The following is a 57,078-nucleotide window of genomic DNA, read 5'->3' on the forward strand; positions in this document are numbered from 1 at the left end:
TGTCGTGGTCGCCGATCACCTCCAGCTTGATCCAGTTGGTGCCGAAGATTTCGCGCGCCATCTTGGCCGTGGTCACCGCTTCACGCGGCGTGTGGCAGCCTGCCGTATTGGGCAGAACGGCCACGCCCAGTTCGCGGATCAGCGCCCAGAAGTCCTGTCCGGCGCGCGCATCGCCGCTTTCACGGCGCAGCGACACGGTGACGATTCCGGCCCGCGAGGCGCGCACCGCATCTGCAAGAACAGCGGGCGATGGATATTGCGCCGTGCCGAGCAGCAGGTGGCTTTCAAACGTTTTTCCGTAGAATTCGAGCATCTCAGCCTCCCTGCATCGGGGCCAGAACTTCGATGCGGTCGCCAGAAGACAGGGTCGCGGTGGAGCGCTCATCGCTGGCCACGAATTCACCATTCAGCGCGGTTGCGACCACCGCTTCGTCCAGTTCGATTTCGGCGAGCAGCGCCGCCAGATTGGCTGCTGCCGTGGTGATGACTTCACCGTTCAGCACGATCGTCATGCATAGTCCTCCACAAATTCGGGCTTGGTTTCGGGCGTGGTCGCGCTCGCAACCGCCATCCGCGCTATCGCCGGCGAGAGCAGGAAGCCGTGGCGGTAAAGCCCGTTGACATAGATGGTTTTGCCGCGTCGCCTTACGCGGGGCAGATTGTCGGGAAAGGCGGGGCGCGCATCGACGCCGGTTTCGAGAATCTCCGCTTCGCCGAAGGCCGGATGGAGGGCGTAAGCAGCGCTCAAAAGCTCCAATGTCGAGCGCACGCTGATGCCACTGCGCTGATCGCTTTCGATCATCGTCGCGCCGATCATGTGCACACCGTCGCCGCGCGGCACGATGTAGAGCGGAATGCGCGGATGCAGCAGGCGCACGGGCCGCGAAAGGTTGATGTCACGCGAGCGGACAACCAGCATCTCACCCTTGACGCCGCGCAGATCCGGCAGCACATCGCGGGCGCTGAGGCCGCGTGCATCCACCACGATATCCGCATCGATCTTCGCTGCGTCCGCTTCCGTATTGAGGTGAAAGACGACACCCTTTCGTTGCAGGTTTCCGGCCAGCTGAACGAGTGTCTTGCGCGGATCGAGATGCCCTTCGCGCGCGAAGAACAGGCCCTGCCGGAAACGCCCGGCCAGATCAGGTTCCAGTGCATTGATGCGTTCATGATCGATTGTGTCGAAGGCTTTCGTCCGGCGGGCGAAACGGCGCAACTCGCTGGCGTCGCGGTTGTGCGACAGAACCAGTGTGCCTTCGCGCTTGACGCCGGAAACGTGTTTTTCCCACCAGCCGATGGATTCCTGACCAAGCCGCACCACAGGCTCTTCGGCGCTTTCGCCCTCGCACCATGGCGCCAGCATGCCGCCTGCCAACCACGAACAGCAATCGGAACCGATCTGCGGGCTGCGGGCAATCACTGTGACGGCATGGCCCTGATCGGTGAACTCTGCGGCGGTGGCAAGACCGGCGACACCCGCTCCGATGATGGTGACGCGCATCACGCAATCTCCTCCGCCCGGATTGTCCAGAGGTCATGGAAATGATGCACCGGCCCGTGGCCGTGTCCGATCTTCAATGTGTCGGCGGCGCGGATTGCCCCTTGCAGATAGGTATGCGCGTTCAGAACGGCTTTCTCCAGCGGCAGGTTTTTGGCAAGCTCTGCGGCTATGGCCGAGGAGAGCGTGCAGCCTGTGCCATGGGTGTTACCGGTCAAGATACGCGGTGCTTCAACCCGCAGCGTCGGCTGATCGGGGCGCACCAGCAGATCGACGCATGTTTCGCCTTCCGCGTGGCCGCCCTTCATCAGAACGGCTTTCGCGCCGAGTTCGAGCAATGCGCGGCCCTGTTGTTCGGCGTCTTCATCATCAAGCGCCAGGCCGCAACCAAGCAGGCAGGCCGCTTCTGGCCGGTTGGGCGTCAAAAGCGTGGCCAGCGGCACCAGTTTCTGGCGCAGAAGCGCTGTGGCGTTTTCGCTCAAAAGCCGGTCGCCCGACTTTGCCACCATCACCGGATCAACAACGACGGGACCGGAAAAATGCGCAAGGCCGCGCGCGATGGCGTCGATGGTTTCAGGCACGGAAACCATGCCGATCTTCACTGCCGCAACATCGAGATCGCTGAAAACGGCGTCGATCTGCCCTGCGACGATAGCGGGCGGGATATCGTGCACCGCGCTTACCGTGCAGGTGTTCTGCACGGTCACAGCGGCAATGACGCTTGCGCCATAAACGCCAAGTGCGGAAAATGTCTTGAGGTCGGCCTGAATGCCAGCGCCGCCACCGCTGTCGGAACCGGCAATGGTTACACAGATGGGCACAGACCGCATCTGGCCATTGTTGGTTTTGGTTCGGGAGAAACTATGTTTCTGGTTCATCGTGTCGTCTCTCATTCCGAACGGAAAGATGAGACGCCATGAACCTTTATGGAGCGTAAGCTCCTGTGGGGAATGAACCCCGTCCGCGACGCGTCAAACTCCGTTCCCTACGCAGGTATTACCCGGATCAGGTTCAATGGGTTAACGCGAGAACGCGCCTCTCAGCCTCTTGCAAGGCACCCCAACGAATTTTGCGTCCATAGGCATAGGCCGGAAGTTTTGAGTGGTCAAGCAATGTCTTCGCTGGTCGGGAAACAGTGTTGTCCCGTGTCTTGCACTGTGATTGGGCGCGATGAAAACGCCATCATCAGAAAAAACTTATATGAGCCTGTTTTTCATATATGGTTTGTTAAAACCATTGGTCGTAATCTATTTGCGGGGAAGTGTGTCTGGGTGGCGGTCCCCGCTTGTCTGTTTGTGAGCCTGTCTCATGAACACATGCGGAATATGATGTTCCAGTGAGAGGTTTTGTTGGCTAATTAAAACGACGGCATGTGTCGGCTTGGGCGAGGGGAATAAGAATGGCGAAGCGGAAAGCCGGTCCGGTACAGGCGGGAAGCTCCATGGCGAGCACGCCCCAGCAGGATTTCCGTATTCTGTTCACCACCCATCCGACGCCGATGTGGGTCTATGATCCACAAACATTGGGCTTCATCATCATGAATGATGCCGCCTATGCGCTTTACGGCTACACGCCCGATGAACTGCCCGGCATGACGGTCCTCGATATTCGTCCGCATACCGAGCGCGAGCGTATGCTGAGCGCTGTCCGGGATCGCAGCGATCTGGAGCGTCCGGAGCGCTGGCAGCACCGGCGCGCCGATGGCGAAATCATCGAAGTTCTGACCTATGGACGTGAGGTGCAGTTCGATGGCAGGGAAGCGATCCTCGCCATCGTGCAGGACCGGACGGAGCTGGCCAAGGCCAACCGGCAAGCAATCCATGCCCAGTCGCTGCTCGACAGCCTCGTCAGCAATCTGCCGCTCGGCGTGTTCATCAAGGACATGCAGGATGATGGCCGCTATGTCCTCTATAATCAGGCGGCGTCGCGGGCGAGCGGCAAGGCGGTCGATGCGGTTGTCGGCTTCACCGATGCGCAGCTGATGTCGGATCTGGAACGCCGCCAATATGCGCAGCAGGATCGTCAGGTGATGAGCAAGGGCGAGGCGCTCAGCGTCGAATATAAGTCCCAACATGACGACGGAACGCAGCGCATTCTGCGTGTCATCAAAAGTTCCATTCCGCCGGTTGAGGGCGGCACGCCGCGTTATCTGATCGGCCTGATCGAAGATGTCACCGAACGGCGCGAAATCGAGGAACGCATGGCCCATATCGCCATGCATGACAGCCTGACGCGCCTGCCCAACCGCGCCGCTTTCTCCCATCATGTGGAGGGATTGCTAAAAAAGCGCGGCGATGCGGAGCCTTTTGCGCTGTTTTGTATCGATATCGATCACTTCAAGAGCATCAACGACAATATCGGCCATCAGGCGGGCGACCAGCTTTTGCAACAGGTTGCAGAGCGTTTGCGCCAGATTACCACCTCCGACCAGTTCATCGCACGGCTTGGTGGCGACGAATTCGCCGTCATCTATCGCAGCGGCACCGTCGGCCAGATCGCCATGTTCGCAGACCGGGTGCTTTCGGCCTTTCAGGAACCGTTCCGGCTGGGTGACAATTCCGAATTCGTCACCTGCAGCATGGGCATCGCGCAGGCGCCGCTGCATGGCGACAATTCCGACGTGCTGATGCGCAATGCCGATCTGGCGCTCAATGCGTCAAAATCGAGCGGCAGGCGCACATTCCATTTCTACCAGCATTCGCTGCGTCTGGCCGCCGAAAAGCGCCACATCATGACGAGCGAACTGCGTCAGGCCTTGCTGTCCGAACAGTTCGAACTGCATTACCAGCCGATCTTCAATCTGGAGAGCGGACTGATTTCCGGCTTCGAAGCGCTGATCCGCTGGCGTCATCCCGAGCGCGGCATGGTATCGCCTGCGGAATTCATTCCGCTTGCCGAGGAAACCGGATTGATCGGCCCGATTGGCGATTGGGTGCTGTTGGCTGCCTGCCGCGAGGCGGTTTCCTGGCCGGAAGATATCAAGGTCTCGGTCAATCTGTCGCCGGTCCAGTTCAGCCAGACCTCGCTTCTGCGCTCTGTCACCGATGCGCTGGATGCAGCCCGCCTGTCGCCGAACCGGCTGGAACTGGAAATCACGGAATCGGTGTTTCTCTCCAACAGCAAGCACAATATCGAATTGCTGTTCGAGTTGCGCCGTCTGGGCGCCCGCATTGCTATGGACGATTTTGGCACCGGCTATTCCTCGCTCAGCTATCTGCGCTCCTTTCCGTTCGACAAGATCAAGATCGACCGCAGCTTCGTGTCCGGCATCGAAGCGGATACGCGCGATCTCGCCATCATCCAGGCGGTGGCGACGCTGGGTGCAGGCTTCAATATCGTCACCACCGCCGAGGGCGTGGAAACAGCGCAGCAGCTGGAACGCCTGAGAACCGAACGTTTCGGCGAAGTGCAGGGCTATCTGACCGGACGCCCGATGCCAGCCAGCGATGTGCATGCCTTCATCCAGAGCAATAACGGCACTGGTCTTGCCATGCCCGCAGCCCATAACCGCCTGCCGGTCTGACCCGGAAACTCCAGAAAAAACGCTGCCGCAATTCCGCTTTCAAAAAAGCACTTGACCTTCCAACGGTGGGAAGGACTACTTATATGGCAATTCAGAAATCTAGCCTCTGTTAGAGCGCATCCCGAAAAGTGTGAAACGGTTTTCGGACAAGATGCGCGCCCGAAGGCTGAAAAGGGACCGCTAAAGGTCACGAAGAGGATTGCCATGAACAAGCCCGTCGATCACGAATCCATCAGCTTTCCCGTTCCCGTGGAAGGCATGAGCTGCGCATCCTGTGTTTCCTCCGTCGAAAAGGCCGTGTCGAAGGTTGCGGGCGTCGACAAGGTTTCCGTCAATCTGGCCACCGAGCGCGCCGACGTAACCTTCAAAGGCGCGCCGGATCTGCCTGCCGTCATCGATGCCATTCGCAAGGCGGGCTATGAGGTTCCTTCCGGCAGCGTCGATCTTGCCATTGAGGGCATGAGCTGCGCTTCCTGCGTCAGCAAGGTCGAAAAGGCGTTGAATGCGGTGCCGGGCGTGACGCGGGCCAGCGTCAATCTGGCGACCGAACGCGCGCATGTGGAACTGGCGGGTGGGGTCGAGACATCCGAACTCGTCAAGGCCGTCGAGAAAGCTGGTTACGAAGCGCGGTCGCTGAACGATAGAAAAGATGAAGCGCCAGCCGAAACCCAAAGCGAAAAGCGCGATGCCGAAGCTGCGGAACTGAAGAAGAGCGTTCTGCTGGCCGCCGTCCTGACGCTTCCGGTCTTCGTGCTGGAAATGGGATCGCATCTCATTCCCGCTGTCCATATGTTCGTGATGGACCGGATCGGCATGCAGAACAGCTGGTATCTGCAATTCGTGCTGACCACGCTCGTCCTGTTCGGCCCCGGTCTGCGCTTCTTCAAGAAGGGCATTCCGGCGCTGCTGCGCGCCACACCGGATATGAACTCGTTGGTGGTCGTCGGCACGCTTGCGGCCTGGGGCTTCTCGCTTGTCGCAACCTTCCTGCCGGGCGTTTTGCCAGCGGGCACCGTCAATGTCTATTTCGAGGCGGCGGCGGTTATCGTCACGCTGATCCTGATCGGGCGCTATCTTGAAGCGTGCGCCAAGGGGCGCACCAGTGCGGCCATCAGCCGTCTGGTCGGCTTGCAGGCCAAGTCGGCCCGCGTGGTGCGCAATGGCGAGACGATCGATGTGCCGCTGGAAGACGTGCGCGCAGGCGATATCGTGCAGGTGCGGCCCGGCGAGAAAGTGCCGGTCGATGGCGAGGTGGTCGAAGGCTCGTCCTATGTCGATGAATCGATGATCACCGGCGAGCCCGTCCCTGTCGCCAAGGACGAGGGCGCGGAAGTGGTCGGCGGCACCATCAATAAAACCGGCGCTTTCACCTTCCGCGCCACCAAGGTGGGCCGTGATATGGTGATCTCGCAGATCATCCGCATGGTCGAGGATGCGCAAGCCGACAAGCTGCCCATTCAGGCCAAGGTCGACAAGGTGACGGGCTGGTTCGTGCCCGCCGTCATGGCCGCCGCCGCGCTGACCTTCATGCTCTGGCTTGCCATCGGAGGGACGGCCATGCTTGGCTACGCGCTGGTCAATGCCATTGCGGTGCTCATCATCGCGTGCCCTTGCGCCATGGGCCTTGCCACGCCGACCTCCATCATGGTTGGCACCGGTCGCGCCGCCGAGTTCGGCGTTCTGTTTCGCCGGGGCGATGCACTGCAAACCTTGCGCGATGCATCGATCATCGCCGTCGACAAGACCGGCACGCTGACCCAGGGCAAGCCTGCACTGGCGCATTTTGCAACGGTAGACGGTTTCGACAGGCACGAACTTCTGGCGCTGGTGGCAGCTGTCGAAGCTCGCTCGGAACATCCGATTGCCGACGCCATTGTGACGGCTGCAAAGGAAGAGGGCCTGAAGCTTGCCGATGTCTCGGCTTTCGAAGCAGTGCCGGGTTTCGGCCTCAAGGCGACCGTCTCGGGGCATGAAATCGCTATCGGCGCTGATCGCTATATGGCGAAGCTCGGCCATGATGTGGCGGTGTTTGCAGAGGATGCGACGCGCCTTGGCGATGAAGGGCAGTCGCCGCTTTATGCCGCCGTTGACGGAAAGCTTGCGGCTATCCTGACGGTCGCAGACCCGATGAAGGAGACAACGCCTGCCGCCATCGCCGCTCTACACGAACAGGGGCTCACCGTGGCGATGATTACCGGCGACAACCGCCGTACCGCACAGGCCATCGCCAAGCGGCTCGGCATTGATGAAGTGGTGGCGGAAGTACTGCCGGACGGCAAGGTCGAAGCGCTGAAGCGGCTTTCGGCTGGCGGCAAGCGGATCGCTTTCGTTGGCGATGGCATCAACGACGCTCCGGCACTGGCCGCGGCAGATGTTGGCATCGCCATCGGAACCGGAACGGATATTGCGATTGAAAGTGCGGATGTGGTGCTGATGTCGGGCGACCTGCGCGGTGTCGCCAATGCCATCGCCATATCCAAGGCGACGATCCGCAATATCAGCGAGAACCTCTTCTGGGCGTTCGCCTATAATGTGGCGCTCATTCCGGTCGCCGCCGGTGTTCTCTACCCCTTCACCGGCACTTTGCTGTCGCCGGTTCTGGCAGCGGGCGCCATGGCGCTGTCGAGCATTTTCGTGCTCAGCAATGCGTTGCGGTTGCGGCGGTTCAAGAGTCCCCTCGGCTGATTAACACGGCAATAGAGACTAAATCCCAAGCAAAGGCGACTCTCATGAGTCGCCTTTTTTCGTTTCCTCTGGTCTTTTTAGATTTCTGCCTAATTTTATTTGAAGGCAGAGAGTGTCGCGGCATCAGAAACGCAGCGGCGCTCCCACCCATCAGGACTTCTCGCATTCGATGTGTTCCGTGCATTTCTGTTCAGACACGGCGGGTCTGTAGTCACACTTGAAGGGGTAATATTTTGCTGATTTCCTTGACCTCCATCGTCCTTCTGCTGGTCGGGCTTGCGCTCGGCTGGGGCGGTATCGAGCTGATCACCCTGGGGGGCAGCTGGTACTACATCATTGCGGCTGTCGGCTTTTTGCTGACAGGCGCTCTTCTCTTCAAAAGAAGCGCTTCGGCCCTGTGGCTCTATGCGCTGATCGTGCTCGGGTCGCTCGGTTGGGCCGTCTATGAAGTCGGTTTTGACTGGTGGCAACTTGGCGCGCGTGGCGGCATCATCGTGCTGCTCGGCCTGTGGCTTTTGACCCCTTGGATCAGAAAGCCGCTCAATAGCGGCAAGGGCGGCGGCGGACTGCCGCTGACGGTCGCGAGCGTCATCGCGCTGGCCATTGCCGGCTATTCCATGACGCAGGACCCGTACAATATTACCGGCGACCTGCCGACAGAGAAGGTTGCGGCGACGCCGGACCTCGGCGGCAATGTGCCGGAAGGCGAATGGCACCAATATGGGCGCACGCCTTACGGCCAGCGTTATTCGCCGCTGGCGCAGATCACGCCAGACAATGTGTCCAAATTGCAGGTGGCCTGGCAGTACCAGACCGGCGACGTGAAGCAGCCACAGGATGTGGGCGAAACCACCTATCAGGTGACGCCGCTGAAGATCGGCGACTCGCTTTATCTCTGCACGCCGCATAATTGGGCCATTGCGCTCGACGCCGCGACCGGCAAGGAAAAGTGGAAGTTCGACCCGAAGGTCGGCTTCAACACCGACCGCCAGCACCAGACCTGCCGTGGCGTGAGCTACTGGAAGGACGCCAATGCAACGGCTGGCGCGAAATGTACAGAACGCGTTTATCTGCCGACCTCGGATGCGCGTCTGATCGCGCTCGACACGGCGACCGGTGAAATCTGCACCGATTTTGCCAATGGCGGTACGCTCGATCTCAGCCATGGCATGAAATATAACCCGGCCGGTTATTATTACTCGACGTCGCCTCCGGCTGTGGTCGGCGACAAGATCATCGTCGGCGGGGCCGTCAACGATAACTATTCGACGGAAGAGCAGTCGGGCGTCATCCGCGCCTTCGATATCCGCACGGGTGAACTGCTGTGGAACTGGGATTCGGGTAATCCGGACGTCACGACACCGCTGCCGGAAGGTCAGTTCTACACGACGAATTCGCCCAATAGCTGGTCGGTGTCCAGCGTGGACGAAAAGCTCGGCCTGATCTTCGTTCCGCTTGGCAATCAGGTGCCTGACCAGCTCGGCATGGGGCGCAGCGAAAATGTGGAGAAATATTCCTCCTCCATCGTCGCGCTCGATGTGAATACGGGTCAGGTGAAGTGGGTGCGCCAGACGGTCCACCATGATCTGTGGGACATGGACGTTCCGGCGCAGCCGGTGCTGCTCGATATCAATGGCACGCCTGCGCTGGTCGGCCCGACCAAGCAGGGTGACCTCTATGTGCTCGACCGCCGCACCGGCGAGCCGATCATTCCGGTCAAGGAAATCCCGGCTCCGACCGGCACTATCCCGGAAGATCATTCGTCGCCGACGCAGCCGATCTCCGATCTGACCTTCAGCCCGCCTGCATTGCGTGAAAGCGACATGTGGGGTGTGACGATGTTCGATCAACTGGCCTGCCGCATCAAGTTCCACCAGCTTGCCTATGAAGGCCGCTACACGCCACCTTCGCTGAAGGGCACCATTGTCTATCCGGGCAATTTCGGCGTCTTCAACTGGGGCAGTGTGGCGGTCGATCCGGTGCGTCAGGTCATGTTCGGCATGCCGACCTATCTGGCCTTCACCTCGCGCCTTGTCCCGCGTTCGGAAATTCCACCGAAGGGACAGGATGAGAAGGGCAGCGAACAGGGCTTGAACCGCAATGACGGCGCGCCTTATGGCGTCTTCATGGGACCGTTCCTCGGCCCGCTCGGCATTCCGTGCCAGACCCCGCCATGGGGCTATGTCACGGGCGTCGATCTGCGCACCGGCAAGACCGTCTACAAGCATCGCAACGGCACCATCCGCGATATGGCGCCGGTTCCGCTGCCGCTGAAAGTCGGCGTACCGGGCATAGGCGGACCGATGATCACGGCAGGCGGCGTTGCCTTCCTCGGTGCCGCCGTGGACAACTATCTGCGCGCCTATGACCTGACCAATGGCAAGGTTCTGTGGGAAGCACGTCTGCCCGCGGGCGGACAGGCGACACCAATGTCCTACACGGTCGGCGATCAGCAATTCGTGCTGATGGTGGCCGGTGGTCATGGCTCGATCGGCACCAAGCCGGGCGATTACGTTATCGCCTATACGCTGCCGAAGAGCTAACTCCCAACGGAAGTTGCAACAAAAACGCCGGGAGAAATCCCGGCGTTTTCTTCTGAATATGTGGGTTGGTCAAACCTTGCTGTGCAGCAATTCGCCCTTGCGCGCGGCAGGTCGTTTGCGCGGCTCGGCGACGTTTGCCGCGAGCTGGTGGATGATCGGGCAGTCGGGACGGTTATCGCCATGGCAGTTTTGCGCCAGATGGCGCAGCGTGTCGGCCATTTCCTGCAGTTGGAGCATCTTGGCTTCCAGTTCCTCGACATGAACGAGCGCAACCTTCTTCACATCGGAAGAAGCGCGGTTGCGATCACGCCAGAGCGCCAGAAGTTCCTTGATCTGCTCGACCTGAAAACCGAGATCGCGGCTGCGACGGATGAAGCGCAGCGTCTCGACATCTTTTTGCGTGTAGACGCGATAGCCGGAACCTGTGCGTTCGGCAGCCTCGATAAGCCCGATGGTTTCATAATGGCGGATCATCTTCGCCGATATGCCCGATGCTGTGGCTGCCTGCCCGATATTCATTCCGTTCCTCATCCAATGGTCATTTACGATGATATAGGAATGCAATGCGGCTATTCAAAGGGGGCTGGTGCGGTTCAGGCGTCGGTTCCGGCCTGTTTCATGAGATAATGTTCAAGGGCCTGAAATCCGTCGAAGATCAAAATGGCCAGCGCCGCGACGACAAGGCCGCCTTGCAGCACGAAAGCAAGATTGTTGGAGATGAGACCGGCGATGATGACTTCGCCAAGCGTCCGGGCGGCCACTGTCGAGCCGATGGTGGCGGTGGCAAGGCCGATCACCGCCGATAGCCTTATTCCGGCAAGAATGACCGGCATGGCAAGCGGCATTTCCACTTTGACCAGACGCTGCATTCCCGTCATGCCCATGCCGCGCGCCGCTTCCACGACAGGCGCAGGCAGGGTGGTGAGGCCGGTCAGCGTGTTTTCAAAGATCGGCAGCAGCCCATAGAGAAACAGCGCGATCAGCGTCGGCTTGTCGCCGAAACCGAAGATCGGCACGGCGAGCGCCAGCACCGCAACGGGCGGAAAGGTCTGGCCGATATTCACCAGACTGCGCGAAAGCGGCAGAAACTCCGCGCCCTGCCGTCTGGTCACGAAGATCGCCATGGCGACGGCCACCAGCGTGGATATCAGGGTCGCCAATGCCACCAGCCCCAAATGCTGCAAGGTCAGCGTCATCAGATTGGCGCGGTCATAGATGACGGGCGCGCCATCGCTGACCAATGGGCGGAAGACGGGTTCGAACAGATTCGGCTGCATCAGAAAGAGCAGCAGCATCGCCAGAAGCGCCAGCCGTGGAATGATGGAAATGAACAGCCTCATGCCGGGCGTTCCGCTTTTCGCAACAGCTTTTCCAGTGTGACGCGGCCAAGCGGTCTGCCGTCTGCGTCCAGAACCGGCAGAGCATTGCGACCCGACCATAAAAGCTCGGCCAGCGCATCGCGTTGCGAGGCGGAAACCGGCATGGCGTCGCCGCTGGCATCACCCGGTTGCAGGACCGTCTTGAGATCGGTGAGCGAGAGCAGGCGGAAAGGGCGTTCGCCGGTGCCGACCAGCCTTTCGACGAAGTCCGTCGCGGGTCGCGCCAGAATTTCCGCAGGCGGGCCATATTGCAAAAGCTTGCCGTCATCCATCACCGCAATATGGTCACCAAGCGAAATCGCTTCCTCCATATCATGCGTGACCAGCAGGATCGTGGTGCCGAAACGGCGCTGGATCGCCTTCAGGTCTTCCTGCGCCTTGGCACGGATGACCGGGTCGAGCGCGCCGAAAGGTTCATCCATCAGCAATATGTTCGGCTCCGCCGCCAGCGCCCGGGCGACGCCGACGCGCTGCTGTTGCCCGCCGGACAGTTCCTGCGGATAGCGGTCGCGATAATCCGCCGGTTCAAGCTGAAACAAATCGAGCAGTTCATCGACGCGGGCATCGATACGCTGTTTCGTCCAGCCGAGCAGAACCGGCACGGTGGCGATATTTTCTGCCACCGTGCGATGCGGGAAAAGCCCGTGCTGCTGGATCACGTAACCGATCCGCCGCCGCAAGGCGTGCCCCGGCTCGTCCATATTGCTGTGCCCGTCGATGCGGATTTCGCCCTCGGTCGGCTCGACAAGACGGTTGACCATGCGCAGCAGGGTCGTCTTGCCCGAACCGGAGGTTCCGACAATGGCCGCGATACTGTGCGGCTCAACGGAAAAGCTGACCGCATCCACGGCAGCCCGGCCATTATAGCGCTTGGTGATCTGGTCGAACTCGATCATGGCGCGGTTCCTTTCCCGGCGATTTCAATGGCGGCGTCGAGCAGAACGGCAGCACCGAAGGCCAGCAGAACCGTTGGCAGCGCGCCAAGCAGCACGAGGTCCATGGCCGTCTGTCCGATGCCCTGAAAGACGAATGTGCCGAAACCGCCACCGCCGATCAGGGCGGCAATGGTGGTCATGCCGATATTCTGCACCATCACGATGCGAATGCCGGTGAGGATCACCGGAAAGGCCAGTGGAAATTCGGTTTTGAACAGCCGTTGCAGCCGCGTCATGCCCATGCCGCGCGCGGCATCGCTGACCGGTGCTGGCACCTGCGCGAGCCCGGCCACCGTATTGGCGACGATGGGCAGCAGCGAATAGAGAAACAGCGCCACGAAAGCGGGAGCGGCCCCAATGCCGCGAATGCCGAGGCTTGCCGCCCATGGCGCGTTGGCCGCAAGCCAGCCGAGCGGTGCGATCAGAATGCCGAAGAGCGCCATGGAGGGAATGGTCTGCACGATGTTGAGGCTGTTCAGCACCAGTCCGCGCAGCCTTGGCACACGGTGGCAGACGAGGCCAAGCGGAATGCCGATGATCGTCGCTGCGACAAGCGAGCCGAGCGCCAGTTCCACATGACGGCGGGCTTCGTTCCAGAAACTGTCGGCGCGGCTGAGATATTCCTTCATGAAGGACAGATTGTCCCAAAATCCCGAGGCGAGCAGCGTATAGAGAAGAAGGGCAGCGAGTGTGAGCAAACCCACCCGCACCAGCGGTCGCACTTGCAAGCGCACCAGAGCATCGGCAACCGAAATGCCGCTGGCAAACAGCAGCAGCCAGAAGCCCGATGCAGGTGAAACGCGGGCATAATTATTGCCGCCGGGTGAAAGATGTGTTGCCGCAAGCCCGATCGCGATCAGGATGGCGGCAAGGCCGACAAGGCTTGCGCCAAGCCGCAGCATGGCTTTGGCCGAGAAGAGGCCAAAAAGCAGGACCGCTGCCATTATGCCAAGCAAAAACAAGGCTTCGGCCATCGGCAAGGCGTCGAGCACAAAGCGCGGCTCGCCCTGCACGATGCGGTTGGCGCGGAAATTGGCAAAGGGCAGCAGCAGCCCGGCAATGGACAAAACCGCGATGACGAAGCCAAGCTTGTCGACATGGCCGAACAGGCCATGCGAGACCTTGTCAGCATTCGCCGAATTGGAATGAGGGACTGCGATTCTATCCGGCAACGGGTCGCCTTTATCCGCCTATTTCAGAAAGCCGTTCTTCTTGAGGAAGTCTTCGGCGACCGCCTTGGCCGGTTCACCGCCCAACTGCACGCGACCGTTCAGTTCCTGCAGCGTGGTCAGGTCGAGCTTTGCGAAAACCGGCTTCAGCAGTTCTTCGATCTTCGGGTTCTTTTTCAGCACGTCCTCGCGGATGATGGGTGCGGGCTGATACACGGGCTGCACATGCTTGTCATCTTCCAGCACCACCAGCCCGGACGGCGCGATGCCGCCATCGGTGCCGTAGACCATGGCCGCATTCGCGCCATTGGTCTGGTTGGCGGCGGCGGCAATGGTCGCCGCCGTATCGCCGCCGGATAACGTGATCAATTGGTCCTGTTTCAGCGTGAAGCCATAGGCGGTTTGGAAAGCGGGCAGGGCGGCAGCCGAATTCACGAATTCCGACGAGGCGGCCAGAATGACCTTGCCGCCACCGGACGCATATTTGCCGAAATCGCTGAGGCTCGTGAGCTTGTTTTCGTCCGCCACATCCTTGCGCAGTGCAATGCCCCAGGTGTTGTTGGCGGGCGAAGGCGACAGCCAGACAATCTTGTTGGCGTCGTAATCGAGCTTCTTTGCCGTCTCAAACGCCTTGGCCGGGTCTTTCCAGAGCGGATCATCTGCCTTGTTGAAGAAGAAGGCCGCATTACCGGTATATTCGGGGTAAATATCGATCTCTCCGGCCACGATGGCCTTGCGCACCACTGGCGTCGCGCCGAGCTGAATACGGTCGGTCGTCTGAATGCCGTTGGCGTTGAGCATGGCGAGAATGATGTTGCCCAGCACGCCGCCTTCCGTATCGATCTTGGATGAAACGACAACCTGTGATTGTGCTGGATTTGAAAGTCCCGTCGCGCCCGCAATCAGGGTGACTGCGATGGCTGCGCCCTTCAGAAGACCTCGGTATGACATATTCCTCGTCCCATATTGCTTAATTGTGTTCATGATAAACTATAGCGCGACCGCAAAAAGGAAACCTTGGGTGGAACCGGCTCCTGACAGCTGTCTGTCAGGAGGACTGGCGGGCAGGAAAAAAGCCATCGTTATTGCGCGGGGCGTCATGTCGCGAAATGGTGCGCATGTCGTATTTATGGCGTCTTTTGACGCAAGCCTGCTGTCGGGTTTTCACAGGACACAATAGAAATATCATCAAAGGCTTCGCATGTGCCGTCAGGGTGCTTGCAGCCGCGAAACTGGTGGTTGTTCATGTCCCGCTTTTCTGCAGCTTCTATTATCAAAAACGCGCTTTCCGGTAACAAGAACTGGGACCCGCAATGGCCCAATGCCGAACCCAAGGCCGAGTATGATGTGATCATCGTCGGCGCGGGCGGTCATGGTCTGGGTGCCGCCTATTATCTGGCCAAGGAACACGGCATCACCAATGTCGCCGTGATCGAAAAGGGCTGGCTCGGCGGTGGCAATACGGGGCGCAACACCACCATCATTCGCTCCAACTATCTCTATGACGAGAGCGCGCATCTCTACGAACATGCGGTGAAGCTGTGGGAGGGGCTCAGTCAGGACCTCAACTACAACGTTATGTTCTCACAGCGCGGCGTCATGATGCTGGCGCATACGGTGCATGATGTGCAGAGCTTCAAGCGCCATATCCATGCCAACCGCCTCAACGGCATCGACAATGAATGGCTGTCGAAAGAAGAAGCCAAAGAATATTGCCCGCCGCTCGATATTTCGCCCAATGCCCGCTATCCGGTGGTTGGCGCAACCTTGCAGCGTCGCGGCGGCGTGGCCCGTCATGATGCGGTGGCCTGGGGCTATGCGCGCGGCGCGACCCAACGCGGCGTGGATATCATCCAGAATTGCCCGGTTCTATCGATCCGTCGTGATGCTTCTGGCCGTGTGACCGGCGTTGAAACCGCGCGCGGTTTCATCAAGGCCAAGAAGGTCGCCGTTTCGACCGCTGGCAACACCTCGGTCGTCATGGATACGGCTGGCGTGCGCATGCCGCTTGAAAGCTTCCCGCTGCAGGCGCTGGTGTCCGAGCCGGTCAAGCCGATCTTCCCCTGCGTGGTCATGTCCAACACCGTCCATGCCTATATCAGCCAGTCCGACAAGGGCGAGCTGGTGATCGGTTCGGGTACGGATCAGTACACTTCCTACAGCCAGCGCGGCGGCCTGCCGCTGATCGAGCATACGCTGGCGGCGATCTGCGAAATCTTCCCGATCTTCACCCGCATGCGTATGTTGCGCAAATGGGGCGGCATCGTCGACGTCACCCCGGATCGCTCGCCGATCATCGGCAAGACGCCGGTTCCGGGTCTCTATGTCAATTGCGGCTGGGGCACGGGCGGCTTTAAGGCAACGCCGGGTTCGGCGCATGTCTTTGCCCACACCATCGCTCGCGACGAGCCGCACTGGATCAACGCGCCGTTCACGCTCGACCGTTTCAAGACGGGTCGCCTGATCGACGAAGCGGCGGCTGCCGCAGTTGCGCACTGAGGAAATATCGACATGCTTTTGATCCGTTGCCCTTACTGCGACATGGAACGTCCGGAACTCGAATTCGCCTATGCGGGCGAAGCTCATATTGCGCGTCCTGCCGATCCTTCGACCTATTCCGACGATGAATGGCGCGATTTCCTGTTCATCCGCTCCAACCCGCGCGGGACGCATTTTGAACGCTGGCGGCACATCAACGGTTGCGGCCGCTTCTTCAATGCGGTGCGCGACACGGTGAGCGACAAATTCGTCATGACCTATAAGGCCGGTGAGCCGCGCCCTGTATTGGCAGAAACTCCCGCTGCGGAGACAAAATAATGACCGACATGCGTTTGAATAATAAAGGCCGCATCAACAAGGCGAAGCCCGTGCGCTTTTCCTTCAACGGCAAGACTTATAGCGGCTTTGAGGGCGATACGCTTGCATCCGCGCTTCTGGCCAATGGCGAGCATCTGGCGGGCCGTTCGTTCAAATATCACCGTCCGCGCGGCATTCTTTCTGCCGGATCCGAAGAGCCGAATGCACTGATGGGCGTTTCGCGTGGAGAGGGCCGTTACGAGCCGAACACCCGCGCCACGGTGCTGGAGCTTTATGACGGGCTGAAGGCGGAAAGCCAGAACCACTGGCCGTCGCTGAAGCACGATGTCGGCGCGGTCAACGACGCCTTCTACATGTTCTTCTCGGCAGGCTTCTACTACAAGACCTTCATGTGGCCGAAGAGCTTTTGGAACAAGGTCTATGAGCCTTTCATCCGGGGTGCTGCCGGTCTCGGCAAATCGCCGTCCGAAGCCGATCCCGACAGCTATGCCAGCCGTTATGCCTATTGCGACGTGCTGGTGGTGGGCGCCGGGCCTGCCGGTCTTGCCGCAGCCCTTGAAGCCGCCAAGAGCGGCGCGAAAGTTTTCCTCTGCGACGAGCAGGCGGAAATGGGGGGCTCGCTCCTGTCCGAGCCGGAGCCGGTCATCAATGGCCGCACCAGCTGGGACTGGCTGAACCAGACGCTGGCAGCACTGGGCGCGATGGCGAATGTCACGCTTTTGCCGCGCACCACGGCGATTGGCTATTATCATCAGAACATGGTCGGCCTTTGCCAGCGCCTGACCGACCATCAGGCAAAGCCCGCCGCCAATGCCCCGCGTGAGCGCATGTGGCGCGTGCGCGCCAAGCAGGTTGTGCTTGCGCAGGGTTCAATCGAAAAACCGCTGGTTTTTGCGGGCAATGACCGTCCGGGCGTGATGCTGGCCGGTGCCGCACGCACCTATCTTAATCGCTACGGCGTCAAGGTCGGCGAAAAGGCTGTCGTTGTTACCTCGCATGATTCCGCCTGGCTTGCGGCCTTCGATCTCGCGGTTGCGGGCGTCAAGGTACCGGCCATTATCGATGTGCGCGATCAGGTCGCCGACAGTCTGGTGAACCGCGCAAAAATGCTCGGCATTGAAACGCTGACCGGCTGGACCGTCAGCGATACGGCGGGTCGTCATCGTGTTTCCTCCGTTCGTGTCAATCCGGTCAAAAACGGTTCGGTCGGCGCGGCGCGCACCATTGCCTGCGATGTCGTGCTGATGTCTGGCGGCTGGAATCCGAGCGTGCATCTGTTCTCGCACACCAAGGGCTCGCTCATCTGGGATGAGGAACGCCAGATCTATCTGCCGGGCGAACGCACGGAAGAAAGCCGCTGCGCCGGTGCCGGTAACGGCAATTTCGATCTTCAGGCTGCGCTGCGCGAGGGTGCCGTCAGCGGTGCGGCTGCGGCAAGCGATGCCGGACACAAGGCGAAACCCGCCGAATATGCGGTGGCGGGCGATTTCGTCTGCGCGGGCGTCAATTGCCGTGAGCTGCCGACAGATCGCGATCCCGGCAAGGCAAAGGCCTTCATCGATTTCCAGAACGACGTGACCGTCAAGGATATTCGTCTGGCCGTGCGTGAGGGTTTCCGCTCCATCGAGCATATCAAGCGCTACACCACCAACGGCATGGCGACAGATCAGGGCAAGACCTCGAACATCAACGGTCTCGCCGTTGCGTCCGATGCGCTCAGCCGTCCCGCACCGCAGGTCGGCCTGACGACCTTCCGTCCGCCCTATACGCCGACGACCTTTGGCGCTTTCTGCGGCTACAATCGGGGCAAGCTGTTCGACGTGACGCGCAAGACGCCGATCGATTCATGGGCGGAAGAACAGGGCGCTGCTTTCGAGCCGGTCTCGCTGTGGCGTCGCGCCTGGTATTTCCCCAAGGCGGGCGAAGACATGCACAAGGCCGTCGCGCGCGAATGCAAGGCCGTGCGCACCAGCCTTGGTATGTTCGATGCATCGACGCTCGGCAAGATCGAAGTGGTCGGCCCGGATGCAGCCGAATTCATGAACCGCATGTACACCAATCCATGGACGAAGCTCGGTGTCGGGCGCTGCCGTTACGGTCTGCTGCTCGGTGAAGACGGCTTCATCCGCGATGACGGTGTCGTCGGCAGGCTGTCGCAGGACCGTTTCCACGTCACCACCACCACCGGCGGCGCGCCGCGTGTGCTGAACATGATGGAGGACTATCTCCAGACGGAATGGCCGGACCTCAAGGTTTCGCTGACCTCCACGACCGAACAATGGGCCGTGGTGGCGCTGAACGGACCGAATGCGCGCAAGCTCATCGAGCCGATGGTCGAGGGGCTGGACCTTTCCGACGAAGCCTTCCCGCATATGTCGGTGGCGGAATGCAAGTTCCTCGGCGTACCGGCGCGTCTATTCCGTATGAGCTTTACCGGCGAACTCGGCTTCGAAATCAATGTCCCGTCGCGTTACGGCCTGGCTTTGTGGAAGGCGCTTTATGAAGCGGGCCAGAAATACGACATCACGCCCTATGGCACCGAAACCATGCATGTCCTGCGTGCAGAAAAGGGCTATATCATCGTCGGTCAGGACACCGACGGCACGGTGACGCCGGACGATGCCGCGCTCGGCTGGGCCATCGGCAAGCAGAAGCCGGACTTTGTCGGCAAGCGTTCGCTGGCGCGCCCGGACATGCTGAAGAAGGATCGCAAGCATCTGGTCGGCCTGCTGCCGAAGGACCCGAAGCTGGTGCTGGAGGAAGGCGCGCAGATCGTCGCCGATCCGAAACAGGCCGTGCCGATGACCATGCTGGGCCATGTCACTTCGTCCTATTGGAGCGAGACGCTGGGCCGTTCGTTCGCCATGGCGCTGGTTGCTGGCGGCAAGGATCGCACGGGCGAAACCATCTATATGCCGATGCCGGATGGCAGTGTGCATGAGGCGGAAATCACTGGGCTCGTCTTTTATGACCCAGAAGGCAAGAAGCTGAACGGATAAGGATCGCATCATGCTGCAACAGACCAACCCTTTTGCGAGCCGCGCGGTTGCCATTCCGGGCAAGCTCGATATCCGTCCGGCTGCTGATGGTGCGCGCTTTGTCCTGCGCTTCAAGCCGGAAAAACTGGCGCTGGCGGAAAAGGCGCTTGGCGCAACAATCCCCGCCAAAATCGGCGGACTTGCGAAAACCGGCGAGATCGCCATTGCCTGCATCGGACCGGATGAATGGTATATCTGGGCCGATGACGGCAAGGCCGCGGAGATCGTCGCGGCCTTCGCGAGCCTTTACGAGACAGAACCACATGCGCTGGTCGAGGTAAGCCATCGCGAGACCGGCATCGACATCACCGGGCCGCAGGCCGAGTGGCTGCTCAATGCCGCTTCGCCGCTCGATCTGGCTTCGATGGCGGCACCCGGCGCTGCGCGCACCATCTTCGACCGCGTGCAGATCATCCTCCTGAAATGGGGTGCGGATCACTACCGGGTCGAAGTGTGGAACTCGCTCGCCGATCACGTCTGGACGCTGCTCGAAACCGCAAGCCGCGAAGTCGAACTCGAAGTCTGATCGTTCGACTTACGCCTTCACTTTCAATTCTCAAAAACGCCGTCCGTTTCGGGCGGCGTTTTTGTTTTTAGGGCAATTTCAGTCTTGCCTTCTATAAATCCATATGTGAAGACTATATTCACATAAGAAATTCATGAGGAGGGAATTTCCCGATGCCGGAAAATGAACTGCCGCTGAGCGGGCTCGTTGTTGTCGATATGAGCCAGTTTCTGTCGGGGCCTTATTGCTCGCTGCGGCTGATGGACCTTGGAGCGCGGGTCATCAAGATCGAGCGCCCGGACGGCGGCGACCTGTCGCGCAGGCTTTATCTGAGCGATACGGAGATCGGTGGCGATTCAACGATTTTCCACGCCATCAATCGCGGCAAGGACAGCCTGGCGCTCGACCTGAAAAATCCGGATGATGTGGAAGCGCTGAAGAAGCTCATCACCAAGGCCGATGTTCTGATCCAGAATTTCCGTCCCGGCGTCATCGAACGCCTCGGGCTTGATTATGAATCCGCCAAGGCGATCAATCCGCGCCTCGTCTATGCCTCCATCAGCGGCTATGGCGAGGAAGGTCCTTGGGTCAAGCGTCCCGGGCAGGATTTGCTGGCGCAGGCGCGTTCAGGCCTGATGTGGCTCAATGGTGATGAAGGGCAGGGACCGGTGCCGTTTGGTCTGGCTGTCGCCGACATGCTGGCAGGCGCTGCCGTGGCGCAGGGCATTCTCGCTGCACTGGTGCGGCGCGGCATTTCCGGCAAGGGGGCGCATGTGGAAACCAGCCTTTTGGAAGCGCTGGTCGATGTCCAGTTCGAAGTGCTGACCACCCATCTCAATGACGGACGCCGTTTACCAAAACGTTCCGATTTCCGCAGCGCGCATGCTTATCTCTCCGCACCTTACGGGGTCTATCAAGCGGCGGATGCCTATCTCGCCATTGCCATGACGCCGATCCCGAAACTGGCGGCGCTGCTGGAGGCCGACACGCTGGCGCCCTATGCCGACGATCCGTCGAGCTGGTTTACCAAGCGCGATGAAATCAAGCGCCTGATCGCCGACCGCATCGCCCAGAAGACGGTGGATGAATGGCTGGCCATTCTGGAACCGGCGGATATCTGGTGCGCCCGCGTTCTCAACTGGGAAGAGCTCTTGGCCAGCGACGGCTTTTCGGTTCTCGACATGCTGCAGACCGTCACGCGTGAGGATGACGTGTCCATCACCACCACCCGCTCGCCGCTGCGCATCAACGGGAAGCGGCACAAGGTGGAACGAGCAGCGCCGCGCGTCGGTGAAAACAGCAAGGCAATTCGTGAGGAGTTTGGTCTATGAGTGCGATCAAGCTGAAAGGCATGACCTGGAGCCACCCGCGCGGTTACGATCCGATGGTTGCCGGCGCCACGCAATGGCTGAGCGACCAGGGCGTCGAGATCGAATGGGAAAAGCGTTCCTTGCAGGATTTCGAGACCTTTCCGGTCGAGGAATTGGCGCGCAATTTCGATATGATCGTGATCGATCATCCCCATGTCGGCCAGATCACCAAGGAAGGCTGCCTGCTGCCGCTCGATGTGCCGGGCCGCGAAGCCGAGCTGGAGGCGCTGGCCGACGGTTCGGTCGGGCAGTCCTTCCCAAGCTATAAACGGCAGGGCCATCAATGGGCGTTTCCGCTCGATGCGGCCACGCAGGTTCAGGCATGGCGTCCGGACCTGATCAAAAAGCCCGCCACAAGTTGGGCCGAAGTGCTGGAACTGGCGCGCGCGGGCAAGGTGCTTTTGCCATTGCGCTCGCCGCATTCGCTGATGTGCTTCTATACATTCGCTGCCAATAACGGTTCGCCTTGTGCCACCGAGGGCGCGTTGATCCACCTTGAAGACGGCGTGACGGCTTTTGAACAGCTTCGGGAAATTGCTGCGCTGGTGAAGCCGGAATGTTTCAGCATGGACCCGATTGCGGTGTTCGAAGAAATGGCAAAGCCCGATTCCGGCATTGCCTGCGTGCCCCTGATCTATGGATATGTGAACTATGCCATGCCGGGTTTCCGCGACCGTCTGATCCGTTTTGCCGATATTCCGGCAGGCGTGAAAGGTGTTGCGGGTTCGGCGCTGGGTGGCACGGGCATTGCCGTTTCGGCCTTTACGAAGCACCCGCAAGCCGCCATCGACTTCGCCTATTGGATAGCAAGCGGCGCGGTGCAGAAGGGGCTTTATGCCGCCTCCAACGGCCAGCCCGGCCATGCGGAAGCATGGGAAGACGAGGGTGTGAATGCCGCTACATCAGGCTTCTATCTCGATACGCGCGCAACGCTTGAAGGGGCGTGGGTGCGCCCACGCCATGACGGCTATATGCCGTTTCAGGAAGCAGCGTCAGAGCGCATCAACAAGGGGCTTCAGGGCCATGAACCGGCAGAACAGGTGATCGCCGATCTGAACCGGCTGTTCCGCGAAAGCTTCTGACGGCTTGTATTGATCGACCTCTCCATCCCCTCATCCTGAGGAGCCTCCTGAGCTTGCGAAGGAGGCGTCTCGAAGGGTGAGGAGCCAGGCACTGTGTTTCTTCTCGTTTCCTATCCCTCGATCCTTCGAGACGTCTCCCCGAGCTTCGCTCAGGGAGCCTCCTCAGGATGAGGGTCGAGGAGAAAGCTATTCTCGTCTACTTAAAGGTTCCAGATACGGCGCGCGTTCTCAGACAGAAGGCGCGCTTTTTCGTCCTTGCCACAGCCTTCAAGCAGGGTGTGGGTCGTCGCCACCCATGTCGAAAGTCCGGCATCGATAGAGCTTGCAAGCGTGCAGACCGGCCAGTCGCTGCCCCATACCACTCGGTCCCAGCTGAACGCCTCGATGACATGTTCGACATAGGGGCGGATGGTTTCGGCAGTCCAGCTTTCAGCATCGGCATAGGCTACCACACCGGAAATCTTCGCCACCACATTCGGCCTGCGGGCAATCTCGGTGATGCCTTTCTGCCAGCTTTCCAGTGCGCCCGACTTGATGTCCGGCACGCCGCAATGGTCGAGCACGAATTGCAGGCCCGGCGCCAGATCGGCAAGCGCGATAACCTTGTCGATCTGATGCGGCAGGGTGCAGAGATCGAAGGTCAGACGCGTATTGTCCATGCGCTTGAGGTTTTCGCGGAAAAGCGCGCCTTCGGAAAGCTCGTCCGGCACGACATGCAGAACGCGGCGAAAGCCTTTGACAAAGGGATCAGCAAGCTGGCGCTCAAGATAGGCGGCAAAGCCGTCTTCTTCGGGGCGGCAGGATGCAATCGCGCCTTTGATGAAGCCGCCATTTGCGATGGAAAGCGCCCGAATATGGTCCGTTTCGGCCTGAATCGCTTCGGGCGCGACATCCACTTCCATATGCAGGGCGGCGGCGATGCCGCAGCGTTCCGCCTGCTGCCGGTAGGTGTCGAACAGAAAATCCCGATCAAGCGCTGGCACGTCGCCTAGCCATGGATAGGTGAGCGCGCTTTTGTCGATCAGGTGCAGATGGGTATCAGTCAGCATAGAGATTCCTCCTATCCCGATATTTTCAAAAAAGAAGATAGTTTTCAAATAAGAATTTAGGGCGTGGTCCGACCCGGACGGAACCAGCCCTAATCGAGTGTGGAAAGATCTGCGCCCACCAGCTTGGACAATTCCTGCACCGTCTTTTGCAGCAGCGTGATGGTCTGGGTAATGTCGGGCGAGGCACCGGAATTGACCAGCGTGACATAGGGGCAGGTCAGCGCCGCGATGCAGGTGCCGTCTGGTCCGAGAATGGGCGCGGAGAGGTTATAAACGCCTGCAACCTGGGCACTTGGCATCATTTCATAGCCGCGCTCACGGATCTGGTCGAGCCGCTCATAGAAGCTTGGATCGAGATCGACGGTCTCGCCATCCTTGCCATATTCAGCGATCATCATCTTGCGCTCTTCCGGCGAACGGAAGGCAAGCAGCACATGGCCGGAACCCGTGTCGAACAGGCTGATATGCGAGCCGACGCGGATCGAAATGCCCCAATAGTCCGGCGCTTCCTGCTGGGCAATCACCACCACGGAACCGCGGTCGAACACGGCAAGCTGGTTTGCCTGCTTGGAACGGTCGGCAAGCTCACGCATGAAGGGCGTTGCGAACGAGGCGAGGCGGCGCACCGGCGCGTGCAACTGGGCAAGGCCGAACAGTTTCAGCGTCAGCGAATAGCGGTCACCCTCTAGCTTGGTGACATAGCCGCGTTTCACCAGCCGGTCGAGCATGCGGTAGAATTCGTTCGGGCTGCGATCCAGATGCTTGGCGATCTCGGCCTGCGTCAGTCCGCCGTCCACGCCTGCCAGCAATTCGAGGATATCAAGGCCCTTGTCGAGCGCGGGCGCGCGGTAGCGGTCATCGGTTTCCAAATGCGTTCCCCCAAGGTGGCTCTTCGTGAATTTCGTCATTCATATACAAACATTTCCGACTGCGAAAGTCGTATATCGGCGATAAAACGCCTTGACCGTTCTTGAATACTATGTTTGCATATAAATACAACCTTCACAACCGGGGGTGCGGGCAGGGAGTGCCCGTTTTAGGAGGAGAAGTGATGCAAAGTTTCAAGGCGCACATTTTGGCAGGTGTGGCGTGGCTCGCCGTGGGGATGGCCCCGGCAGTTGCAGCCGATCTGCCCGGCAAGTTCGAAGGCGTGACGATCAACGCCAAGCTGATCGGCGGTCAGCAATATGAGGCGCTCTATTCGCGTATCGGCGAATGGGAAAAGGCGACTGGCGCCAAGGTCAACATCCTGTCCAAGAAGAACCATTTCGAGCTGGACAAGGAAATCAAGTCCGACATCGCTTCGGGTTCGATCAACTGGTGCGTCGGTTCCAACCACTCGTCTTTCGCGCCGCAATATACCAGCCTCTATGTCGATCTGAACTCGCTGCTTCCGAAGGAAGAAATCGACGGTTTCGTGCCATCGGTCATCAAGGCGTCCACGCTTGACGGCAAGCTGATCATGCTGCCGCGTGCGCAGTTCGACGTTTCGGCACTCTATTATCAGAAGAGCCTCTTCAACGACGAAGCCAAGAAGAAGGCGTTCAAGGAGAAATACGGCTACGACCTCGCACCGGCCAAAACCTGGAAGGAAGTGTCGGATCAGGCAGTATTCTTCGCCGATCCGCCGAATTTCTACGGCACGCAGTTTGCGGGCAAGGAAGAAGCCATCAATGGCCGCTTCTATGAAATGCTGGTCGCCGAAGGCGGCGAATATCTCAAGGACGGCAAGCCTGCTTTCAATTCGGAAGCCGGTGTTCGCGCCCTCGACTGGTTCGTCAATCTCTACAAGGCCAAGGCTGTTCCGGCTGGCACCACCAACTATCTGTGGGATGAGCTGGGCGCTGGTTTTGCTTCCGGCACCATCGCGGTCAACCTGGATTGGCCGGGCTGGGCGACCTATTTCAACGATCCGAAGTCGTCGAAGGTCGCTGGCAATGTCGGCATCGCTCCGGCGCCAACCGGTTCTTCCGGCAAGCGCACCGGCTGGTCGGGTCATCACGGCTTCTCGGTAACGGAAGCTTGCGAAACCAAGGAAGCCGCCGCCTCGCTCGTCTGGTTCCTGACCAACGAAGATTCGCAGAAGCAGGAATCGGCTGCCGGTACGCTGCCGACCCGCACCGCTGTCTGGGATTACGTGATCGAGCAGGCCGCTTCCGACCCGTACAAAAAGGAAGTGCTGTCGGTGTTCCAGGAAACGGCAAAGACCGCTTTCCCGGTTCCGCAGACCCCATCCTGGATCGAAATCTCCAACGCGGTCTATCCTGAGCTTCAGGCTGCGATCCTTGGCGACAAGACCTCCCAGCAGGCCCTCGATGACGCTGCCAAGAAGGCAACGCAGATTCTTGAGGATGCAGGCGAGCTCTGATCCTGCCTGAACAAAATCATGGGCCCGCCCTGAAGCCTTTTTGGGGCGGGCCTTTTTTGCCAGTGGCGGCGCTGAGGCAGTTCCGCTGTTCGCCCGTTCCACTGTTTGCCAGTCCACTATTTGGAAGCGCAATGTTCAAGAGACTTTCCCCGCCGGTCCTGCTTCTGCTTCCGGCCTTCATCATTCTCGCAGCGGTGGTTCTGTTTCCTCTCGCGCTGTCGCTTTATTCGAGCTTCACGCCGTTCCGGCTGACGCGCCCCGAGAGCCTGTTCAACTTCATCGGTTTCCGCAACTATCAGCGCATCCTGACCGACTGGGTGTTCTGGGCGGCCTTCATTCGCACGGTGGTCTTCCTCACCATTGCGCTCAATCTGGAAATGCTGCTCGGCCTCGGCCTTGCCATGCTCGTCAACAAGGCGACGCACGGCCAGCGCGTGTTGCGCACGCTGATGATGTTCCCGATGATGTTCTCGCCGGTGCTTGTCGGCTTCCAGTTCAAGTTCATGTTCAATGACAATATCGGTCTGGTCAACAATGCGCTGCAGTCGCTGGGCCTGACCAATACCGCCATTCCATGGCTGATCGACGGCAATCTGGCGCTGATCGCCATCCTGCTGGCGGAAGTGTGGATGTCCACCTCGGTCTTCGCGATCCTTATTCTCGGCGGTCTTCTGTCCATGCCGCAGGACCCGGTCGAGGCTGCGCGCGTCGATGGCTGCACGCCGTGGCAGACCTTCCGCTACGTCATCTGGCCTTATCTGATGCCGTTTGCCTATATCGCGATGACCATCCGTTCGCTGGATGTGGCCCGCGCCTATGACATTGTGAAGATCATGACCGATGGCGGCCCGGCGCGCCGCACCGAACTGATCTGGACGCTGGTGGGCCGCACGGCCTATGCGGATGCGCAGATGGGCATGGCCAATGCCATGGCCTATGTCGCAATCCTGCTCTCGATCCTCTTCACCGTCCTGTTCTTCCGCAAACTTGCGTCCGCACGCACGCAGATTGGAGCGGAGTGGTAATCATGGCAACAACAACACTTTCCAACAGCCAGCATCGTCTGCTGCGCCGTTTCAAGAAAATCGCCTATCTGGTCGGTCTGTTTCTGGCGATGACCGTCATTTGCCTGCCCGGCCTGTGGATCGTGCTTTCGTCGCTGCGTCCGCCGGTCGAGATCATGGCAAAGCCACCGGTCTGGATTCCGCAGGAAATCACGTTGGAAGCCTATCGCGCCATGTTCTCGGGCGCAGGTGCGGGCGGCATTCCGGTCTGGGATTATTTCCGCAATTCGCTGATTATCTCGATCACCTCGACCGTGATTGCGCTGATCATCGGCGTATCTGGCGGCTATGCCTTCGCGCGCTTCCGCTTCTGGGGCAAGTCGGCAACCTTCCTCGGCTTCATGCTGACGCGCTCGGTGCCGGGCATTGCGCTCTCGCTACCGCTCTTCATGGTGTTTTCCCGCGTCGGCATCATCGACACGCATTTTGGCCTCATCCTGACCTATGTGGCGCTGAATGTGCCATTCACGATCTGGCTGATCGACGGCTTCTTCCGTCAGGTGCCGAAGGATCTTGCGGAAGCCGCCCAGATCGACGGCTGCACGCGCTGGCAGGCTTTCTGGCAGGTGGAGTTTCCGCTGGCCGGTCCCGGCATCGCGACGGCTGGCATCTTTGCCTTCCTCACCTCGTGGAACGAATATGCGCTGGCTTCCCAGCTCACCCGTTCCGTCAATTCCAAGACCCTTCCTGTCGGTCTTCTCGATTACACCGCTGAATTCACCATCGACTGGCGCGGCATGTGCGCGCTGGCGGTCGTGATGATTATTCCGGCGCTGACCCTCACATTCATCGTCCAGAAGCACCTTGTTGCTGGTCTGACGTTCGGCGCGGTTAAAGGTTGATAGAACAATGGCTCAGCTTTCCATCAAAAATCTCGTCAAGCGTTACGGCAATGTCGGCGTGGTGCATGGCATCAATCTCGAAATCGCGGACAAGGAATTTGTAGCACTTGTCGGTCCGTCCGGCTGCGGCAAGTCCACAACGCTGCGCATGATCGCGGGTCTGGAATCCATTTCCGGCGGTACGCTGGAAATCGGCGGCAGGCAAGTCAACGATCTGCCGCCGCGTGACCGCAACATCTCGATGGTGTTCCAGTCCTATGCGCTTTATCCGCATATGTCGGTGCGCGAGAACATGGGCTTCTCGCTGAAGATCGCCAAGCAGCCGCAGGCGGAAATCGACCGTCGCGTCAATGAAGCCTCGGCCATTCTCGGCCTCGAAGCACTGATGGAGCGTCGCCCAGCGCAGCTTTCGGGCGGCCAGCGCCAGCGCGTCGCCATGGGCCGCGCCATCGTGCGTAATCCCGAAGTGTTCCTGTTCGACGAACCATTGTCTAACCTTGACGCCAAGCTGCGCACCCAGATGCGCACCGAAATCAAGAAGCTGCACGCCAAGGTGCAGTCCACGGTCGTTTACGTGACGCATGATCAGGTCGAAGCCATGACGCTGGCCGACCGCATCGTCATCATGCGCGATGGTCATATTGAACAGGCCGGAACCCCGGATGAAGTCTTCAAGCGCCCGGCGACGCAGTTCGTTGCCGGTTTCATCGGCTCCCCGCCGATGAATATGGGCGAGGCGACGGTGACGGGCGGCGATCTGGTCTTCGCCAATGGCGACCGCCTGCCGCTGCCTGCACAGTTCCAGGGCAAGGCCAAGGATGGTTCCAAGGTGACGTTCGGTCTGCGCCCGGATGATGTCTTCCCGAAAGGTCATGGCATTTCCACCAGTGACGCCGTGTTTGAAAAGGACATGCGCGTTTCGATCACCGAGCCGCTCGGCAACGAAACGCTTGTCTTCGTGGAATTCGCGGGCAAGGAGTGGGTGGCGCGCATGCTGAACCCGCGTCACCTGCAACCGGGCGAAACCATTACCATGCAACTCGATCTGTCGCAGGCGCATCTTTTCGATGCCGTAAGCGGCAAGACTTTGGCTATCTGACCATGGCACGTATTGAAAAAGTTGAACTGCGCATGGTTGACCTTCCGCCGAAGGTCAAGCGCACCGACGCGATCCAGAGCTTCGTCAGCCAGGAAACGCCGATTGTCACCATCACCGACAGCGACGGCGCGGTCGGCACCGGCTACAGCTATACGATCGGCACCGGCGGTTCGTCGGTCATGCGCCTGTTGAGCGACCATCTCGTGCCGCTCATCATCGGCGAGGATGCTGATTGCATCGAAGCCATCTGGCGCAAGCTGGAATTCGCAACCCATGCCACGACCATCGGCGCGATCACCGCGCTGGCGCTGGCTGCGGTCGATACCGCACTCTGGGATCTGCGCGCCAAGAAGCAGGGTCTGCCGCTGTGGAAGCTTGCGGGCGGGGCCAAGGAAAGCTGCCCGCTCTACACGACCGAAGGCGGCTGGCTGCATATCGAGAAGGAAGCGCTGGTCGAGGACGCGTTGCAGGCCAAGGCCAAGGGCTTCACCGGCTCCAAGGTCAAGATCGGCAAGCCGCACGGTTCTGAAGATTATGCGCGCCTGTCCGCCGTGCGTGCGGCGCTGGGCGACGGCTTCGAGATCATGACCGATTGCAATCAGGGTTTTACGGTTGATGAAGCCATTCGTCGTGCCGAGCGCCTGAAGGAGCTTGATCTGGCATGGATCGAAGAACCGCTTCCGGCGGACGATCTCGACGGTCATATCCGCCTGACGCGCTCCACCCCGACGCCGATTGCGGTGGGCGAGTCCATCTATTCGATCCGCCATTTCCGCGAATATATGCAGAAGGGTGCTTGCTCCATCGTGCAGGTGGATGTGGCGCGCATTGGCGGCATCACGCCCTGGCTGAAAGTCGCCCATGCGGCGGAAACATTCGACATTCCAGTCTGTCCGCACTTCCTGATGGAACTGCATGTCAGCCTCGTTTGCGCGGTGCAGAACGGTCGCTATGTCGAATATATTCCGCAGCTCGACGACCTCACCACCAAGGGCATGGAAATTCGCGACGGTCGCGCCATTGCCCCGTCCGAGCCGGGTATCGGCATCGAATGGGATTGGGATGCAGTGCGTAGCCGTTCGATTTCCGAGTTTACCCGCGAGATCGTGAGGTCGTAATGGCACAAAGAATGGGCATGGTGATCGGACTCAATGCGGAAAAGATCGCAGAATACAAGAAGCTGCACGCCGCCGTGTGGCCGGAAATTCTGGCTCTCATTACCGAGTGCAACATCACCAACTATACGATCTTTCTGAAAGAGCCGGAAAATCTCCTGTTCGGCACATGGGAATATGTCGGCACCGACTTTGAGGCCGACATGAAGAAGATGGCCGATAATCCGAAAAATCAGGAATGGTGGTCCTTCTGTATGCCCTGCCAGAAGCCGCTCGAAACCCGCAAAGAGGGCGAGTGGTGGGCCATGATGGAAGAGGTGTTCCATCATGACTGAGGCTTTCGATCCGACGCAGTTGCGCCAGTGGTGGGCAAAGCCCACCAAGCCAAAACCCATCGTGATCTTTGGCGCGGGCAGCATTGTCGGCGACGCGCACCTGCCCGCCTACAAGAAGGGCGGCTTTCCGGTTGCCGGTATTTTCGATCCCGATCTGGACAAGGCGCGGGAGCTTGCCGACCAGTGGGGCGTCAAGACTTTTGCCAGCGCCGAGGAAGCGATTGCCGTCGAAGGCGCGATCTTCGATCTGGCGACGCCGCCATCAGCCCATGCGAAAATCCTGTCGCAATTGCCGAAAGGTGCGGCTGTTCTGATCCAGAAGCCGATGGGCAGCGACCTCGCCGCCGCGACGGAAATTCTCAAAGTCTGCCGCGCGCGTAATCTGAAGGCGGCGGTGAATTTTCAGCTGCGTTTCGCGCCGATGATGCTCGCGCTTTATGACGCCGTCGATAAGGGCTTGCTGGGCGAAGTGGTGGATTTTGACGCCTGGCTGGCGCTTGCCACGCCATGGGGTCTGTGGCCTTTCCTGAAAGGTCTGCCACGCATCGAAATCGCCATGCACTCGATCCATTATCTGGATTTCGTCCGCGGTCTGCTGGGCGATCCTCTCGGCGTTCACGCCAAGACCATTGGCCATCCGAACCACGACGTAGCCCAGACGCGCACGGCTGCAATTCTGGATTATGGCGACCGCGTTCGCTGCGCGCTGTCGGTCAACCACGATCATGATTTCGGGCGCAAGTTTCAGGCCTGCGAATTCCGCATCTGCGGGACCGAGGGTGCGGCCTATGTGAAACTGGGCGTCAATCTCGACTATCCGCGCGGCGAACCGGACGAGCTTTGGATCAAGTCGAAGGGTGCCGAAGACTGGGTTTCCGTGCCGCTTGAAGGGGCCTGGTTCCCGGACGCTTTCCTCAATCGCATGGCGCAGTTGCAGCGTTTCGCTTGCGGCGAGGATGCCGAACTCCTCGGCTCGGTCGAAGATGCCTGGCACACCATGGCGCTTGTCGAGGCCGCCTATCAATCGAGCGCCGCGCCCGCCACGCCGCTTGCTGCAAAACCGGAGGTCTGACCATGGCCGAGCAGAAAATATATTACGAAGATTATGAAATGAACCATGTGCGCCTCACCACGGGCCGCACGATTACAGAGACGGATTTCGTGGTCCATGCCGGGCATACGGGCGATTTCTTCCCGCATCACATGGATGCGGAATTCGCCAAGACCTTGCCCGGCGGCCAGCGCATCGCGCATGGCACCATGATTTTTGCCATTGGCGTCGGCCTCACGGCGACGTTGATCAACCCGGTTGCTTTCTCCTATGGTTATGATCGCTTGCGGTTTATTCGTCCGGTGCATATCGGAGATACGATCCGCACGCGGGTTACGATCAGTGCGAAGGAAGACGATCCAAAACGCGCCACTATGGGACGCGTGACGGAACGTTGCGAAGTGCTTAATCAGCGGGACGAAGTGGTGCTCGCTTGTGACCACATCCTGCTTGTCGAACGGAAGGCTTGAAAATGACGATACGCTTTGATGGAAAAACCGCGCTGGTGACAGCCGCAGCACAAGGCATTGGCCGCGCCAGCGCGCTGGCCTTCGCAGAAGCGGGTGCCAAAGTCTATGCGACCGACATCAACACCGATGCCCTCAAGGAAATCGAAGGCGTCAACGGTATCATCACCCGCAAGCTCAATGTGCTTGACGAGGCGGAAGTGAACGCACTTGTAGCCGAAATCGGTCAGGTGGACATCCTGTTCAACTGCGCAGGCGTCGTTCATGGCGGTTCCATCCTCGAAATGAAGGACGAAGACCTCGACTTCGCCGTCAATCTCAACGTCAAGGCAATGATCCGCACCATCCGCGCCGTGCTGCCGGGCATGCTGGAGCGCAAGGACGGCGCCATCGTCAACATGGCTTCCGTCGCATCGAGCGTGAAGGGCGTGCCGAACCGTTTCGCCTATGGCGTCACCAAGGCCGCCGTTATCGGTCTCACCAAGGCAGTCGCTGCCGATTATGTTGCCAAGGGCATCCGCTGCAACGCGATCTGCCCCGGCACGGTCGAAAGCCCGTCCTTGCAGGACCGTCTGCGTTCGCAGGGCGATTACGAAGAGCAGCGCGCGGCGTTCATCGCCCGCCAGCCGATTGGCCGCATCGGCCAGCCGGAAGAAATCGCTGATCTCGCCGTTTATCTCGCTGGTGCGACCTACACGACCGGACAAGCTTATAACATTGATGGCGGCTGGACTATCTAAGTTCGCCCCAGCTACCCCCAAAGGAGTAAACTCATGAAATTTCTTCGTTACGGTGAAGCCGGTCAGGAAAAGCCCGGCATTCTCGATGCCGATGGTGCGATCCGCGATCTTTCCGCCCATGTAAGCGACCTTTCCGGTGCGGCTCTTGCCCCCGACGCGCTGGCCAAGCTTGGCGCGGTCGACGTCAATTCGCTGCCGAAGGTTGAAGGCAATCCGCGCCTCGGCCCCTGCGTTGCAGGCACCGGCAAGTTCATCTGCATCGGCCTCAACTATGCCGACCACGCAGCCGAATCCGGCATGGCTGTGCCGCCTGAGCCGGTCATCTTCATGAAGGCCACCTCGGCCATCGTCGGCCCGAATGATGACGTTCTCATCCCGCGCGGCTCGGAAAAGACCGATTGGGAAGTCGAGCTCGGCATCGTCATCGGCAAGACCGCGAAATACGTTTCGGAAGACGATGCGCTGGATTATGTCGCTGGCTACTGCACGCTGCATGACGTTTCCGAACGCGCTTTCCAGATCGAACGCGCCGGTCAGTGGACCAAGGGCAAGTCCTGCGACACATTCGGTCCGACCGGCCCATGGCTGGTGACGAAGGACGAAGTCGCTGACCCGCAGAACCTGAAAATGTGGCTCACTCTTAACGGTGAAACCATGCAGGACGGCTCGACCAAGACCATGGTTTACGGCGTTCGCTACCTCGTTTCCTATCTCTCGCAGTTCATGTCCCTGCAGCCGGGCGACATCATCTCCACCGGCACGCCTCCCGGCGTCGGCATGGGCATGAAGCCGCCGCGTTACCTCAAGGCTGGTGATGTCGTCGAACTCGGCATCGAAGGCCTCGGCTCGCAGAAGCAGAACGTGCGCGCTGACATCTAGGCTTTGTTTACGCATGGTCCCAAAACCGTTCCCATGTTTTGGGATCATGCCCTGATCACGGATATATCATGACGAAAATCACTGACCTGCGCGTCTTCGATCTGCGTTTCCCGACTTCGCAAAGTCTGGACGGTTCGGATGCCATGAACCCGGACCCGGATTATTCGGCGGCCTATGTCATCCTCGATACGGATGATGCCTCGCTGAAGGGCCACGGCCTTACCTTCACCATCGGACGCGGCAACGACATTTGCTGTCAGGCGATTCTCGCCATGCGTCATCTGGTCGTGGGTGCTTCGATGGATGATTTCCTCGCAGCCCCCGGCAAGTTCTGGCGTTACCTGACCGGCGACAGCCAGCTGCGCTGGATCGGCCCGGACAAGGGCGCCATGCATCTTGCCACCGGCGCTGTCGTCAACGCCTTCTGGGACCTGGCTGCAAAGCAGGCAGGCAAGCCGGTATGGCGGCTGGTCGCCGACATGTCACCGGAAGAAATCGCTGACATCGTCGATTATCGCTATCTCACCGATGCGCTGACGCGTGACGAAGCCGTCGCGATCCTGCGCAAGGCGGAAGCCGGCAAGGCCGAGCGTATCGCCACGCTCGAGGCCGAAGGCTATGCCTGCTACACGACCTCTGCCGGCTGGCTCGGCTATGACGACGACAAGCTGCGCCGTCTTTGCCAGGAAGCCATCGACGAGGGTTTCCACCACGTCAAGATGAAGGTCGGCCGTGATCTCGAAGACGATATCCGTCGCCTGACCATCGCGCGCGAAGTGATCGGTCCGGACCGCTATCTGATGATCGACGCCAATCAGGTCTGGGAAGTCGATCAGGCGATCGAATGGGTCAACAAGCTGGCCTTCTCGAAGCCGTTCTTCATTGAAGAACCGACCAGCCCGGACGATGTGGCAGGCCATCGCAAGATTCGCGAAGCCATTGGCGACGTGAAAGTCGCGACCGGTGAAATGTGCCAGAACCGCATCATGTTCAAGCAGTTCATCGCGGAAGGCGCCATCGACATCGTCCAGATCGATTCGTGCCGCATGGGCGGTCTGAATGAAGTTCTGGCCGTGCTGCTGATGGCCGCCAAGTTTGGCAAGCCGGTCTGGCCGCATGCGGGCGGCGTTGGCCTGTGCGAATATGTGCAGCATCTGTCGATGATCGACTATGTGGCCGTTTCGGGCACCAAGGAAGGCCGTGTGATCGAATATGTCGATCATCTGCACGAGCATTTCATCGACCCGTGCGTGATCAAGAACGCGGCCTATATGCCGCCGTCGCTGCCGGGCTTCTCCATCGAGATGAAGCCGCAGTCGATTGCGGACTATACTTTCAAGGGTTGAGCCAGTTTCAATGCCTTAACGAATACGAAAACGCCGCGCTTTGAAGCGCGGCGTTTTCTTTTACAGAAAGCGGATCATCAGGGCACCGGTAAGCAGGAGCACGGCGCCTGCGACACGTCCGGCGGTGATCTCTCGCACGGCGACGCCCATGAAGCCGATGCGGTCAGCAAGTAGACCGGCCATCAACTGCCCGGCCACGGCAAGGCCCATCACGGCTGCTGCGCCGATGCGCGGTGTCAGCAGGATCGATGCGGTGACATAGATACAGCCCAGCGCGCCGCCCGCGACGAACAGCCAGCCTGCGGGTACATTGAATGTGGGAAGGTTGCCGGTCGCCTTTGCGGTTATGGTCGAGACGATGGCGAGAATGACTGCACCTGCCAGAAATGAAATCGCAGCGGCAGTCGGTGGGGAGCCAAGTCCGCGCGCAAGAGCTGCATTGATCGGCGCCTGAATGGCGATGCAGGCACCCGAAAGAATGCCGAACAAGGTCCACAGCATAAAATATCCTCTCCTGAGTTTCCCATTTCTTCAAAGGCTGGACGCCAATGTTTCACCGGCGATCTTCGACCATCCGATGAAAAAACAACGGGTAAGAATGCGCTAAAATGCTATCGCACAAAGCCGTGACATTCGTGATCAATTTTCAGGGAAAATTTGCCAAATCAAAGAGATGAATGGTGCTGCGAGAGAGGATTGAACTCTCGACCTCTCCATTACCAATGGAGTGCTCTACCACTGAGCTACCGCAGCATTCTCTTGAGTGCGGCGGACTTCTGACACATCATTGCGCAAATCGCAAGCGACCAAATGCATTTCTTTTCACATAATGTGGAAATCTGCGTATAGCTGCGCTTCAAGCCGCTTTTCCGGCGCTTTTTCTCGTAGTAAACACGGCTCATGAGCGAAAAACCGATCAATCAGGAACGACAAAACCAGCTGGACCGCCAAAAAAAGCGGCTGGCCGATCAGCTGCGCGCGAATCTGATGCGCCGCAAGGAACAGTCACGCTCGCGACGCTCCGGCGAAGCGGATGAGCGCACCGACGGCATTGCCAGCGCCGGGAAAGAAGCGGGGCAAGAAAAGGAATAGGGCATCATCCGACCAAATAAGAGTTCGCTTTAGCTTGGAAAGCCTTTCTTGAAGAGAAACGTCGGCTAAGGTAAAAGCGCTTTTCTGTTCTCGGTTGCCATTGTCGTTCGAAAGCGATTCGCCTTCGAACGTAATTCCGCCGCAAGACTCGTCATTTGTCATGTATCGCCGTCGCGCCGTTCAGGTAGCAGCAACAGCACATCCCGAAAAGGGTGAACCGGTTTTCGGATAAGATGTGCTTGAAAACAAACAGTTGGAGTGTCGATCCGATTATCCCGATCGAAACGCGTTCCAACGGCTTCAAATCGATTACCGGGGGAGAAGCCCCGGCCCAGAAGGGGAAACAGCATGGATCGCATCAAAATCGTCGGCGGTAATAAGCTGAATGGAATCATTCCGATCTCGGGCGCAAAAAATGCCGCGCTGCCCTTGATGATCGCTTCGCTCCTGACCGACGATACGCTGACGCTCGAAAACGTGCCGCATCTGGCCGATGTCGAGCAGCTGATCCGCATTCTGAGCAATCATGGCGTTGATTATTCGGTCAATGGCCGCCGCGAACACCAGAACGGCGCTTATTCCCGCACCATCCATTTCACAGCCCGCAACATCGTCGATACCACCGCGCCTTATGAGCTGGTCTCGAAAATGCGTGCAAGCTTCTGGGTCATAGGCCCGCTTCTGGCGCGTATGGGCGAAGCAACCGTGTCCCTGCCGGGCGGTTGCGCTATTGGTACGCGTCCCGTCGATCTGCTGCTCGATTGCCTGCAGGCGCTGGGTGCCGAAATCGACATCGAAAACGGCTATGCCAAGGCGCGTGCGCCGAAGGGCGGTCTTGTCGGTGGGCGCTATCGCTTCCCGAAAGTTTCGGTCGGCGCAACGCATGTCATGCTGATGGCCGCAGTTCTCGCCAAGGGCGAAACGATCATCGAAAACCCGGCGCGTGAGCCTGAAGTCGTCAATCTTGCCGACTGCCTCAATGCAATGGGCGCGAAGATCACGGGTGCAGGCACCGGCACGATCCATGTGCAGGGCGTAACCAGCCTTTCCGGCGCGCGTGTGCGCGTCATTCCTGACCGTATCGAAACCGGCACCTATGCCATGGCTGTCGCCATGACCGGCGGTGACGTGCTGCTCGAAGGCGCACAAGAAAGCCTGCTTTCCTCGGCGCTCGATACGCTGCGTCAGGCCGGTGCGGAAATCACCGAGACCAATAGCGGCCTGCGCGTTGTGCGCAACGGCCATGGCATCCATCCGGTCGATGTCACGACCGATCCGTTCCCGGGTTTCCCGACCGACCTTCAGGCGCAGTTCATGGGCCTGATGACCAAGGCCAAGGGCACGTCGCACATCACCGAAACGATCTTTGAAAACCGTTTCATGCATGTGCAGGAACTGGCGCGTCTTGGCGCGAAGATTTCGCTGTCTGGCCAGACGGCGACCGTTGAAGGCGTGGAACGCCTCAAGGGCGCTCAGGTCATGGCGACCGATCTGCGCGCATCGGTATCGCTGGTTATTGCGGGCCTTGCCGCTGAAGGCGAAACCGTCGTCAACCGCGTCTATCATCTGGATCGCGGGTTCGAGCGTTTGGAAGAAAAGCTTTCGCGTTGCGGCGCGAATGTCGAACGCATCAGCGGATAATCGGCAAGGGCCGGAGCTTAAATCAAGCTCCGGCTTTTTCATTCTGGCACGCTGATTGATCACAGGCTTGAAAAGCCTGTCGATTTTTTTCTGCCGACATGCAAAGTTATTGGGCAAAGTTGTCTCAAACCATTGAGCAAAGTTGCTTCGTGAACCAACCATGTCGCCAATCTGGATGCGATGTCGGGCGGTTGTTTTGAACATGACAGGAATTCGGTGCGGACCATGGATATGTTGAAGCTTGTGGCGTTGGATGAAGAGGATTTACAGGTCCTGTCCGCCCATCTTCAGGACGCGGTTCTCAAAGTCTCCGATCTGCAATTTATCGCCAAAGAGCAGCGCTTTTTATTGACGGCGAACCGTTTCGTCTGGGAAGAGGCGCGGCCGAAATTCCTGCGCAAGCCGCAATATCAGCGCCGCCGCGCCGCTCTGCATTTCAACCGCGTCACTGCCGCCAAGGCTACTGGCATCGACCGCCAGAAGCAGGATGATGTCCTGTCGCTGCTGACGATCGGTTTTGTCCCCGGCGAAGCGCCTGCAGGCACAATAGAACTGACATTCTCGGCAAATGCCGCTATCCGTCTTTCGGTGGAATGCATCGAAGCGCAGCTGACGGATCTGGGCGCGGCCTGGGAAACGGAATCGCTCCCGCGTCACGGCGTATGACAATGTAACTTCGATGCATCGCGTCTGCTGCCATGCGGGCGATTGCTCTTATCTGGACTATTTAGAGGAATAAAAGCGTGGTCACGACGCTCAGACAAACCGATCCGAACTTCGAACAGCAATTCGCAGCCTTTCTGTCCGGCAAGCGCGAAGTTTCGGAAGACGTGGACCGCGCAGCCCGCGAAATCGTCGAGCGCGTGCGTCGCGAAGGTGATGCGGCGCTGATCGACTATTCGCGCCGCTTCGACCGTATCGATCTGGAAAAGACCGGCATTGCCATCACGGAAGCTGAAATCGACGCGGCTTTTGAAGTTGCGCCCGCATCCACCGTCGAAGCGCTGAAACTGGCGCATGAGCGCATTGAAAGCCACCATGCGCGACAGTTGCCCAAGGATGACCGTTACACGGATGCGCTTGGCGTCGAGCTTGGTTCGCGCTGGACGGCAATCGAGGCGGTTGGCCTCTATGTGCCGGGCGGCACGGCCAGTTACCCAAGCTCGGTTCTGATGAATGCCGTGCCCGCCAAGGTGGCGGGCGTCGAGCGCATCGTCATGGTTGTTCCCGCACCCGACGGTATTCTCAATCCGCTGGTGCTGGTTGCAGCGCGTCTCGCAGGCGTCTCGGAAATCTACCGCGTCGGCGGGGCACAGGCCGTTGCCGCGCTTGCCTATGGCACGCAAACCATCAAGCCGGTCGCCAAGATCGTCGGCCCCGGTAATGCCTATGTCGCGGCTGCCAAGCGTATTGTTTTCGGTACGGTCGGCATCGACATGATCGCTGGTCCGTCGGAAGTTCTGGTGATTGCCGACAAGGACAACAATCCGGACTGGATCGCTGCCGATCTGCTTGCGCAGGCAGAGCATGACACTGCCGCACAATCCATCCTCATGACCAATGACGAAGCGCTGGCCAAGGATGTGGAAGCGGCGGTTGAGCGTCAGTTGTTGACGCTGCCGCGTGCTGAAACTGCCACGGCAAGCTGGCGCGATTTCGGCGCGGTCATTCTCGTGGAGGATTTCGAGGCGGCGGTTCCGCTCGCCAACCGTATCGCTGCCGAACATCTGGAAATCGCCGTCGCCGACCCGGAAGCGCTGCTGCCGAAAATCCGCAATGCCGGTTCCATTTTTATCGGCGCGCACACGCCGGAAGTGATCGGCGATTATGTGGGCGGCTGCAATCACGTGCTGCCGACGGCGCGCTCGGCCCGCTTCTCGTCGGGCCTGAATGTGCTTGATTATATGAAGCGCACCTCGCTTTTGAAGCTTGGCCCGGACCAGTTGCGGGTTCTCGGCCCTGCTGCCATCGAAATCGCGCGCGCCGAAGGTCTTGACGCGCACGCCAAGTCAGTCGCCATCCGGCTCAATCTATGAGGCATCATGACCGCTGGCGTTCCCAATGCCCGTCTTGTTGATGTCGAGCTCGATGAATCCATCGGGCGGTCGACGCCTGACGTCGAGCATGAACGCGCGGTCGCGATTTTCGATCTGATCGAGGAGAATTCCTTTCACCCGATTGGCGACGAGACCGGCGGTCCCTACAGGCTGAAGCTGTCGCTGATGGAAACGCGGCTGATCTTTGCCATAAGCCGCGAAAGCGGGGACGATGTGGCGACGCATATATTGTCGCTGACCCCGCTGCGCCGCGTGGTGCGCGATTATTTCATGATTTGCGAAAGCTATTATCAGGCGATCCGCTCGGCCACGCCAAGCAAGATCGAAGCCATCGATATGGGCAGGCGCGGACTGCATAATGAAGGGTCGCAAACCTTGCAGGCGCGGCTGAAGGGCAAGATCGAAGTCGATTTTGACACGGCGCGGCGACTGTTCACGCTTGTCTGCGTGCTGCATTGGCGAGGTTGAGCCTGCATGGTCGCCGTTGATGTTGAAAGCGCGCAGGATGATGGAGAGGGCGATGGCGGCCCGAAACAGAAACTGCCGTCATCCCTGCTTTTCGTCTGCGGCAAGAACGCGATCCGCTCGCCGATGGCCGAACTTCTTGCAAGAAAGCTGCTGCCGCCCAATATATATGTGGCTTCTGCAGGTGTGAAACGGGGCGAACGCGATCCATTCGTGGATGCGGTGCTTTCGGAAGAGGGTCTTTCGCTCGACGACCGCCAGCCGCGGGGCATTGAAGAACTGGCCGACGGCTATTTCGATCTCATTGTGACGCTGACACCGCTTGCCCACCATACGGTGCTGGAGCGCATGCGCGGTTTCTCCGTGGATGTGGAATATTGGCCGACACCAGACCCCACGCTGGTCACCGGCAGCCGCGAGCAGATCATGAATGCTTATCGCGATGTGCGGGATCGGTTGAAGACGCAGATTTTGCAGCGTTTCAGCCCGAAATAAGTTCACGGAATTCCGTTGTTCACAAATGCCGCCTAATCATATAGGTTCCGGCCAAATTTAGGATCAGAGTCCATTTTCGGACGCTTTTATCGAAGAAAGAAACAGGTATCGCATGGCGAAAGAAGAAGTCCTCGAATTTCCGGGTGTTGTTACGGAACTGCTGCCGAATGCAATGTTCCGCGTGAAGCTCGAAAACGAACATGAAATCATCGCTCATACGGCTGGCCGTATGCGTAAGAACCGTATCCGCGTTCTGGCTGGTGACAAGGTTCTGGTCGAAATGACCCCTTACGATCTGACCAAGGGTCGCATCACCTACCGCTTCAAGTAAGCTTATCACGCACGGGCAGCCGTTTCGGGGGTGTTCTTGACGACAGTTGCGCAACATAAGCTGGTTCTGGCTTCCGGGTCTCCTCGCAGGATCGAACTGCTTGGGCAGGCCGGTATCGAGCCGGATCATATCCAGCCTGCGGACATAGACGAGACGCCGCAGCGTGGCGAGCATCCCCGCTCGCTGGCGCGTCGTCTGTCGCGTGAAAAGGCTGAAGCGGCGTTGGCGCAACTGAAAAGCGACGCCAATTTCGTCAAGCCCTTCCTGCTCGCGGCCGATACGGTCGTCGCGGTCGGGCGGCGTATTCTGCCCAAGGCGGAAACCGCCGATGAGGCGCGTGAATGTCTGCGTCTTCTGTCGGGCCGTACCCATAAGGTCTTTACGGGCGTCTGCCTCTTTTTGCCGAACGGCAATCTGCGCCAGACCCTGGTGGAAACACGCCTGCGCTTTGAGCGCCTGTCGCGCCAGCAGATCGACGCCTATCTCTCTTCCGGGGAATGGCGCGGCAAGGCTGGCGGCTACGCCATACAGGGCCTTGCAGGCAGTTTTGTCGTCAAGCTGGTCGGCTCCTACAGCAATGTGGTCGGCCTGCCGCTTCAGGAAACCGTAAGCCTGCTGGCTGACGGTGATTATCCGGTCTATGCCAACTGGAGCACCGGAAAAGTTTAAGGTTCAGCCATGAACGGCAAGAAGGACATATCCGCAGCAGCAGGCGCACGCGTGACGCCGCTGCGCCCGACACGACCTTGCCCGGAATGCGGCAAGCCTTCGGCGCGTGACAGCTATCCGTTCTGTTCGCCGCGCTGCAAAAGCATCGATCTCAATCGTTGGCTTTCGGGAAGCTATGTCATCCCCGGCAAGCCTCTGGGCGACGAGGATGAGGGCGAGAATTAGGGTTTTTGGCGCTTTTTCTGATGTGAAATCAAAACATTAGAGAAACTGTGAGAAAAGCGCATAAAAAATGCGATACGGTGCTGGACAGCGCGAAATTTAATGCTATAACCCACCCACTTCCGGCGGACACCAACACCGCCACAAGCAAGACCAAGTGCTTGCGACAGGATGCCCGGATAGCTCAGTTGGTAGAGCAGCGGATTGAAAATCCGCGTGTCGGTGGTTCGAATCCGCCTCCGGGCACCACTTCTTCTCCAAGAAAGAATGCTGCATTTTAAGCGACAATGTTTGCGTGTTGCCGCTTTTCACAGCGGTTGATTGCATGATCTCTTGCGCGGATTGCCGACAATTCGTTATGTGGGAGTGTCGTGCAGCCGATTGGGACGGCGTTTCATTCGGATGCACCTAAAGGAAGCCGTCAACGCCTGTCTGCTTCATTCCGACAGAAGCGCGTTGCGGGTCTCAGGAGGGGTTTGTCCATGCGTTGGCTGTTCGGTGCTGTTTTGATCCTGATGCCGTCTCTGGCCCATGCTGAAGCCGATCAGGACCGCATCTCCTATGTATGCGACCACGACAATGTCATCGATGTCTTCACCTCGACCGACGACCCCAACCATATCCGGTTGAGCGCTTTCAGCCGCGACCGTCTTCTTGAGAAGGTGCCCTCCAGCTCCGGCAGCAAATTTGCGGGCGAGGGCTATGAAATTGCATTCGAGACCTTGTCCAAAATCGCCATCACGTCGCAGGGCGTCACATATCAATGCGTTATGGATTCGGTGGAATAGGGCGGGGGCCGCCTCACCGTCGCTGCGTTTTGCAGAGACGACGCCGGCAATCCGTTTTGCAATGGAATAAGCAAAAAAGCGAAGTCAGACCTGTCGATCAGTCTGTCGTGAAATCTTCGCTAAATGCTTGAAAAGAAATGGCGCACCCGAAAGGATTCGAACCTCTGACCCCCAGATTCGTAGTCTGGTGCTCTATCCAGCTGAGCTACGGGTGCTTGCCTTGGCGCCGCTCGCTGCGGCGATGGGCGGTTGATAATCGGACCCATTGCTAAATGCAAGCGTCTTGTGAGAAAAAAATGCCGTTCTGTGAAGATTTCTTGTCAAAGCCCGGATTTCCGGGCTTTTTCACCGTTGTTTTCCCTGGGGTTTTTCCCCAGTCACACGGTTTCTTCGCGCCGCGCTTGTTCTCTTTCGCGCTGTGCAGGCAAATCAGGCAGACGAATCTCGAAATGCGCGCCGATCGGGCGGTCTTCGCGAAGCTCGATACTGCCGCCATGGGCGCGAATAAGCTCCTGCGCGATGGCAAGGCCCAGTCCGGTGCCGTCGCTGCGGGTCGAACCCTTGAACGCCGTGAAGAGATTGTCGCGCGCCTTTTGCGGCAGGCCGGGCCCCGTATCCTCAACGCCGATGATCGCCGTGGTGCCGATTCGTCCAGATGAGAGCGTCAGGCGCTTCACCGCGGCGGCACCGCCGGTAGCGTCGCGCTCCATGGCCTGCACGGAATTGCGGCAAAGATTGCTCAGCACGCGGAACAGCTGTTCCGAATCGACATTCAGTTCGAAGTCGTCAGGAATGCGATTGTCGAACTCGATGCCGCTTTCGCTTTCCAGATTGAGGCTTTCCTGCACATCCGTGACGATGGCGTGCAGGTTGACACGGCGCGGCGTCGGCGGCGCTTCCTGCGAGCGCCCATAGGCGATGACGCTTTCCGAATAGCTGATGGCGCGGCTGAGTGTGCGGATCAGCTTCGGCGCGAAGCGCTTCACCATCGGGTCCTTGGCGTCAGACAGATGGTCCGACATCAATTGCGCGGAAGCCAGAATATTGCGCATGTCGTGATTGATCTTCGATACGGCGAGGCCGAGATCGGCCAGATGCTTCTGTTCCTTCAGCGTGCGTTGCAGATCGCTCTGGATGTGGGCAATCTGTCGTTGGGCAATGCCGAACTCGTCCTTGCGGTTTTCCGGCACGAGAATGAGCGCTGGATTGTCGGGCGTCGTTGCGAAATCGATCATGTTGCGATGCATGATGCGCACCGGGCGCAGCAGCATTTCATGGATGATGAGATAGATCAGGCTGGCGGCGATCACCGAAATAATCAGCGAAATGACGGCCACGTTACGGGCATAGAGCAACATGGCGCGGCGCATGGGCGCATCGGAGGTGACGATTTCAATCACGCGCCCCGGCGACGTGGTGGGCGAAACGGAACCGTAGATGCGCAATGTCCGGTCGCCACCGTGAAAAAGCGTGCTGAAGGCGTCCCAGATGGACGCCGCTTCGCTGACATTGTCGAGGTCGATCACCTGATCGATCTTGCCAGGCACTTCCGACATGGCGAGAAGGCGTGACGCGCCAGCTTCGCGCAGTGCAATCGCCTTGGTGCCGGTAACGAGCAGCACCTTGTCCTGAATGGCGCGCGGCACGTCCATATTGGCGCTTGCCGCCAGCACTTCGCTGACTGCGCCCACCGTATCGAGGCGCGATGTCAGCCAGCGCAGGCGCATATTGGCGATGGACGGCACGAAAATCAGAACTTCCGCTACCAGAACGGCGAGAACGATAAGCAGAAGCAATTTGCTGGAAAGGCGGTTCTGCCAGCGCAGCCGCGTAAATTGCGCCGGCGAGGTGCGATCCTCGGCGCTTCCGTCCGGCGCAGCGGTTTCTATCGGAGCAACGCCCGGAACTATGGTCTTTTCAACAACCGCCATAACCTGATTCCAAATAGACGGCGACTGGGGCTGTTGGCCGGTGCAGCGCGTCCGATATGTCTATGAGTCTCGATACTGCAATAAATATAGCTTCCTATATATGGTGGCGGGGGAGATTTCCAACAGGCTTTATTGTATCGATTTAAATGTGGTCGTCACTTGTTGGGTGCAAGGATTACCGAAATTTAATTCGACCTTCTTGGGAGGCGATGCAAAAAAGCAATATGGGGATGTGTTAGCTATTTCTCCATCGAATCCCTGTCATGGGCAGGCGGTAACCATCTTGCCGATAGGTTGTCGCGAATGGTCGGGCATTCGACGTGTCGTGCAAAAAAGTATATTTTTGAAAAGACAGGCCCGTCGGGCAGCGACGGGACGGGGCCTGCCGGAGAGCTGAATGAAATCGTGGAAGCAGATTGCACTCTGCCTGCTTATTGTTCTGGCCGCTGCGGGCGGCTGGTACGCCTATAAACAGAAGAACGCTGCGCCGGAAAACGCCGCCGCAGGCGCTGACACGCCCCGCACTCAGCAATCCGCTGCCCGATCCGGCGCGAGGGCGCCGCTGGTCGTCGTCGAACCGGCCAGCGAGGAAACGATCAACAATCGCCTGACCGTCATTGGTTCTGCACGTGCGCTTAGCACTGTTTCGATCACGCCTTATTCCAGCGGTTATATGAACAAACTTTTCGTCAAGGCGGGCGACCGCGTCAAGGTTGGCGACCCGATTGCAGAACTCGATTCGGATACCGAGACAATTGCCGTCGCCAAGGCTGAAACGGCCCTGAAAGATGCTGAGACGACCCGGCAGCGTATTGAGCGGCTGCGCGCCACCAACACCGCAACCGGTGTTCAGGCGGTCGAAGCCGAACTGGCCGTCGCCAATGCGCAACTTGCACTGAAGGACGCGCAACTTGCCTTGAACCGCCGCACGGTGCGCTCGCCGATTTCGGGTGTGGTGGGCATTCTGCCCGTCAATGCTGGCAACTATGTCACCGCGCAGACCTCCATTGCGCGCATTGACGACCGCTCGAAGATGCTGGTCGATATCTGGGTGCCTGAGCGTTTTGCGCCGCAGATCAAGGTTGGCCAGCCGCTGACGGCGGAAACGACGGCCTTTCCGGGGGAAACCCACAAGGGCGAAATCAACGCCGTGGACAATATGATCGATGAGGCGAGCCGCACGATGCATGTGCGGGCCGAGGTCGATAATTCCGAAGATCGCCTGCGCGCCGGCATGTCGTTCTACGTCACCGTGCTTTTCCCCGGCAGCCGGTTTCCGTCTGTCGATCCGCTGGCGATCCAGTGGGGCGCGGACGGCTCTTATATCTGGCGCATCGAGCAGGGTTTGGCAAAAAAGGTCGCCGTGCGTGTCGTGCAGCGCAATGCGACGAGCATTCTTCTGGACGGTCCGGTCAAGCAGGGCGACATGATCGTCACGCAAGGGGTGCAGACCGTGCGCGATGAAGCGCCCGTGCGCGTGATGGAGGAGCAGGGCACCGCCCGCGCCGAGCCTGCGCCTACCAAGCGCGTTGCCGGTTGAGGGCGCGCCGGTGAGCAACCATAAATCACCATCCGCCGAGCGGGGCGGTTCGACGGCGCTTTTCATTCGTCGTCCGGTCTTCGCCTTTGTCGTCAATGTTCTGATCGTCGTTGCGGGCCTTGCCGCTTTTACCGGCGTCGATATTCGTGAATTGCCCGATGTGGATCGTCCGGTGGTTACGATCAGCACGGATTTCAGCGGCGCGTCCGCCGAAACCATCGACCGCCAGCTGACGCAGGTTCTGGAAAACGCCGTTGCGCGTGTTTCCGGCGTCAAGTCGATTTCCTCCACCTCGTCCTTCGAGCGCAGCCGCGTGACGGTTGAGTTCAATGACGGTGTCGATCTCAACGTTGCCGCTGCCGATATGCGCGATGCGATTTCACGCGTCGCCAACACGGTGCCGGAAGAGGCCGATCCATCCCGCATCATCAAGGCGGATTCGAACGCCGATCCCGTGATGCGACTGGCCGTGACGTCGGACTCCATGTCGGTCGACGACATGACCGTGCTGATCGAAGATCAGATTCAGGATGTGCTGTCGGCAGTGCCGGGCGTGGCCGATGTGCAGATCAATGGCGACCGCGCCAAGATTTTTCGCATCGATATCAATCAGGCGCGCCTTGCAAGCTACGGGCTGACGCTGGCCGATGTCGCGACCGCGCTCAATTCCATGGGGCTGGATGCGCCAGCCGGATCGCTGCGCAGCTCCGATCAGGCCATCGTGGTGCGCGCGACGGCCAATCTGGAAAAGCCCGAAGATTTCGAGAATGTCTATATCAAGGGCCGTACACAGGTCCGAGATATCGCCACTGTCACGCTCGGCCCCGATGTGGAAAGTTCTGCCGTGCGTTCCAACGGCAAAATGGCAATCGGCCTTGGCATCGTGCGTCAGGCGCAGTCCAACACGCTCGATATTTCGCAAGGCGTGCGCGCCGCCGTTGCCAATCTTCAAACGACATTGCCGCCGGGCGTGAACATCGCCGTCACCAGCGATGATGCAAGCTTCATCAATGGCGCCATCCACGAAGTCGAGATTGCGCTGATCGCTTCGGTGATCATCGTGGTAGCGATCATCTTCATGTTTTTGTGGGATATTCGCGCCACGCTCATTCCGGCGCTCTCCATGCCGGTGGCGCTGATCGGCACCGTCGCAGCGATTTATCTTGCGGGCTTTTCCATCAACATCCTGACATTGCTGGCGCTGGTGCTTGCCACCGGCCTTGTGGTCGATGACGCCATCGTGGTGCTGGAAAATGTCGTGCGTCGACGCAATCAGGGCATGGGGCCGCGTGCTGCTGCCGTGTTGGGCACGCAGGAAGTGTTCTTTGCCGTCATCGCGACCACCCTGACACTTGCCGCCGTGTTTGTGCCGATTTCGTTTTTGCCGGGGCAGGCGGGCGGCCTGTTTCGTGAGTTCGGCTTCGTGCTGGCCATTGCGGTTCTGCTGTCGTCGGTCGTCGCGCTGACGCTGTGTCCGATGCTGGCCTCGCGCTTTCTGAAAGAGGGAAGCGGCGAGACGGAAGGTGCGCATGGACCGCTGTTCCTGCGCCGGATTGGCGGCGCGCTCGCCGGTTTCTATCGCAAGACGCTCCATGCCTGTCTGGCCGCGCCATGGGTGGTCGTGCTGGTGGCGCTGCTTTTCGGTGGCGCGTCGGTCGTGGTCTTTGGCACGATCCGTCAGGAACTGACGCCGTCGGAAGACCGCGCGGTGGCGCTGCTGCGCATCAATGGCCCGCAAGGCATCAGTGTTGATTTCCTGCAATCGCAGCTCAACAAGATCGAGGAAGCCATCCAACCCTTGCGCGACGATGGCGAGATTGTCACCACCTATGCCATTGCGGGTTCCGGTGGCTCCTCCAACAATGGTTTCATGGTGCTGACGCTCGCGCCATGGAAGGAGCGTCACCGCAGCCAGCAGGAGATCATGGCGGATATCACGAAGCGGGTGCAGAACATCACCGCCGTGCGTATTTTCTCGACGCAGCCGAACAGTCTTGGCATTCGCGGCGCGGGTAACGGACTGCAATTCGCCATTGTCGGCAGCGACTACGCCAAGCTTCAGCCTGCCGCGCAGGCCGTGGTTGCGGCGCTGGAAAAAGATCCGCGCTTTGTGCAGCCGCGCCTGTCGGTGGAGCCGACGCAGCCGCAGCTTTCCGTCGAGATCAACCGTGAGCGCGCCTCCGATCTTGGCATCGACATTACCGGCCTTGCCAATGCCGTGCAGTCGGTACTGGACGGGCGCAAGATCGGCTCTGTCTATGTCGGCGACCGCAGCTTCGACGTGAAGTTTGTCGCGACAACCAATCCGATCAACGATCCGACGGATTTGGAAAACATCTTCATGAAAGCGGCGGACGGTCGCTATGTGCCGATGTCGTCCATTGCAACCGTTGTTGAAAAGGCGGTGCCGCCGCAGCTCGACCGAGAAACGCGCCAGCGTTCGGTGGCCATCACCACTGGCCTGCGCGCCGATTTCGCGCTCGGCAATGCCTTCACGGCAGCACAGGAAATCGCCGCGCCGCTATTGCCGCCGGGCAGCCATATCATTCCGCTGGCCGAAGCCTCGACGCTCAGCGAAACCTCCACCGGCCTTGCCATGGTATTCGGCTTTGCCATCATCATCATTCTGCTGGTGCTGGCCGCGCAGTTCGAAAGCTTTGTCAGCGCGCTGATCGTCATGGCGACGGTGCCGCTCGGTCTGGGCTGTGCGGTTGTCGCGATGATGCTGACCGGCACCAGCCTCAATGTCTATAGCCAGATCGGCCTTGTGCTGCTGGTCGGCATCATGGCCAAGAACGGCATTCTGATCGTCGAATTCGCCGATCAGCTGCGCGACAAGGGGCTGAGCGTACGCGAGGCGGTCGAGGAAGCATCCAATATCCGCCTGCGTCCGGTCTGCATGACCATGATTTGCGCCGTGTTGGGTGGCGTGCCGCTGGTGCTAGCAAGCGGAGCGGGCGCGGAAGCCCGCGTGGCGCTCGGCTGGGTGATCGTCGGCGGTCTTGGCCTTGCAACCATTGCGACGCTTTATGTGACGCCGGTGGCCTATCTGCTGCTCGGACGCTTCACCAAGCCGAAGGTCGAGGAAGAAGCGCGTCTGCAACGCGAGCTTGTTCGGGCCGTGGCTCTGGAAGAGAAGCTGAAGTAAAAATACTGGCTATGCAAACAAAAACCCGGAAGCACGCTTCCGGGTTTTTTCTTTTTGAGATGGCAATGATTATTTCTTCATCGCATCAGTGACCTTTGTGGTCCAGGCGCCTTCCGGCTTCTTGGTGATGACCGGATCGGAGCCGCCACCAAGCAGCGTTTCGACCGTGCGGTCGGCAGCGGCAACATCGAGCGTGCCGTCCGAGCCGTCGATCAGCTTGCCGATTTCCTTGACCATGCGTTCCTGAACTTCCTGCTTCTGCGCACCGGAAGAATCATTGTCGAGAATGATTTCGGCGGCTTCATCCGGGTGTTCGGACGCATATTGCCAGCCCTTCATCGAAGCGCGGACAAAGCGTGCCAGCTTGTCGACCATGGCTGGGTCATCGAGGCTCTTTTCGAGCACATAAAGCCCGTCTTCCAGCGTCGCGACGCCCTGTTCTTCATAGGGGAAGACGACGAGCTGGTCGGCAGGAATACCGGCATCAATAACCTGCCAATATTCATTATAGGTCATAGTGGAAATGCAGTCGGCCTGCTTCTGGATCAGCGGATCGACATTGAAGCCCTGCTTGAGAACAGTGACCCCATCCTTGCCGCCCGTGGTCGGGATTTTCAGATGGTTCATCCAGGACAGGAACGGATATTCATTGCCGCCGAACCAGACGCCCAACGTGCGGCCCTTGAAATCTTCCGGCTTGGTGATGCCCGTTTCCTTGCGGCAGGTCAGCATCATGCCCGACTTCTTGAAAGGCTGCGCGATGTTGACCAGCGGCACGCCCTTTTCGCGGGTGGCGAGCGCCGACGGCATCCAGTCCACCACCACATCCGCACCGCCACCGGCGATCACCTGTGGCGGGGCCACGTCCGGACCGCCCGGCTTGATCTCGACGTCGAGCTTTTCTTCTTCGTAGAAACCCTTGTCCTTGGCCACGTAATAGCCTGCGAACTGGCCCTGCGTAACCCATTTGAGCTGCAAGGTCAGCTTGTCGGCGGCCATGGCGGTCGTGCTCATGAGTGCCAATGCAAGTCCGGCTGTTGCAAGGCCTATGGATAGTGCCTTCTTCATGCTTGGTTCTCCTCTGGTTAACGGTCCCGCCTTATGGTGGCGGATACCGGATCTGCTTACATCTGCGTCTTTCCTGCAAAAGCACTTCGCGCTTTCGCCGGAAAGGCTTCACCCCCGCCTGTAAGAAGGGTGCCAGAATGTCACTTTGCGCTCGATCAGCGCGATCAGCCCGTAAGAGAGCGATCCCGCCAGGGCGGCCACGAAAATTTCGGCCCAGACCATGTCCACATTCATGCGGCCGATCTCAGCCGAAATGCGGAAGCCCATGCCGACAATCGGCGTACCGAAGAATTCGGCCACGATAGCGCCAATCAGCGCAAGCGTTGAGTTGATCTTCAGCGCGTTGAAGATGAACGGCATGGCGGCGGGCAGGCGCAGCTTCACCAGCGTCTGCCAGTAATTGGAGCCATAGGTCTCCATCAGGTCGCGCTCCATCGATCCGGTGCTGGCAAGGCCTGCAACCGTATTCACCAGCATGGGGAAGAAGGTCATGATGATGACGACGGCAGCCTTCGACTCCCAGTCGAAACCGAACCACATCACCATGATCGGCGCGACGCCGACGATGGGCAGCGCCGCCGCCAGATTGCCGAGCGGCAACAGGCCCTTGCGCAGGAAAGGGATGCGATCTGCGATGATGGCCGTGATGAAGCCAAGCCCGCAACCGGCGACATAACCGATGATGACCGCCTTCATGAAGGTCTGGCGGAAATCCGCCCAGAGGATCGGCACGGAATCGACAATCCGCGCCCAGATGGCGGAAGGTGCAGGTAGCAGCACTTGCGGTATGGCGAACAGCCGGACGGCTGCTTCCCACAGCACCAGCATGGCGATGCCGAACAGGGCAGGGACCGCGATGTTGAGAAGTTTCTGGCCCTGCGGGGTGCGGGCCTTGAGGCTGGAAACCCAGCCCACAATCACCCACGATACCACAATGATGGTGATAACGGAGAGAATGCCGGTCATCATGCAGCAGCCCTTTCCGGTTTCGCACCCATGCGGCTGTTGACGATGCGCGCTACCAGCCCGACCAGTGCGACCAGCACACCCGCCATCAATGCGGCGGCGATGAGCGCCGCCCAGATCTGCACCGTCTGCCCGTAATAAGAGCCAGCGAGCAAACGCGCGCCAAGTCCGGCCACGGCGCCGGTCGGCAATTCGCCGACGATTGCGCCAACGAGACTGATGGCAACGGCAATTTGCATCGATGTGAACAGGAACGGCATGGCCGCAGGCCATCGCAGCTTCCAGAACACCTGTGCGCGGGACGCATTATAGGTTCGCATGAGGTCGAGATGCATGACATCCGGCGACCGCAGCCCCTTCACCATACCAACGGCAACGGGGAAGAAGGAAAGATAGGTCGAAATGAAGGCTTTCGGCAGCAGGCCCGATATGCCGATGGCATTCAGAACAACGATAATCATTGGCGCAATGGCGAGGATCGGGATCGTCTGCGAGGTGATGATCCACGGCATCAGGCTCTTGTCGAGCGTGCGCGAATGGACGATGCCGACCGCAAGCGCGATGCCAAGAAGCGAACCCAGCGCGAAGCCCAGCAGCGTAGAGGACAGCGTGACCCATCCATGATAGACGAGGCTGCGCTTGGATGTGGGCTTGACGTCGAAAACGGTCTTCCAGATTTCCTGCGCCACCTGATGCGGTGCTGGCAGAACCGGGCGCTCCTGGTTCATCGTATTGGCGACGAGCGTGGAAAACGAAACCTCGGTCCCGGCGCGCTCTGCCTGATCGCGCTCGAATGGCGCATTGAGAAAAACGGCCAGCCCATACCAGAGCGCGACGAACACGGCGAGAACCGTCGTCACGGGAATGAATTTGTCGTGCAGGAAGGCTTTCATTTGCGGCCTCCTGCATATAGGCCGAAAGCTCTACTCATGAATATGCCCCAGCCGCAGGCCTTCGCGCACGCGATGGGCGATTTTCAGGAAAGCCTCCGATTCACGAATATCCAGCGTCCGATCCGGTCCGAGGTCGCAGTCGATGATTTCATGAATGCGGCCCGGACGCGGGCTCATCACCACGATCTTGGTGGAAAGAAACACGGCTTCCGGGATCGAGTGGGTCACGAAGATGACGGTTTTGCGCGTCGCGGCCCAGAGTTTCAGAAGCTGTTCGTTGAGGTGGTCGCGCACGATTTCATCGAGCGCGCCAAAGGGTTCGTCCATCAAAAGCATGTCGGGGTCAAACGACAGGGCGCGCGCGATGGAAGCGCGCTGCTGCATGCCGCCGGAAAGCTGCCATGGAAACTTCTTGCCAAAGCCGGTCAGATTGACGAGCGCGAGGTTCTTCTCGATCCGCGCCTGACGCTCCGCCCTGGAATAGCCCATGATTTCCAGCGGCAGGCTGATATTGTCCTCGATCGTGCGCCATGGAAACAGGGCTGCTGCCTGAAACACATAGCCATAGGAGCGGTCAAGCCGTGCCTGTTCGGGCGTCATGCCGTTGACCGTGACCGAGCCGGACGTCGGCTGTTCGAGATCGGCGACCACACGCATCAGCGTGGTCTTGCCGCAACCCGAAGGACCGATAAAGGAAACGAACTCGCCGCGCTGGATCGCGAGGTTGATATTGGACAGCGCATGGACCGGCCCGTCATTGGTCTCGAAAACCAATGACAGATCCTTGATGTCGATTACCGTCTGCGCATTCTCCAAGCCCCTCTCCGGGGCCATGCTGTCATTCACATTCATGCGCGGTTCCCGAAGCTGAGCTAGAGCCATGTGTCAGACCCCTATCGGCATATGTTCTGCGCTGCGTTCCACCTTACGCGGAGCGACGATTTCCTTCCACTGCGACAGCGCCTTGTTCACCGCGCCGTTCGGCTCGCGTTCGATGAAGCGACCATCGCCCGGCTCGGCGGTAACCTTGCCCTTGTTATAGGCAACGCGACCGCGAGAGAGCGTCACGACCGGCAGGCCCTTCAGCTCAAAACCTTCGAACACATTGTAGTCGATGGAGGAGTGCTGTGTCCTGGCCGAAACCTTTTTGGTGGCTTCCGGGTCCCAGATCACCAGATCGGCATCGGCCCCCGGCAGGACAGCACCCTTTTGCGGGTAGATGTTGAGGATCTTCGCAATATTGGTCGAAGTCACCGCCACGAATTCGTTCGGCGTCAGACGACCGGTGCGAACACCACGCGTCCACAAAACCGGAAGGCGCTCTTCCAGACCGCCGGTGCCGTTCGGAATTTTGGTGAAATTGCCGATGCCATAGCGCTTCTGCTCGGTGGTGAAGGCGCAATGGTCGGTCGCCACGCATTGGAGGCTGCCCGCAGCAAGACCCGCCCACAGGCTATCCTGATTGACCTTGTCACGGAACGGCGGCGACATCACGCGGCGCGCCGCATAATCCCAGTCCTTGTTATGATATTCGCTTTCATCCAGCGTCAGATGCTGGATCAGCGGTTCGCCAAACACGCGCATACCCTTCTGTCGGGCGCGGCGGATTGCTTCGTGGCTCTGCTCGCAGGAAACATGCACGACATAAAGCGGTACGCCTGCCTGATCGGCGATCATGATGGCGCGGTTGGTGGCTTCGCCTTCCACTTCCGGCGGGCGGGAATAGGCATGGGCTTCCGGCCCGTTATTGCCTTCGGCCATCAGCTTGGCCTGCAAATGGGCGACAACATCGCCGTTCTCGGCATGAACGAGCGGCATGGCGCCCAATTCCGCGCAGCGCTGGAACGAGGCGAACATCTCGTCGTCATTCACCATCAGCGCGCCCTTATAGGCCATGAAATGCTTGAAGGTGTTGATGCCGCGCTTCACCACTTCGGCCATCTCGTTGAAGGTGCGCTCGTTCCAACCGGTAATCGCCATGTGGAACGAATAATCGGTGCGCGCCTTGCCCGCCTTCTGGAACCATTCCTGAAGCGCGTCGAGGAGGTTGCCTTCGGAATCCGGCAGCACGAAATCGACCACCATGGTCGTGCCGCCCGCAAGGGCCGCCGCCGTGCCGGTGTCGAAATCGTCGGACGAATAGGTGCCCATGAAGGGCATTTGCAGATGGGTATGCGGATCGATGCCGCCGGGCATGATATAACAGCCGGTCGCGTCGATAATTTCATCGCCGGTCAGATTGTCGCCAACGGCAGCAATCTTCTCGCCTTCGATGAGAACGTCGGCTTTAAAGGTGCGGTCGGCGGTAATGACGGTGCCGCCTTTGATGACCTTGGATGCTCCAGTCTTAGCCACTGTTCGTTCCCCTTTTTGGTTTTGTATGAACACAGGTGCTGTATTGGATGGCAGTGAAATCAGCTTACAATTTCAGCAGTCTCCAATACGGCATGCAGAAGCACGTCGGTTCCCGCCGACGCCCATTCCTTCGAAATTTCCTCATCCTCATTGTGGCTCAACCCGTCGACGCAGGGGCACATGACCATTGCCGTCGGTGCAACGCGATTGACCCAGCAGGCGTCGTGGCCAGCGCCGGAAACAAGATCGCGATGGCTGTAGCCAAGCCGTTCGGCGGCATTGCGGATAGCTTCCACACAGCCCTTGTCGAAGGTGACGGGATCAAAATGGCCAGCCACTTCGATTTCGATGCCGATGCCCAGTTCCTCGGCAATCTTCGGCGCTTCCTTTTCGAAACGCGCCTTCATGCCGTCCAGCACATCCTGATTGGGCGAGCGGAAATCCACCGTGAACACGACCGTGCCCGGCAGGACATTGCGCGAATTCGGCGAAACATCGATATGGCCGACGCCGCCAACCGCATCCGGCTGATGCGCCATGGCGATTTCGTTGACGAGTTGCAGCATCTTGCCAAGGCCGAGGCTGGCATTCTTGCGCATCTTCATCGGCGTCGAGCCGGTATGCGCTTCCTTGCCGGTCAGCGTCACTTGCAGCCACCACAGGCCCTGACCATGGCTGACAACGCCGATATCCTTGTTTTCAGCCTCAAGGATCGGCCCCTGTTCGATATGCAGTTCGAACATGGCGTGAATTTTCCGTTTGCCGACCGGCTCGTCGCCTTTCCAGCCGATGCGCTCCAACTCATCGCCGAATTTTTTGCCCTTGGCGTCAGTGCGCTGATAGGCCCAGTCCTGATCCAGCACGCCTGCAAATACGCCGGAAGCCAGCATGGCAGGCGCGAAGCGGGTGCCTTCCTCATTAGTCCAGTTGGTGACCACGATGGGGCGCTTGGTGCGGATGTTCATGTCGTTGAGCGTGCGCATGACTTCGAGCCCGCCCAGAACGCCCAGAACGCCGTCATATTTGCCGCCGGTCGGCTGCGTGTCGAGATGGCTGCCCATATAGACGGGGTCGGCATCGGCGTCTTCGCCGGGGCGCAAGAAAAACATGTTGCCCATGGTATCGACGGTCATCGACAGTCCGGCCTTTTCGCACCAGGACTGGAAAAGCTTGCGGCCTTCGCCGTCTTCATCGGTCAGCGTCTGACGGTTATTGCCGCCGCGCAGACCAGGGCCAATCCTGGCCATGTCCATCAGGCTGTCCCACAGGCGGTCGCCATTGACTCTGAGATTGCTGGTGAGCACCATGCGCTCGACCTCCTCATTGTATGGATGCGTTGGACGCCGCGCCAAATCTGCCTAAGGCTCGTATCCACTCGCTTATAAGTTCCCGCGACCCGGCTCTTTGGCCACAATATTCTTGCCTGAATTGCAAAAACTTGACTAGTTGGTCAAAATGCAGGCTAGAAGAGCGTTCGAAGACGGTCAAGCGCTTTTGAAAAATTCTACACTGCCGAAAGGTGTCAAATGGCCACAGCCCCTTCAGCACCCCCATCTGCGGACCCAACCGCGCCCGAAAAGACGGAAGGTGCGACGCGTATTCAGGGCATCAATCGCCGGCTCATTCTCGACGCGGCGCTGGAAGTGTTTTCAAACTATGGATTTCGCGGCTCGACCATCGACCAGATCGCCGAGAAGGCGGGCATGTCGAAGCCGAACCTGCTCTATTATTTTCCGCGCAAGCAGAACATCTATGTCACCGTGCTGGAAGATACGCTGGCCACATGGCTGGAGCCTTTCGAGAATATCGACCCGGAGGGCGACCCGTTGGATGAATTGCGCCGCTATATTGCGGTGAAGCTGGAAATATCGGCCAAAAAGCCAGAAGCCTCGCGCCTGTTCGCCAATGAAATTCTACACGGTGCTCCCGCCATTTCCGATTTTCTGAAAGGGCATCTGAAGCAGCTTGTCGATGAAAAGGCGGCGGTCATCCACCGCTGGATCGCCGAAAAGCGCATCGCGCCGGTTGATCCTTATCATCTGATTTTCACGATATGGGCGGTGACGCAGCATTATTCCGATTTCTCGGTGCAGGTTTCCGCCATTCTCGGTGACCGGACCCAGAAGCCCGGCTTTTACGACGAAACGGCAGCCGCTGTCAGCGCCGTCATCCTTGACGGAATCCGCCCACGGGAAGAAGTTGCCGCATCATGAAAACGATTCGCATTTCAGCAGCCATCATTCGCGACGAGGCAGGCCGGTTCCTGCTCGTGCGCAAGCGCGGCAGCGCGATATTCTTCCAGCCCGGCGGCAAGATCGATGCGGACGAACAGCCGGAAATCGCGCTTATTCGCGAGATCGAGGAAGAACTTGGCATTCGCATCGACGCCAGCCAATTGCGCTATGCGGCGAAGATGTCGGCCCCAGCCGCCAATGAGGTGGACGCCACCGTGGAAGCAGAGCTTTTCCATCTCACGCTGAAGGACGGTCAGGTGCCGGTCGCTTCCAGCGAGATTGAG

At 59.3% G+C, this 57,078-nt stretch carries 53 protein-coding genes, 3 tRNA genes and 1 riboswitch (2 of these 57 cut by a window edge); of the genes, 35 read left to right on the plus strand and 21 right to left on the minus strand.

Going from position 1 to position 57,078, the window contains the following annotated elements; translation table 11 throughout:
- The 4 genes in view from D8666_RS08105 to thiD are tightly spaced (at most 1 nt apart) and all read right to left on the minus strand, a layout consistent with a single transcriptional unit that may run on beyond the window.
- On the minus strand, positions 1–313 hold the 5' end (the start) of the coding sequence (locus tag D8666_RS08105; RefSeq protein WP_121537174.1) for a thiazole synthase. It extends 458 nt beyond the left edge of the window; only the first 313 of its 771 coding nucleotides appear in the window; its start codon is at positions 311–313; its stop codon lies off the left edge, out of view.
- Position 314: 1 nt separating this feature from the next.
- A complete protein-coding gene (thiS, locus tag D8666_RS08110; RefSeq protein ID WP_121537176.1) occupies positions 315–512 on the minus strand; it encodes a sulfur carrier protein ThiS in 198 nt (65 codons plus the stop codon).
- A complete protein-coding gene (thiO, locus tag D8666_RS08115) occupies positions 509–1,501 on the minus strand; it encodes a glycine oxidase ThiO (protein ID WP_121537178.1) in 993 nt (330 codons plus the stop codon). The genes thiS and thiO overlap by 4 nt, the downstream gene beginning before the upstream one ends.
- Positions 1,501–2,376: a bifunctional hydroxymethylpyrimidine kinase/phosphomethylpyrimidine kinase gene (gene thiD / locus D8666_RS08120; RefSeq protein ID WP_121537180.1), complete on the minus strand. Its 876-nt coding sequence runs from the start codon at positions 2,374–2,376 to the stop codon at positions 1,501–1,503. The genes thiO and thiD overlap by 1 nt, the downstream gene beginning before the upstream one ends.
- Before the next feature lie 87 nt (positions 2,377–2,463).
- Positions 2,464–2,570: riboswitch (TPP riboswitch) on the minus strand.
- Between the two features lie 327 nt (positions 2,571–2,897).
- Between thiD and D8666_RS08125 the strand changes: the two genes are divergently transcribed.
- The 3 genes from D8666_RS08125 (at position 2,898) to D8666_RS08135 (ending at position 10,249) form a co-directional block, all read left to right on the plus strand.
- Complete coding sequence (locus D8666_RS08125) at positions 2,898–5,021, plus strand: putative bifunctional diguanylate cyclase/phosphodiesterase (protein WP_235858901.1); 2,124 nt, start codon at positions 2,898–2,900, stop codon at positions 5,019–5,021.
- Positions 5,022–5,225: 204 nt separating this feature from the next.
- Entirely contained in the window at positions 5,226–7,706 is a 2,481-nt protein-coding gene (locus tag D8666_RS08130) for a heavy metal translocating P-type ATPase (protein WP_121537182.1), read from the plus strand.
- 233 nt (positions 7,707–7,939) lie between these two features.
- Positions 7,940–10,249: a glucose/quinate/shikimate family membrane-bound PQQ-dependent dehydrogenase gene (locus D8666_RS08135; protein WP_121537184.1), complete on the plus strand. Its 2,310-nt coding sequence runs from the start codon at positions 7,940–7,942 to the stop codon at positions 10,247–10,249.
- A gap of 69 nt (positions 10,250–10,318) precedes the next feature.
- Here the strand turns inward: D8666_RS08135 and cueR are convergent, their stop codons facing one another.
- The 5 genes from cueR to osmF form a co-directional block, all read right to left on the minus strand.
- Positions 10,319–10,768, minus strand: a complete 450-nt coding sequence (gene cueR, locus D8666_RS08140; protein ID WP_109368231.1) for a Cu(I)-responsive transcriptional regulator — start codon at positions 10,766–10,768, stop codon at positions 10,319–10,321.
- Between the two features lie 74 nt (positions 10,769–10,842).
- On the minus strand, positions 10,843–11,589 hold the full coding sequence (locus D8666_RS08145; protein ID WP_121537186.1) for an ABC transporter permease: 747 nt from the start codon (positions 11,587–11,589) through the stop codon (positions 10,843–10,845).
- Positions 11,586–12,524 carry an ABC transporter ATP-binding protein gene (locus D8666_RS08150; RefSeq protein ID WP_121537188.1) on the minus strand — a complete coding sequence of 313 codons (939 nt, stop codon included), beginning with the start codon at positions 12,522–12,524 and terminating at the stop codon, positions 11,586–11,588. Before D8666_RS08150 ends, D8666_RS08145 begins: the two co-directional genes overlap by 4 nt.
- Complete coding sequence (locus D8666_RS08155) at positions 12,521–13,723, minus strand: ABC transporter permease (RefSeq protein ID WP_371830801.1); 1,203 nt, start codon at positions 13,721–13,723, stop codon at positions 12,521–12,523. The genes D8666_RS08150 and D8666_RS08155 overlap by 4 nt, the downstream gene beginning before the upstream one ends.
- Positions 13,724–13,753: 30 nt before the next feature.
- On the minus strand, positions 13,754–14,683 hold the full coding sequence (gene osmF / locus D8666_RS08160; protein WP_121537192.1) for a glycine betaine ABC transporter substrate-binding protein OsmF: 930 nt from the start codon (positions 14,681–14,683) through the stop codon (positions 13,754–13,756).
- Between the two features lie 294 nt (positions 14,684–14,977).
- On the opposite strand from osmF, the gene D8666_RS08165 reads away from it, so the two are divergent.
- From D8666_RS08165 to D8666_RS08190, 6 genes are all read left to right on the plus strand, one after another.
- Positions 14,978–16,231: a sarcosine oxidase subunit beta family protein gene (locus tag D8666_RS08165; protein ID WP_109368235.1), complete on the plus strand. Its 1,254-nt coding sequence runs from the start codon at positions 14,978–14,980 to the stop codon at positions 16,229–16,231.
- Between the two features lie 12 nt (positions 16,232–16,243).
- A complete protein-coding gene (locus D8666_RS08170; protein ID WP_109368236.1) occupies positions 16,244–16,549 on the plus strand; it encodes a sarcosine oxidase subunit delta in 306 nt (101 codons plus the stop codon).
- Complete coding sequence (locus tag D8666_RS08175; RefSeq protein ID WP_121537194.1) at positions 16,549–19,548, plus strand: sarcosine oxidase subunit alpha; 3,000 nt, start codon at positions 16,549–16,551, stop codon at positions 19,546–19,548. The genes D8666_RS08170 and D8666_RS08175 overlap by 1 nt, the downstream gene beginning before the upstream one ends.
- A gap of 10 nt (positions 19,549–19,558) precedes the next feature.
- Positions 19,559–20,113 carry a sarcosine oxidase subunit gamma gene (locus D8666_RS08180; RefSeq protein ID WP_109368238.1) on the plus strand — a complete coding sequence of 185 codons (555 nt, stop codon included), beginning with the start codon at positions 19,559–19,561 and terminating at the stop codon, positions 20,111–20,113.
- Positions 20,114–20,265: 152 nt separating this feature from the next.
- Entirely contained in the window at positions 20,266–21,423 is a 1,158-nt protein-coding gene (locus tag D8666_RS08185) for a CaiB/BaiF CoA transferase family protein (RefSeq protein ID WP_121537196.1), read from the plus strand.
- On the plus strand, positions 21,420–22,544 hold the full coding sequence (locus D8666_RS08190) for an ABC transporter substrate-binding protein (RefSeq protein WP_121537198.1): 1,125 nt from the start codon (positions 21,420–21,422) through the stop codon (positions 22,542–22,544). Before D8666_RS08185 ends, D8666_RS08190 begins: the two co-directional genes overlap by 4 nt.
- Before the next feature lie 200 nt (positions 22,545–22,744).
- On the opposite strand, the gene D8666_RS08195 is transcribed toward D8666_RS08190, so the two are convergent.
- Entirely contained in the window at positions 22,745–23,593 is an 849-nt protein-coding gene (locus D8666_RS08195; RefSeq protein ID WP_121537200.1) for an amidohydrolase family protein, read from the minus strand.
- A gap of 89 nt (positions 23,594–23,682) precedes the next feature.
- Entirely contained in the window at positions 23,683–24,501 is an 819-nt protein-coding gene (locus D8666_RS08200; protein ID WP_171316747.1) for an IclR family transcriptional regulator, read from the minus strand.
- 143 nt (positions 24,502–24,644) lie between these two features.
- Here D8666_RS08200 and D8666_RS08205 point away from each other — a divergent pair, with 143 nt between their 5' ends.
- The 11 genes from D8666_RS08205 to D8666_RS08255 all read left to right on the plus strand — a co-directional run bounded on the left by D8666_RS08205 (position 24,645) and on the right by D8666_RS08255 (position 34,899).
- Positions 24,645–25,961 (plus strand): ABC transporter substrate-binding protein, encoded by a 1,317-nt coding sequence (locus D8666_RS08205; RefSeq protein WP_109368242.1) that lies wholly within the window; start codon positions 24,645–24,647, stop codon positions 25,959–25,961.
- A 131-nt stretch (positions 25,962–26,092) separates the two neighbouring features.
- Positions 26,093–26,986 (plus strand): carbohydrate ABC transporter permease, encoded by an 894-nt coding sequence (locus D8666_RS08210; protein ID WP_109368243.1) that lies wholly within the window; start codon positions 26,093–26,095, stop codon positions 26,984–26,986.
- A gap of 2 nt (positions 26,987–26,988) precedes the next feature.
- Positions 26,989–27,867 carry a carbohydrate ABC transporter permease gene (locus D8666_RS08215; protein WP_109368244.1) on the plus strand — a complete coding sequence of 293 codons (879 nt, stop codon included), beginning with the start codon at positions 26,989–26,991 and terminating at the stop codon, positions 27,865–27,867.
- Between the two features lie 7 nt (positions 27,868–27,874).
- Positions 27,875–28,966, plus strand: coding sequence for an ABC transporter ATP-binding protein (locus tag D8666_RS08220; RefSeq protein ID WP_109368245.1), 1,092 nt, complete (start codon positions 27,875–27,877; stop codon positions 28,964–28,966).
- A gap of 2 nt (positions 28,967–28,968) precedes the next feature.
- On the plus strand, positions 28,969–30,084 hold the full coding sequence (locus tag D8666_RS08225) for a mandelate racemase/muconate lactonizing enzyme family protein (protein WP_109368246.1): 1,116 nt from the start codon (positions 28,969–28,971) through the stop codon (positions 30,082–30,084).
- Positions 30,084–30,416: an L-rhamnose mutarotase gene (locus D8666_RS08230; RefSeq protein ID WP_109368247.1), complete on the plus strand. Its 333-nt coding sequence runs from the start codon at positions 30,084–30,086 to the stop codon at positions 30,414–30,416. Before D8666_RS08225 ends, D8666_RS08230 begins: the two co-directional genes overlap by 1 nt.
- Positions 30,409–31,488, plus strand: coding sequence for a Gfo/Idh/MocA family protein (locus tag D8666_RS08235; RefSeq protein WP_109368248.1), 1,080 nt, complete (start codon positions 30,409–30,411; stop codon positions 31,486–31,488). Before D8666_RS08230 ends, D8666_RS08235 begins: the two co-directional genes overlap by 8 nt.
- A gap of 2 nt (positions 31,489–31,490) precedes the next feature.
- Positions 31,491–31,937, plus strand: a complete 447-nt coding sequence (locus tag D8666_RS08240) for a MaoC/PaaZ C-terminal domain-containing protein (protein ID WP_078337859.1) — start codon at positions 31,491–31,493, stop codon at positions 31,935–31,937.
- 2 nt (positions 31,938–31,939) lie between these two features.
- Positions 31,940–32,674 carry an SDR family oxidoreductase gene (locus tag D8666_RS08245; RefSeq protein WP_121537202.1) on the plus strand — a complete coding sequence of 245 codons (735 nt, stop codon included), beginning with the start codon at positions 31,940–31,942 and terminating at the stop codon, positions 32,672–32,674.
- A gap of 33 nt (positions 32,675–32,707) precedes the next feature.
- On the plus strand, positions 32,708–33,553 hold the full coding sequence (locus D8666_RS08250) for a fumarylacetoacetate hydrolase family protein (protein WP_121537204.1): 846 nt from the start codon (positions 32,708–32,710) through the stop codon (positions 33,551–33,553).
- A gap of 68 nt (positions 33,554–33,621) precedes the next feature.
- On the plus strand, positions 33,622–34,899 hold the full coding sequence (locus tag D8666_RS08255; protein ID WP_121537206.1) for an L-fuconate dehydratase: 1,278 nt from the start codon (positions 33,622–33,624) through the stop codon (positions 34,897–34,899).
- Between the two features lie 60 nt (positions 34,900–34,959).
- Here D8666_RS08255 and D8666_RS08260 read toward each other — a convergent pair whose 3' ends face one another.
- Positions 34,960–35,400: a DMT family transporter gene (locus D8666_RS08260; RefSeq protein ID WP_109368252.1), complete on the minus strand. Its 441-nt coding sequence runs from the start codon at positions 35,398–35,400 to the stop codon at positions 34,960–34,962.
- 177 nt (positions 35,401–35,577) lie between these two features.
- A tRNA-Thr gene (locus tag D8666_RS08265) sits at positions 35,578–35,652 on the minus strand.
- A gap of 147 nt (positions 35,653–35,799) precedes the next feature.
- Between D8666_RS08265 and D8666_RS08270 the strand changes: the two genes are divergently transcribed.
- The 11 genes from D8666_RS08270 to D8666_RS08325 all read left to right on the plus strand — a co-directional run bounded on the left by D8666_RS08270 (position 35,800) and on the right by D8666_RS08325 (position 42,659).
- On the plus strand, positions 35,800–35,991 hold the full coding sequence (locus tag D8666_RS08270) for a hypothetical protein (RefSeq protein WP_109368253.1): 192 nt from the start codon (positions 35,800–35,802) through the stop codon (positions 35,989–35,991).
- Between the two features lie 348 nt (positions 35,992–36,339).
- Positions 36,340–37,632 carry a UDP-N-acetylglucosamine 1-carboxyvinyltransferase gene (gene murA, locus D8666_RS08280; protein WP_078337866.1) on the plus strand — a complete coding sequence of 431 codons (1,293 nt, stop codon included), beginning with the start codon at positions 36,340–36,342 and terminating at the stop codon, positions 37,630–37,632.
- Positions 37,633–37,857: 225 nt separating this feature from the next.
- Entirely contained in the window at positions 37,858–38,298 is a 441-nt protein-coding gene (locus D8666_RS08285) for a DUF2948 family protein (RefSeq protein ID WP_109368256.1), read from the plus strand.
- A gap of 77 nt (positions 38,299–38,375) precedes the next feature.
- On the plus strand, positions 38,376–39,668 hold the full coding sequence (gene hisD, locus D8666_RS08290; protein ID WP_121537210.1) for a histidinol dehydrogenase: 1,293 nt from the start codon (positions 38,376–38,378) through the stop codon (positions 39,666–39,668).
- A gap of 6 nt (positions 39,669–39,674) precedes the next feature.
- Positions 39,675–40,157, plus strand: a complete 483-nt coding sequence (locus D8666_RS08295; protein ID WP_109368258.1) for a UPF0262 family protein — start codon at positions 39,675–39,677, stop codon at positions 40,155–40,157.
- A 6-nt stretch (positions 40,158–40,163) separates the two neighbouring features.
- Complete coding sequence (locus tag D8666_RS08300) at positions 40,164–40,649, plus strand: arsenate-mycothiol transferase ArsC (RefSeq protein WP_235858902.1); 486 nt, start codon at positions 40,164–40,166, stop codon at positions 40,647–40,649.
- Between the two features lie 112 nt (positions 40,650–40,761).
- Complete coding sequence (gene infA / locus D8666_RS08305; RefSeq protein ID WP_002965531.1) at positions 40,762–40,980, plus strand: translation initiation factor IF-1; 219 nt, start codon at positions 40,762–40,764, stop codon at positions 40,978–40,980.
- Positions 40,981–41,016: 36 nt separating this feature from the next.
- Complete coding sequence (locus D8666_RS08310) at positions 41,017–41,649, plus strand: Maf-like protein (RefSeq protein ID WP_109370155.1); 633 nt, start codon at positions 41,017–41,019, stop codon at positions 41,647–41,649.
- Positions 41,650–41,658: 9 nt separating this feature from the next.
- Complete coding sequence (yacG, locus tag D8666_RS08315; RefSeq protein WP_109368259.1) at positions 41,659–41,874, plus strand: DNA gyrase inhibitor YacG; 216 nt, start codon at positions 41,659–41,661, stop codon at positions 41,872–41,874.
- Between the two features lie 170 nt (positions 41,875–42,044).
- Positions 42,045–42,120 (plus strand) — tRNA-Phe (locus D8666_RS08320).
- Between the two features lie 233 nt (positions 42,121–42,353).
- On the plus strand, positions 42,354–42,659 hold the full coding sequence (locus D8666_RS08325; RefSeq protein ID WP_109368260.1) for a hypothetical protein: 306 nt from the start codon (positions 42,354–42,356) through the stop codon (positions 42,657–42,659).
- 138 nt (positions 42,660–42,797) lie between these two features.
- On the opposite strand, the gene D8666_RS08330 is transcribed toward D8666_RS08325, so the two are convergent.
- A tRNA-Arg gene (locus tag D8666_RS08330) sits at positions 42,798–42,874 on the minus strand.
- Positions 42,875–43,036: 162 nt separating this feature from the next.
- Complete coding sequence (locus D8666_RS08335; RefSeq protein WP_109368312.1) at positions 43,037–44,590, minus strand: sensor histidine kinase; 1,554 nt, start codon at positions 44,588–44,590, stop codon at positions 43,037–43,039.
- Positions 44,591–44,987: 397 nt separating this feature from the next.
- On the opposite strand from D8666_RS08335, the gene D8666_RS08340 reads away from it, so the two are divergent.
- Entirely contained in the window at positions 44,988–46,130 is a 1,143-nt protein-coding gene (locus D8666_RS08340; protein WP_121537212.1) for an efflux RND transporter periplasmic adaptor subunit, read from the plus strand.
- Positions 46,131–46,140: 10 nt separating this feature from the next.
- On the plus strand, positions 46,141–49,278 hold the full coding sequence (locus D8666_RS08345) for an efflux RND transporter permease subunit (RefSeq protein WP_109370160.1): 3,138 nt from the start codon (positions 46,141–46,143) through the stop codon (positions 49,276–49,278).
- A gap of 69 nt (positions 49,279–49,347) precedes the next feature.
- Here the strand turns inward: D8666_RS08345 and D8666_RS08350 are convergent, their stop codons facing one another.
- From D8666_RS08350 to D8666_RS08375, 6 genes are all read right to left on the minus strand, one after another.
- Positions 49,348–50,346 (minus strand): ABC transporter substrate-binding protein, encoded by a 999-nt coding sequence (locus D8666_RS08350; RefSeq protein ID WP_109368314.1) that lies wholly within the window; start codon positions 50,344–50,346, stop codon positions 49,348–49,350.
- A gap of 108 nt (positions 50,347–50,454) precedes the next feature.
- Positions 50,455–51,315 (minus strand): ABC transporter permease, encoded by an 861-nt coding sequence (locus D8666_RS08355; protein ID WP_121537214.1) that lies wholly within the window; start codon positions 51,313–51,315, stop codon positions 50,455–50,457.
- The gene (locus D8666_RS08360; protein ID WP_121537216.1) at positions 51,312–52,205 is read right to left on the minus strand and encodes an ABC transporter permease; all 894 of its coding nucleotides are present in this window, start codon (positions 52,203–52,205) and stop codon (positions 51,312–51,314) included. Before D8666_RS08360 ends, D8666_RS08355 begins: the two co-directional genes overlap by 4 nt.
- 30 nt (positions 52,206–52,235) lie before the next feature.
- Entirely contained in the window at positions 52,236–53,087 is an 852-nt protein-coding gene (locus D8666_RS08365; RefSeq protein ID WP_371830796.1) for an ABC transporter ATP-binding protein, read from the minus strand.
- Positions 53,088–53,090: 3 nt separating this feature from the next.
- The gene (gene hydA, locus D8666_RS08370) at positions 53,091–54,560 is read right to left on the minus strand and encodes a dihydropyrimidinase (protein WP_121537220.1); all 1,470 of its coding nucleotides are present in this window, start codon (positions 54,558–54,560) and stop codon (positions 53,091–53,093) included.
- A gap of 59 nt (positions 54,561–54,619) precedes the next feature.
- A complete protein-coding gene (locus D8666_RS08375; RefSeq protein WP_121537222.1) occupies positions 54,620–55,867 on the minus strand; it encodes a Zn-dependent hydrolase in 1,248 nt (415 codons plus the stop codon).
- 219 nt (positions 55,868–56,086) lie between these two features.
- Here D8666_RS08375 and D8666_RS08380 point away from each other — a divergent pair, with 219 nt between their 5' ends.
- Entirely contained in the window at positions 56,087–56,773 is a 687-nt protein-coding gene (locus D8666_RS08380) for a TetR family transcriptional regulator C-terminal domain-containing protein (protein WP_121537224.1), read from the plus strand.
- On the plus strand, positions 56,770–57,078 hold the 5' portion of the coding sequence (locus tag D8666_RS08385) for an NUDIX hydrolase (protein ID WP_121537226.1). It continues 87 nt past the right edge of the window; only the first 309 of its 396 coding nucleotides appear in the window; it begins with the start codon at positions 56,770–56,772; the stop codon falls past the right edge of the window. The genes D8666_RS08380 and D8666_RS08385 overlap by 4 nt, the downstream gene beginning before the upstream one ends.

Origin of the sequence: Ochrobactrum soli (genome assembly GCF_003664555.1) — a bacterium.
Classification (GTDB): Bacteria; Pseudomonadota; Alphaproteobacteria; order Rhizobiales; family Rhizobiaceae; genus Brucella; species Brucella teleogrylli.

Excerpts from the sequence above, each read along its gene's own strand:
- thiS (WP_121537176.1), bottom strand. The coding sequence starts at position 512 with ATGACGATCGTGCTGAACGGTGAAGTCATCACCACGGCAGCAGCCAAT.
- thiO (WP_121537178.1), bottom strand. The coding sequence starts at position 1,501 with ATGCGCGTCACCATCATCGGAGCGGGTGTCGCCGGTCTTGCCACCGCC.
- thiD (WP_121537180.1), bottom strand. The coding sequence starts at position 2,376 with ATGAACCAGAAACATAGTTTCTCCCGAACCAAAACCAACAATGGCCAG.
- D8666_RS08125 (WP_235858901.1), top strand. The coding sequence starts at position 2,898 with ATGGCGAAGCGGAAAGCCGGTCCGGTACAGGCGGGAAGCTCCATGGCG.
- D8666_RS08130 (WP_121537182.1), top strand. The coding sequence starts at position 5,226 with ATGAACAAGCCCGTCGATCACGAATCCATCAGCTTTCCCGTTCCCGTG.
- cueR (WP_109368231.1), bottom strand. The coding sequence starts at position 10,768 with ATGAATATCGGGCAGGCAGCCACAGCATCGGGCATATCGGCGAAGATG.
- D8666_RS08145 (WP_121537186.1), bottom strand. The coding sequence starts at position 11,589 with ATGAGGCTGTTCATTTCCATCATTCCACGGCTGGCGCTTCTGGCGATG.
- D8666_RS08150 (WP_121537188.1), bottom strand. The coding sequence starts at position 12,524 with ATGATCGAGTTCGACCAGATCACCAAGCGCTATAATGGCCGGGCTGCC.
- osmF (WP_121537192.1), bottom strand. The coding sequence starts at position 14,683 with ATGTCATACCGAGGTCTTCTGAAGGGCGCAGCCATCGCAGTCACCCTG.
- D8666_RS08165 (WP_109368235.1), top strand. The coding sequence starts at position 14,978 with ATGTCCCGCTTTTCTGCAGCTTCTATTATCAAAAACGCGCTTTCCGGT.
- D8666_RS08170 (WP_109368236.1), top strand. The coding sequence starts at position 16,244 with ATGCTTTTGATCCGTTGCCCTTACTGCGACATGGAACGTCCGGAACTC.
- D8666_RS08175 (WP_121537194.1), top strand. The coding sequence starts at position 16,549 with ATGACCGACATGCGTTTGAATAATAAAGGCCGCATCAACAAGGCGAAG.
- D8666_RS08180 (WP_109368238.1), top strand. The coding sequence starts at position 19,559 with ATGCTGCAACAGACCAACCCTTTTGCGAGCCGCGCGGTTGCCATTCCG.
- D8666_RS08185 (WP_121537196.1), top strand. The coding sequence starts at position 20,266 with ATGCCGGAAAATGAACTGCCGCTGAGCGGGCTCGTTGTTGTCGATATG.
- D8666_RS08190 (WP_121537198.1), top strand. The coding sequence starts at position 21,420 with ATGAGTGCGATCAAGCTGAAAGGCATGACCTGGAGCCACCCGCGCGGT.
- D8666_RS08195 (WP_121537200.1), bottom strand. The coding sequence starts at position 23,593 with ATGCTGACTGATACCCATCTGCACCTGATCGACAAAAGCGCGCTCACC.
- D8666_RS08200 (WP_171316747.1), bottom strand. The coding sequence starts at position 24,501 with ATGACGAAATTCACGAAGAGCCACCTTGGGGGAACGCATTTGGAAACC.
- D8666_RS08205 (WP_109368242.1), top strand. The coding sequence starts at position 24,645 with ATGCAAAGTTTCAAGGCGCACATTTTGGCAGGTGTGGCGTGGCTCGCC.
- D8666_RS08210 (WP_109368243.1), top strand. The coding sequence starts at position 26,093 with ATGTTCAAGAGACTTTCCCCGCCGGTCCTGCTTCTGCTTCCGGCCTTC.
- D8666_RS08215 (WP_109368244.1), top strand. The coding sequence starts at position 26,989 with ATGGCAACAACAACACTTTCCAACAGCCAGCATCGTCTGCTGCGCCGT.
- D8666_RS08220 (WP_109368245.1), top strand. The coding sequence starts at position 27,875 with ATGGCTCAGCTTTCCATCAAAAATCTCGTCAAGCGTTACGGCAATGTC.
- D8666_RS08225 (WP_109368246.1), top strand. The coding sequence starts at position 28,969 with ATGGCACGTATTGAAAAAGTTGAACTGCGCATGGTTGACCTTCCGCCG.
- D8666_RS08230 (WP_109368247.1), top strand. The coding sequence starts at position 30,084 with ATGGCACAAAGAATGGGCATGGTGATCGGACTCAATGCGGAAAAGATC.
- D8666_RS08235 (WP_109368248.1), top strand. The coding sequence starts at position 30,409 with ATGACTGAGGCTTTCGATCCGACGCAGTTGCGCCAGTGGTGGGCAAAG.
- D8666_RS08240 (WP_078337859.1), top strand. The coding sequence starts at position 31,491 with ATGGCCGAGCAGAAAATATATTACGAAGATTATGAAATGAACCATGTG.
- D8666_RS08245 (WP_121537202.1), top strand. The coding sequence starts at position 31,940 with ATGACGATACGCTTTGATGGAAAAACCGCGCTGGTGACAGCCGCAGCA.
- D8666_RS08250 (WP_121537204.1), top strand. The coding sequence starts at position 32,708 with ATGAAATTTCTTCGTTACGGTGAAGCCGGTCAGGAAAAGCCCGGCATT.
- D8666_RS08255 (WP_121537206.1), top strand. The coding sequence starts at position 33,622 with ATGACGAAAATCACTGACCTGCGCGTCTTCGATCTGCGTTTCCCGACT.
- D8666_RS08260 (WP_109368252.1), bottom strand. The coding sequence starts at position 35,400 with ATGCTGTGGACCTTGTTCGGCATTCTTTCGGGTGCCTGCATCGCCATT.
- D8666_RS08270 (WP_109368253.1), top strand. The coding sequence starts at position 35,800 with ATGAGCGAAAAACCGATCAATCAGGAACGACAAAACCAGCTGGACCGC.
- murA (WP_078337866.1), top strand. The coding sequence starts at position 36,340 with ATGGATCGCATCAAAATCGTCGGCGGTAATAAGCTGAATGGAATCATT.
- D8666_RS08285 (WP_109368256.1), top strand. The coding sequence starts at position 37,858 with ATGGATATGTTGAAGCTTGTGGCGTTGGATGAAGAGGATTTACAGGTC.
- D8666_RS08295 (WP_109368258.1), top strand. The coding sequence starts at position 39,675 with ATGACCGCTGGCGTTCCCAATGCCCGTCTTGTTGATGTCGAGCTCGAT.
- D8666_RS08300 (WP_235858902.1), top strand. The coding sequence starts at position 40,164 with ATGGTCGCCGTTGATGTTGAAAGCGCGCAGGATGATGGAGAGGGCGAT.
- infA (WP_002965531.1), top strand. The coding sequence starts at position 40,762 with ATGGCGAAAGAAGAAGTCCTCGAATTTCCGGGTGTTGTTACGGAACTG.
- yacG (WP_109368259.1), top strand. The coding sequence starts at position 41,659 with ATGAACGGCAAGAAGGACATATCCGCAGCAGCAGGCGCACGCGTGACG.
- D8666_RS08325 (WP_109368260.1), top strand. The coding sequence starts at position 42,354 with ATGCGTTGGCTGTTCGGTGCTGTTTTGATCCTGATGCCGTCTCTGGCC.
- D8666_RS08335 (WP_109368312.1), bottom strand. The coding sequence starts at position 44,590 with ATGGCGGTTGTTGAAAAGACCATAGTTCCGGGCGTTGCTCCGATAGAA.
- D8666_RS08340 (WP_121537212.1), top strand. The coding sequence starts at position 44,988 with ATGAAATCGTGGAAGCAGATTGCACTCTGCCTGCTTATTGTTCTGGCC.
- D8666_RS08350 (WP_109368314.1), bottom strand. The coding sequence starts at position 50,346 with ATGAAGAAGGCACTATCCATAGGCCTTGCAACAGCCGGACTTGCATTG.
- D8666_RS08355 (WP_121537214.1), bottom strand. The coding sequence starts at position 51,315 with ATGATGACCGGCATTCTCTCCGTTATCACCATCATTGTGGTATCGTGG.
- D8666_RS08360 (WP_121537216.1), bottom strand. The coding sequence starts at position 52,205 with ATGAAAGCCTTCCTGCACGACAAATTCATTCCCGTGACGACGGTTCTC.
- D8666_RS08365 (WP_371830796.1), bottom strand. The coding sequence starts at position 53,087 with ATGGCTCTAGCTCAGCTTCGGGAACCGCGCATGAATGTGAATGACAGC.
- D8666_RS08375 (WP_121537222.1), bottom strand. The coding sequence starts at position 55,867 with ATGGTGCTCACCAGCAATCTCAGAGTCAATGGCGACCGCCTGTGGGAC.
- D8666_RS08380 (WP_121537224.1), top strand. The coding sequence starts at position 56,087 with ATGGCCACAGCCCCTTCAGCACCCCCATCTGCGGACCCAACCGCGCCC.